Origin of the sequence: Pseudoalteromonas umbrosa (assembly GCF_030125375.1) — a bacterium.
GTDB lineage: Bacteria > Pseudomonadota > Gammaproteobacteria > Enterobacterales > Alteromonadaceae > Pseudoalteromonas > Pseudoalteromonas umbrosa.
Genome location: NZ_JASJUU010000001.1, coordinates 1,321,383 through 1,379,053, shown reverse-complemented (window position 1 = coordinate 1,379,053; position 57,671 = coordinate 1,321,383). Strand labels below are relative to the sequence as shown.

43 protein-coding genes (2 of these 43 cut by a window edge) are annotated in these 57,671 nt (G+C 40.9%); 30 read left to right on the top strand and 13 right to left on the bottom strand.

Annotation, left to right across the window (positions count from 1 at the left end; translation table 11 throughout):
- Both cyoB and cyoA read right to left on the bottom strand, forming a co-directional pair.
- Positions 1 to 1,978, bottom strand: the 5' portion of a protein-coding gene (cyoB, locus tag QNM16_RS05890) for a cytochrome o ubiquinol oxidase subunit I (protein ID WP_052262270.1). Its footprint begins 59 nt before the window's first position; only the first 1,978 of its 2,037 coding nucleotides appear in the window; it begins with the start codon at positions 1,976 to 1,978; its stop codon lies off the left edge, out of view.
- Complete coding sequence (gene cyoA, locus QNM16_RS05885) at positions 1,968 to 2,777, bottom strand: ubiquinol oxidase subunit II (RefSeq protein ID WP_230851852.1); 810 nt, start codon at positions 2,775 to 2,777, stop codon at positions 1,968 to 1,970. Before cyoA ends, cyoB begins: the two co-directional genes overlap by 11 nt.
- Positions 2,778 to 3,065: 288 nt before the next feature.
- Between cyoA and QNM16_RS05880 the strand changes: the two genes are divergently transcribed.
- Positions 3,066 to 3,581: a hypothetical protein gene (locus QNM16_RS05880; protein ID WP_063364144.1), complete on the top strand. Its 516-nt coding sequence runs from the start codon at positions 3,066 to 3,068 to the stop codon at positions 3,579 to 3,581.
- A gap of 84 nt (positions 3,582 to 3,665) precedes the next feature.
- Here the strand turns inward: QNM16_RS05880 and QNM16_RS05875 are convergent, their stop codons facing one another.
- Positions 3,666 to 4,850: a quinone-dependent dihydroorotate dehydrogenase gene (locus QNM16_RS05875; RefSeq protein ID WP_284019619.1), complete on the bottom strand. Its 1,185-nt coding sequence runs from the start codon at positions 4,848 to 4,850 to the stop codon at positions 3,666 to 3,668.
- Between the two features lie 154 nt (positions 4,851 to 5,004).
- On the opposite strand from QNM16_RS05875, the gene QNM16_RS05870 reads away from it, so the two are divergent.
- Positions 5,005 to 5,580 (top strand): hypothetical protein, encoded by a 576-nt coding sequence (locus tag QNM16_RS05870; RefSeq protein ID WP_284019618.1) that lies wholly within the window; start codon positions 5,005 to 5,007, stop codon positions 5,578 to 5,580.
- 50 nt (positions 5,581 to 5,630) lie between these two features.
- Here QNM16_RS05870 and QNM16_RS05865 read toward each other — a convergent pair whose 3' ends face one another.
- Positions 5,631 to 6,104, bottom strand: coding sequence for a deoxycytidylate deaminase (locus QNM16_RS05865; RefSeq protein WP_039609746.1), 474 nt, complete (start codon positions 6,102 to 6,104; stop codon positions 5,631 to 5,633).
- Positions 6,105 to 6,304: 200 nt separating this feature from the next.
- On the opposite strand from QNM16_RS05865, the gene QNM16_RS05860 reads away from it, so the two are divergent.
- From QNM16_RS05860 to QNM16_RS05825, 8 genes are all read left to right on the top strand, one after another.
- The gene (locus QNM16_RS05860; protein WP_284019617.1) at positions 6,305 to 6,736 is read left to right on the top strand and encodes a hypothetical protein; all 432 of its coding nucleotides are present in this window, start codon (positions 6,305 to 6,307) and stop codon (positions 6,734 to 6,736) included.
- A 236-nt stretch (positions 6,737 to 6,972) separates the two neighbouring features.
- Positions 6,973 to 8,310 (top strand): N-succinylarginine dihydrolase, encoded by a 1,338-nt coding sequence (gene astB / locus QNM16_RS05855; protein ID WP_284019616.1) that lies wholly within the window; start codon positions 6,973 to 6,975, stop codon positions 8,308 to 8,310.
- Positions 8,311 to 8,746: 436 nt separating this feature from the next.
- A complete protein-coding gene (locus QNM16_RS05850; RefSeq protein WP_284019615.1) occupies positions 8,747 to 10,090 on the top strand; it encodes a tetratricopeptide repeat protein in 1,344 nt (447 codons plus the stop codon).
- Complete coding sequence (locus tag QNM16_RS05845) at positions 10,080 to 11,288, top strand: FecR family protein (RefSeq protein ID WP_284019614.1); 1,209 nt, start codon at positions 10,080 to 10,082, stop codon at positions 11,286 to 11,288. Before QNM16_RS05850 ends, QNM16_RS05845 begins: the two co-directional genes overlap by 11 nt.
- Positions 11,289 to 11,295: 7 nt before the next feature.
- Positions 11,296 to 17,004, top strand: coding sequence for an Ig-like domain-containing protein (locus tag QNM16_RS05840; RefSeq protein ID WP_284019613.1), 5,709 nt, complete (start codon positions 11,296 to 11,298; stop codon positions 17,002 to 17,004).
- Positions 17,005 to 17,019: 15 nt separating this feature from the next.
- Positions 17,020 to 17,835, top strand: a complete 816-nt coding sequence (locus QNM16_RS05835; protein WP_284019612.1) for an MBL fold metallo-hydrolase — start codon at positions 17,020 to 17,022, stop codon at positions 17,833 to 17,835.
- Positions 17,835 to 20,060 (top strand): CHASE2 domain-containing protein, encoded by a 2,226-nt coding sequence (locus tag QNM16_RS05830; protein WP_284019611.1) that lies wholly within the window; start codon positions 17,835 to 17,837, stop codon positions 20,058 to 20,060. Before QNM16_RS05835 ends, QNM16_RS05830 begins: the two co-directional genes overlap by 1 nt.
- Before the next feature lie 17 nt (positions 20,061 to 20,077).
- Positions 20,078 to 21,730 (top strand): HD domain-containing phosphohydrolase, encoded by a 1,653-nt coding sequence (locus QNM16_RS05825; protein ID WP_284019610.1) that lies wholly within the window; start codon positions 20,078 to 20,080, stop codon positions 21,728 to 21,730.
- 6 nt (positions 21,731 to 21,736) lie between these two features.
- Here QNM16_RS05825 and QNM16_RS05820 read toward each other — a convergent pair whose 3' ends face one another.
- Together QNM16_RS05820 and QNM16_RS05815 are read right to left on the bottom strand one after the other, a co-directional pair.
- Positions 21,737 to 22,108: a VOC family protein gene (locus QNM16_RS05820; RefSeq protein WP_284019609.1), complete on the bottom strand. Its 372-nt coding sequence runs from the start codon at positions 22,106 to 22,108 to the stop codon at positions 21,737 to 21,739.
- A 77-nt stretch (positions 22,109 to 22,185) separates the two neighbouring features.
- The gene (locus tag QNM16_RS05815) at positions 22,186 to 22,788 is read right to left on the bottom strand and encodes an acyl carrier protein phosphodiesterase (RefSeq protein WP_284019608.1); all 603 of its coding nucleotides are present in this window, start codon (positions 22,786 to 22,788) and stop codon (positions 22,186 to 22,188) included.
- A 240-nt stretch (positions 22,789 to 23,028) separates the two neighbouring features.
- Here QNM16_RS05815 and QNM16_RS05810 point away from each other — a divergent pair, with 240 nt between their 5' ends.
- The 4 genes from QNM16_RS05810 to QNM16_RS05795 are packed head-to-tail and all read left to right on the top strand — an operon-like array spanning position 23,029 to position 26,292.
- Positions 23,029 to 23,778: an ABC transporter permease gene (locus tag QNM16_RS05810; RefSeq protein ID WP_284019607.1), complete on the top strand. Its 750-nt coding sequence runs from the start codon at positions 23,029 to 23,031 to the stop codon at positions 23,776 to 23,778.
- Positions 23,779 to 23,780: 2 nt separating this feature from the next.
- On the top strand, positions 23,781 to 24,446 hold the full coding sequence (locus QNM16_RS05805) for an ATP-binding cassette domain-containing protein (RefSeq protein ID WP_284019606.1): 666 nt from the start codon (positions 23,781 to 23,783) through the stop codon (positions 24,444 to 24,446).
- A 3-nt stretch (positions 24,447 to 24,449) separates the two neighbouring features.
- Positions 24,450 to 25,487 (top strand): MlaD family protein, encoded by a 1,038-nt coding sequence (locus tag QNM16_RS05800; protein WP_284019605.1) that lies wholly within the window; start codon positions 24,450 to 24,452, stop codon positions 25,485 to 25,487.
- Positions 25,480 to 26,292 (top strand): hypothetical protein, encoded by an 813-nt coding sequence (locus QNM16_RS05795; RefSeq protein WP_284019604.1) that lies wholly within the window; start codon positions 25,480 to 25,482, stop codon positions 26,290 to 26,292. Before QNM16_RS05800 ends, QNM16_RS05795 begins: the two co-directional genes overlap by 8 nt.
- Before the next feature lie 12 nt (positions 26,293 to 26,304).
- Here QNM16_RS05795 and QNM16_RS05790 read toward each other — a convergent pair whose 3' ends face one another.
- Positions 26,305 to 27,480, bottom strand: coding sequence for a GGDEF domain-containing protein (locus QNM16_RS05790; RefSeq protein ID WP_284019603.1), 1,176 nt, complete (start codon positions 27,478 to 27,480; stop codon positions 26,305 to 26,307).
- A gap of 191 nt (positions 27,481 to 27,671) precedes the next feature.
- Here QNM16_RS05790 and QNM16_RS05785 point away from each other — a divergent pair, with 191 nt between their 5' ends.
- Together QNM16_RS05785 and QNM16_RS05780 are read left to right on the top strand one after the other, a co-directional pair.
- Entirely contained in the window at positions 27,672 to 28,010 is a 339-nt protein-coding gene (locus QNM16_RS05785; protein ID WP_284019602.1) for a gamma-glutamylcyclotransferase family protein, read from the top strand.
- 89 nt (positions 28,011 to 28,099) lie between these two features.
- Complete coding sequence (locus tag QNM16_RS05780) at positions 28,100 to 28,984, top strand: ABC transporter substrate-binding protein (protein WP_284019601.1); 885 nt, start codon at positions 28,100 to 28,102, stop codon at positions 28,982 to 28,984.
- Position 28,985: 1 nt separating this feature from the next.
- On the opposite strand, the gene QNM16_RS05775 is transcribed toward QNM16_RS05780, so the two are convergent.
- Positions 28,986 to 30,014 carry a LacI family DNA-binding transcriptional regulator gene (locus tag QNM16_RS05775; RefSeq protein ID WP_284019600.1) on the bottom strand — a complete coding sequence of 343 codons (1,029 nt, stop codon included), beginning with the start codon at positions 30,012 to 30,014 and terminating at the stop codon, positions 28,986 to 28,988.
- A gap of 280 nt (positions 30,015 to 30,294) precedes the next feature.
- On the opposite strand from QNM16_RS05775, the gene glk reads away from it, so the two are divergent.
- The 6 genes from glk (at position 30,295) to adk (ending at position 37,037) form a co-directional block, all read left to right on the top strand.
- On the top strand, positions 30,295 to 31,311 hold the full coding sequence (glk, locus tag QNM16_RS05770; RefSeq protein WP_284019894.1) for a glucokinase: 1,017 nt from the start codon (positions 30,295 to 30,297) through the stop codon (positions 31,309 to 31,311).
- Positions 31,312 to 31,323: 12 nt separating this feature from the next.
- Positions 31,324 to 32,334: a LacI family DNA-binding transcriptional regulator gene (locus QNM16_RS05765; RefSeq protein WP_284019599.1), complete on the top strand. Its 1,011-nt coding sequence runs from the start codon at positions 31,324 to 31,326 to the stop codon at positions 32,332 to 32,334.
- 271 nt (positions 32,335 to 32,605) lie between these two features.
- Positions 32,606 to 34,459, top strand: coding sequence for a phosphogluconate dehydratase (gene edd, locus QNM16_RS05760; RefSeq protein ID WP_284019598.1), 1,854 nt, complete (start codon positions 32,606 to 32,608; stop codon positions 34,457 to 34,459).
- Between the two features lie 22 nt (positions 34,460 to 34,481).
- Positions 34,482 to 35,102 carry a bifunctional 4-hydroxy-2-oxoglutarate aldolase/2-dehydro-3-deoxy-phosphogluconate aldolase gene (locus tag QNM16_RS05755; RefSeq protein ID WP_284019597.1) on the top strand — a complete coding sequence of 207 codons (621 nt, stop codon included), beginning with the start codon at positions 34,482 to 34,484 and terminating at the stop codon, positions 35,100 to 35,102.
- A gap of 16 nt (positions 35,103 to 35,118) precedes the next feature.
- On the top strand, positions 35,119 to 36,123 hold the full coding sequence (gene gap, locus QNM16_RS05750; protein WP_039609764.1) for a type I glyceraldehyde-3-phosphate dehydrogenase: 1,005 nt from the start codon (positions 35,119 to 35,121) through the stop codon (positions 36,121 to 36,123).
- 269 nt (positions 36,124 to 36,392) lie between these two features.
- Entirely contained in the window at positions 36,393 to 37,037 is a 645-nt protein-coding gene (adk, locus tag QNM16_RS05745) for an adenylate kinase (protein ID WP_063364027.1), read from the top strand.
- 187 nt (positions 37,038 to 37,224) lie between these two features.
- On the opposite strand, the gene QNM16_RS05740 is transcribed toward adk, so the two are convergent.
- Entirely contained in the window at positions 37,225 to 39,450 is a 2,226-nt protein-coding gene (locus QNM16_RS05740; protein ID WP_284019596.1) for a GGDEF domain-containing phosphodiesterase, read from the bottom strand.
- Positions 39,451 to 39,782: 332 nt separating this feature from the next.
- Here QNM16_RS05740 and tmk point away from each other — a divergent pair, with 332 nt between their 5' ends.
- The 6 genes from tmk (at position 39,783) to QNM16_RS05710 (ending at position 48,101) form a co-directional block, all read left to right on the top strand.
- On the top strand, positions 39,783 to 40,418 hold the full coding sequence (gene tmk / locus QNM16_RS05735; RefSeq protein WP_284019595.1) for a dTMP kinase: 636 nt from the start codon (positions 39,783 to 39,785) through the stop codon (positions 40,416 to 40,418).
- 28 nt (positions 40,419 to 40,446) lie between these two features.
- On the top strand, positions 40,447 to 41,352 hold the full coding sequence (gene holB, locus QNM16_RS05730; RefSeq protein WP_284019594.1) for a DNA polymerase III subunit delta': 906 nt from the start codon (positions 40,447 to 40,449) through the stop codon (positions 41,350 to 41,352).
- Between the two features lie 5 nt (positions 41,353 to 41,357).
- Positions 41,358 to 41,684, top strand: coding sequence for a PilZ domain-containing protein (locus QNM16_RS05725; RefSeq protein WP_284019593.1), 327 nt, complete (start codon positions 41,358 to 41,360; stop codon positions 41,682 to 41,684).
- Between the two features lie 10 nt (positions 41,685 to 41,694).
- Complete coding sequence (locus tag QNM16_RS05720; protein WP_284019592.1) at positions 41,695 to 42,495, top strand: TatD family hydrolase; 801 nt, start codon at positions 41,695 to 41,697, stop codon at positions 42,493 to 42,495.
- Positions 42,496 to 42,520: 25 nt separating this feature from the next.
- Positions 42,521 to 44,320 (top strand): metallophosphoesterase family protein, encoded by a 1,800-nt coding sequence (locus tag QNM16_RS05715; RefSeq protein ID WP_284019591.1) that lies wholly within the window; start codon positions 42,521 to 42,523, stop codon positions 44,318 to 44,320.
- A 73-nt stretch (positions 44,321 to 44,393) separates the two neighbouring features.
- Positions 44,394 to 48,101 (top strand): sensor histidine kinase, encoded by a 3,708-nt coding sequence (locus QNM16_RS05710; RefSeq protein ID WP_284019590.1) that lies wholly within the window; start codon positions 44,394 to 44,396, stop codon positions 48,099 to 48,101.
- A 56-nt stretch (positions 48,102 to 48,157) separates the two neighbouring features.
- Here the strand turns inward: QNM16_RS05710 and QNM16_RS05705 are convergent, their stop codons facing one another.
- Together QNM16_RS05705 and metG are read right to left on the bottom strand one after the other, a co-directional pair.
- Positions 48,158 to 48,904: a hypothetical protein gene (locus QNM16_RS05705; RefSeq protein ID WP_284019589.1), complete on the bottom strand. Its 747-nt coding sequence runs from the start codon at positions 48,902 to 48,904 to the stop codon at positions 48,158 to 48,160.
- A 235-nt stretch (positions 48,905 to 49,139) separates the two neighbouring features.
- Entirely contained in the window at positions 49,140 to 51,164 is a 2,025-nt protein-coding gene (gene metG / locus QNM16_RS05700; RefSeq protein ID WP_284019588.1) for a methionine--tRNA ligase, read from the bottom strand.
- 192 nt (positions 51,165 to 51,356) lie between these two features.
- Between metG and apbC the strand changes: the two genes are divergently transcribed.
- Together apbC and QNM16_RS05690 are read left to right on the top strand one after the other, a co-directional pair.
- Entirely contained in the window at positions 51,357 to 52,430 is a 1,074-nt protein-coding gene (apbC, locus tag QNM16_RS05695; protein WP_284019587.1) for an iron-sulfur cluster carrier protein ApbC, read from the top strand.
- Between the two features lie 179 nt (positions 52,431 to 52,609).
- Positions 52,610 to 55,078 carry an EAL domain-containing protein gene (locus tag QNM16_RS05690; protein ID WP_284019586.1) on the top strand — a complete coding sequence of 823 codons (2,469 nt, stop codon included), beginning with the start codon at positions 52,610 to 52,612 and terminating at the stop codon, positions 55,076 to 55,078.
- On the opposite strand, the gene QNM16_RS05685 is transcribed toward QNM16_RS05690, so the two are convergent.
- A complete protein-coding gene (locus QNM16_RS05685) occupies positions 55,075 to 57,099 on the bottom strand; it encodes a hybrid sensor histidine kinase/response regulator (RefSeq protein ID WP_284019585.1) in 2,025 nt (674 codons plus the stop codon). The genes QNM16_RS05690 and QNM16_RS05685 overlap by 4 nt on opposite strands.
- Before the next feature lie 122 nt (positions 57,100 to 57,221).
- Positions 57,222 to 57,671, bottom strand: the 3' portion of a protein-coding gene (locus tag QNM16_RS05680; protein ID WP_417709384.1) for a CLCA_X family protein. Its footprint extends 390 nt past the window's final position; 450 of the gene's 840 nt are visible here — the last part of the coding sequence; the start codon falls outside the window, past its right edge — the gene reads right to left on this strand; its stop codon occupies positions 57,222 to 57,224.

Sequence of the window (57,671 nt, the reverse complement as noted above, 5' to 3'; positions counted from 1 at the left end):
CTTCAACTTGATCTACTGGTACGTAGTAGTCTTTGTTGCGATCAAATGAGTACGCAATCCAAGAAGCTACAATACCGATGAAGCTAGCGATAACCATCCACCAGATGTGCCATACGAAACCGAAACCTAAAGATAGTGAGAATGCACTGATCACAAAGCCAGCCCATGTATTTGAAGGCATGTGGATCTTTGAGTACTTCTCAGGCTTTTGGTAAGCAATGCCATGCTCTTTCTTGTAATGATGCTCATCACGGTCATGGATTTTAGGCAGCTTAGCAAAGTTGTAGAATGGAGGAGGTGACGAAGTAGCCCACTCAAGAGTACGACCATCCCACGGATCACCAGTTACGTCCATATTTTGCTTACGGTCTCTGAAGCTCACGTAGCCCATATAGAACTGAACAGCGATACCAGCAGCAACGATGAACGCACCAACCATTGCAACGATCAGTAGTGGTGTCCACTCTGGGTTGTCATAGTAGTTAAGACGACGAGTCATACCGTTGAAACCAAGGATGTATAGCGGCATGAATGCAACGAAGAAACCGATTGTCCATAGTGCACAAGAAAGCTTATTAAGTTTCTCGTTCAGCATCCAACCAGTTGCTTTTGGCCACCAGTAAGTAAGACCTGCGAAGTAACCAAATACTGCACCACCAATGATTACATTGTGGAAGTGTGCAATTAGGAACAAGCTGTTATGTAGTACGAAGTCAGCAGCAGGTACTGCTAGCATTACACCTGTCATACCACCGATTGTGAACGTGAATAGGAAACTACATGTCCACCACATAGAAGCTGTGAATTCAACACGGCCTTTGTACATAGTGAATAGCCAGTTAAAGATCTTAACACCGGTGGGGACGGCTATGATCATGGTGGCGATACCGAAGAAGGCATTTACACTTGAACCTGCACCCATGGTGAAGAAGTGGTGTAGCCATACAACCATTGCTAGAACCATGATAACGGCTGTTGCCCATACAAGTGATGTATAACCGAATAGGCGTTTGCGAGAGAATGTAGCCGCAATTTCAGAGAAAATACCAAATGCAGGTAGAATCAGAATATAAACTTCTGGGTGACCCCATGCCCAAATGAGGTTTACATACATCATTTGGTTACCACCAAGGTCATTAGTGAAGAAGTTTGTACCTAGGTATCTATCTAGCGTTAGAAGCGTGATAGTTACAGTAAGGATAGGGAACGACAAAATGATTAGTACGTTTGCACACAGAGAAGTCCATGTGAATACAGGCATTTGCATAAGCTTCATGCCAGGCGCACGCATTCTGATGATAGTAACGAAGAAGTTAACACCCGTTAGTAGAGTACCAATACCTGAGATCTGAAGTGCCCAGAGCCAATAATCGACCCCGACCCAGGGACTGTATTCAATACCTGATAACGGCGGATATGCTAACCAACCAGTTGCAGCAAACTCACCAACGAATAGTGAAATGTTAACTAGTAATGCACCTACCACGAATAACCAGAAGCTCAAAGAGTTCAGGAATGGGAATGCAACGTCACGCGCACCGATTTGTAGAGGTACAACAATGTTCATCAAGCCAACAACTAAAGGCATGGCTACGAAGAAAATCATGATTACACCGTGAGCAGTAAAGATCTGGTCATAGTGTTCTGGAGGTAGATAACCCGCTCCCACGCTGTCAGCGGTTGCTAACGCTTGGTGAGTACGCATCATAATTGCATCCGCGAAACCACGGATCAGCATCACAATCGCTGCGATGATGTACATAATACCTATTTTTTTGTGATCCACTGAAGTGAACCATTCTTCCCAAAGGTATTTCCACTTACCCATTTTGGTAATAAGTGCGAATAGGAAGATACCGCCAAGTATTGCACAGATCATTACTGGCAAAATAACAGGGTCATGAACAGGAATAGAATCCCAGGTCAGTTTACCCGTGAGCGGATCCGGATCTGTGATTATGGTAGCTTTACTTGCCATTTTGAACCCCAGTGTATTTCTCTATGGTTTTCTTAAAGTGCAGAGGGTCGACATCCGAGTAGTAAACTACAGGATGGTCTTTTGATTTCTCGCTAAGCGCTTTGTAAGTAGGTTCGTCTAGCACATACTCTGATGCTTTTACTTTATTAACCCAAGCATCGAAGCCAGCTTGATCTACAGAGTGAGTTTTGAACTTCATGCCTGAGAAACCAAAACCACTGTAGTTGGCAGACATACCGCGGAAGGTACCTTCTTTAGATGCCATCAGGTTAAGTCTATTTTCCATACCAGCCATCGCATAAATCTGGCTACCCAAACGCGGAATGAAGAATGAGTTCATCACTGTGTCTGAAGTGATTAGGAACTCTACCGGCGTATTTACTGGGATTGAGATTTCGTTGACGGTTGCAATTTGCTGCTCTGGATAGATGAATAGCCATTTCCAGTCCATTGCCACTACTTGAATAGTCAATGTGTCTTTGTCTTTACCTAGCGGCTTACGCGGGTCTAGAGTGTGAGACGTGACATATGTGAAATATGCAAGTGCTGCGATGATCATACAAGGCACAATCCAAACAACAAGTTCGATTTTTGTTGAGTGTTCCCACGACGGCTTGTACTCAGCTTTTTTATTGCTAGTACGATACTTGTACGGGAAGTAAATAGACATAAATAATACAGGGATTATTACAATAAGTAATAAAGCCACAGAAATTATAATCAGGTCTTTCGCCTGCTCACCAATTGGACCCGCAGGGTCAAAAAGCGCTAGCTCACAACCTGTTAGAAGAAACGCCATCGTAAAAACCATTACGAATGACAAGGACTTTTTCAGCATATTCAACCTACTTGATATCGCGGGTAATTACCCCATTACCTGCCTGAATAAATTAACGAGATTAATGCAATTGAGAACTGTTTCCATTCACACCCCTCTCGGAGGGGAATGTTATAGGGAATGCAGCTAAAATTCAAGATTGACTTGACCTACATCAATACGTACTAAATTCAAATTTAGATGTTTTTTGAGCGATTTATGTCTAGACTTCGTATTGACACCGTCAAAAATAATTCTGGAGCGTGCGATATGAAAAGACTATTTTATTCCACAGATAGCTTGGATGATGCAGAAATGATTTCGGACGAAGTACATCAACTAGGTATTGATGATCACCATTTTTACGTACTATCTCGGGATGAAAGCGGTATTAAGACGCATCATTTACACGGCTCAACTCAGATAGAGAAAACACAAATATTGTCAGCAAGAAAGAGAGCTTTTTTACTCGCAGGCGCAACTGCATTAGCATTACTGACTTTCATGTATTTTTTTACTGACTTAACAAATAAATTTTTAATACAAGCTCTAGCAGCAAGTATTATTGGTGGTTTTGTTGTCATGTTCATCGTAAAACTAGCAGGAAAGTCATTTGATGAGTATTTCCAATTACTTGTCAACGAGCACCTCGATGCTGGTGATGTGATTATTATCATCGATGTTGAACGTTCTCAAACACATAAAGTCGAAACCCAACTTGAGGGACACCCAAAGGCACAATTTTTAGCCGATAGTTCAAACTTGGCGTCGCCAATACCAGACTGAGCAAACAGGTTTAAAATAGTGGTGATAAACTTTGGAGAATGAAAAAAGTTATCACCACTCGTAGCATCAACTTTTGATTGCAACTTATGCTGCAGAGCTTACTTCCTTGTTAGCGTCTTCGTCCTTGACTGCCTTTATCTTGGGCAGCGGGTTTCTCGAACCAACAGCTTCTTCAATAGAATTAAAGCCATCGGCCTTCAACAACTTGACAAGCCCACGATTGATCTCGCTAATATTTTGCGGTCCGTCAAATATGAGTGTTGAAATCATGTGCAAGATGCTTGCGCCAGAAGTAATTTTTTCATAGGCGTCTTTGGCTGTGAATACACCACCTACACCAATAATTGTGAGTTTACCGCGAGTTCTTCTATAAACGTGTCTGATTACGTTGGTAGAAATACGCTGAAGCGGTAGTCCACTCATGGCACCTTTGTGGAAGGGGAGCTCTTCTTTGACATATTCTTGGTTGAACTTGGGTTTAGCGAGGTTGGTTAATACAACGCCATCCATTTTATGTTCAACGCAAGCATCAACAATGATGTTAATCTCATCTAAAGTCATGTCTGCAGCGAGTTTGACATAGATAGGGCGGCCATCAACTCTGTGCTTGTTTACTGCGATAAGTAATGCATCTAGATTGTCTTTATCAACAAATGGTTCGCCATCTTGTGTATTTGGACAGCTTATGTTGATAGTATAGTAATCGCCTATATCTTTGAATAGCTCCATTGTTTTGGTGTAGTCGTCGATAGAATCTTGTAGATCAAACTCCGGCGTTATATTCGATTTAGCAGCGTTTATCCCTACTTTTAATTTACCAAAATTCACACCTTTTAATCGTGATGAAATTTTCTCAGCACCTTGGTTATTCAGACCGTACCAAACGAGAATTGATTTTGACTTGACCATTCTAAATAAACGTTTGCCTGGGTTTCCTGGACAAACTTCACCTGTAAATGAACCAAGTTCAGCCAAGCCAAATCCAATCGATGGGTAAATCTTGGTTAATTCGCCATCTTTGTCAAAGCCTGCGGATAAACCTAACGGGTTTCTATATTTAATACCGTCAACTTCAATCTTCAGGCTGCGATGGCCGTAGTTGAAGAAAAAAGAAGTGAGCCAGCGGGTTAGAAAGTTTGAGCCCAGCATCACTCCGACACGTTTAAACATGTAGTGAGCATCTTCTGGGTCCATCAGGAATATCAGCGGACGAACCGCTCTGTATAGTAGTTTTAAGACAAAGTTACGAATGCCGATGATAAGGCGCATTTTCAACCTCCAAATTTGTCATCGATTGTTGTTGTTGGGTGCTGTTTTACGAGCACATCAGGTAACTCATGTTTTTAGCTTATGATCATTAAATAATAATAGCAATAAGAATTGTTATCATTTACAGTTGTTATTATTCAAATTGGAGATGCTGATGAAAAAGTGGATGCTGAAGTTATTGGGTACAGATGTAACGAAGCCGATTGTACGAAGTGTAGTCGAGCCTATTTGGCAAAGTACAGGTGAAGTTTTTTATTTATTGAATACTTTGCAATTACGCTATAAATCTCGTTACGGGATGGTCAGTGTTGATGCGTTTGATATCAATTCATTTATTAACAACGAGCACGATCCATTAGATGAACTTGTGCACGAGTTTGGTGAAGAGTTTACGTTCTCTGTTTGCGCAGTTGGATGGGAGAGACTTGGCAATCAAACCCGGGTCAAGGCCATTGATAACGCCGCAGTGTTTAGATTTAACAAGTCATTAGATATAACTACGCAGGTACTCTTTCAACATCAGTTTTGTGCATCTGATGAGATCGATAAAAACGAAGTGAATCTTGCTTTAACTCGGGGAGTATTTAAATATTATAATGTTCAAATTGACGAGTTTATTAATCAATTGAAAGAAGCAAATAAAAGAATTAATCATGACAGAGCCAAGTGTCATGGTATAACTGGGGAAAACTTTAATAAAGACGTCTTTGATAGGATGTCTATGGCTTAAATAAGCGTTGAGTAGGAGTGGGTTAATTAAAAAGCCACTCCATCTATGCGTTACTGGTCGTCGTAAGTTGCGATTTCTTGCTCTATGACAACTAGCTCAACTCCTGCCATCTCAAACATATCTCTGGTTTCTTGCGCTGCATGATAACGTTTTTTTGCAACGACTTTGGAAATGCCACAGCTGATGATGAGCATTGCGCAAACGCGGCATGGCTCCATTGTGCAGTACAAGGTGGCACCGTCCAGTGGCACGCCATAGCGAGCGGCTTGGCAGATAGCATTTTGCTCGGCGTGAATTGTTCGCACGCAGTGTTGTCTTGTGGTGCCATCGCTATCGGTAACTTGCTTCATCAGGTGTCCGACATCATCACAGTGTGGCAATCCAGAGGGGGAGCCCACATAACCTGTTGATATTATTCTTTTATCTTTAACTATAATACAGCCTGATTTACCTCTGTCACAGGTGGCTCTTTGTCCAACACTGTCAACTAAATCAATGAAGTATTCATCCCAATCTGGTCTCATTGCTTGTGCCTTCAATACTACTTACATCTCAATAGTATACTCAGTATCTAGCGCAATTCGAAGCTTATCTTATCAATGAGTTATATCTTTAAAACGGATCAAATGTGTCTGACTAATATAAAATTAATATGATTAATGTATCTATTTGTTTTATTTTTTAGTATAAATTGCTTTTTCTGTTTTTATACTTTGAGTGTTGTGTGAAAAATAAATATTTATTGTTTTCTGCTTATTCCAGCTTTTTGGCGGCTTTTTTACATCTTGGATGTATTATATTCGGTGCACCTTGGTATCGATTTTTCGGGGCTGGGGAGCGAATGGCTGCGATGGCTGAGGCAGGAAAACTTGAACCCACGTTGACCACTTTAGTGATTGTCTCTGCATTAAGTACATGGGGCTTATTTGCGTTATCCGGTGCTGGCGTGATACGTCGATTACCTTTCTTAAAAACGGTTATCTTTATGGTTGCGCTGGTGTTTATAGGGCGTGGGATTGCATTTCCAATTATTATGCCTTTGTTTCCCGAAAACTCATTCACCTTTTGGATTGTGAGTTCTTTGATATGTTTGACTATCGGCCTGTGCTACGCACTAGGTGGATGGCAACTGCATAAGCAGCAAGCCAACTTATAAAATGCGCTTTGTCAATATAAATAAATTGATATTCATGGATTTTATATTGCGTATGTTCTGACTGGATCCACAATTACCTCCTATATTTCAATTTGGCACTAAACTTGATGTTCTAGCGAATAAGCAGATTTGACTAGCTGAAATTCTATTTATTCGCTTATCAGTAGGTGAATCTGAGCTCATCAACAAGATGTATCTAACTAAAATTGTGCAAAATGCACCAATAGGGGGCAATAATGAACTTCTATGAAGTTAATTTCGATGGACTTGTCGGGCCATCACATAATTACGCAGGCCTGTCATATGGAAATGTCGCTTCAAAAGCAAATGCGAAAAAATTCTCTAATCCTAAACAGGCAGCGCTACAAGGATTAGATAAGATGTACGCTTTGGCGCAACTGGGCTTGCATCAAGGCGTATTAGCACCTAATGCGCGTCCAGATTTAAAAACACTGCGAGCACTGGGCTTTAGTGGCAGCGATGGCGATGTTATTACTAAAGCAGCAAAACTTGAACCTCAATTACTCAAAGCATGTTATTCGGCGTCGTCAATGTGGACAGCAAATGCGGCTACGGTGTCTCCAAGTTGCGATACGCAAGACAGGAAGGTGCATTTCACGCCTGCTAATTTAAACAACAAATTACATCGCGCAATAGAAGTTGAAACAACGTCGCGTATTTTAAAGCAAGTCTTTAGCGATAATGATTATTTTGCGCATCATGAACCGTTACCTCAGCATCCCCTTTTTGGTGATGAAGGAGCTGCAAATCATACTCGTTTGGCTGACTCGTATAATCACTCAGGTTTAGCTTTGTTTGTCTACGGACAGGACAATCAAAGTGATATCAGGCCGTCTAAATTTCCTGCTAGACAGACTCGTCAAGCAAGTGAAGCAGTCGCACGTAGCCATATGCTTAAAACTGAAAACTGTCTTTTTATACAGCAAAACCCGGATGTGATAGACGCCGGCGTATTTCATAATGATGTGATAGCGATTGGTAATGAGAATGTATTTTTATTCCACGAACAGGCATTTTATGATCAGCAAACGTCAGTCAAGAAAATCCGTGAGGCCTATAAAGGTAGCCGACCTTTGCACTTAATTGAGGTCTCAAATACAGATGTGAGTGTTGAACAAGCAGTACAGAGTTACATTTTTAACAGTCAACTGGTTAGTCTGCCTAATGGTGGAATGGCATTGATAGCGCCGAGTGAATGTCAAAAAATTAATGAAGTTGAAACCTATTTAAGCGCACTTAAGCAGGCAAGTAATCCAGTTAACGATGTTATCTATATGGATGTGAAGCAAAGTATGCAAAATGGGGGCGGACCAGCTTGTTTGCGTTTGCGTGTAGTTTTATCTGAGCTTGAACTTAAAGCCACAAATCAAGCTTGTTTGTTGGATGAACAGCTTTATAGCACATTATCAATTTGGATAAATAAACATTATCGTGACCAGTTAAGTGAATATGATTTGGCCGATCCGCAGTTATTGAAAGAAAATTATGCGGCTTTAGATGAGTTGACCCAGATCCTAGAACTTGGGTCTGTATATGATTTTCAAAGAGAGTAAACACTTAAGTTAGGCTATTCGCAAGGGTAGCCTGAACAAACATCGTTATAGCTTGTTTTGCCCATCAATTTCACCCCATTTAAATTCACAAAATTATAGGTTGCTATAAGATATGAATACCTAGTATCGGACTTTAATTGCGATATTGCTTTATTGACCATTTTTATCTTTTTCTTCGAAATTAATGCGAGTCTGAATGGTGTGCTTGATTTTGTGCACTACACGAATCTTTGCAAAAAGTTGTGATTGTCTATTTCCCTCGAAAATGTACCCGAAATCTAAAGTGAATTTTTAACGTCCTTGATTATACTTTGCATATCTCTATCTAGGCATGTTTTATGTTTTCTGGTCGTTAGCGGGTCGACGGTTAGATAAAGAGGTCTTGCTTGGAGTAGGTAGTGATGAACATACGATAACCAATGATAGGTGATTAGCTATGTCACTAGTACTTCGATGCGCACAGTACGTTTTTATAACCCTTGCTAGCTTGAGTAGTTCAATATGTCTAGCACTGGATAATCCATCTCAATCTGATGAGAAATTGAAACAAATCCTCAGCGATATTAACGCTAACTTAGTTGAAAAAGACTATCAATCAGCATATCAAAAAGCGGAAGCTGCAATTGACGAGTGGGCTGGAGAGCCAAATTTTGACTTTTTGTATGCTCAAGCGGCTTTAGAGCAGGCCAAATATGATGAAGCTATTTTTGCATTAGAGCGAGTGCTGGTTAGCTGGCCAGATCATATTCCTAGCCATTATTTGTTAGGTTTAACCTATGCGAAACAAAAAAACTATGCTCAGGCTAGTAGCGTTTTTTCAGATTTGTTAAATGCGCAATTAAGTCCGACAATGCGTGATAGGGTAAGTCAAGCATTAGAAGCAATTGACCGCAATACGCAAAAACTGGAGCAGTCATTTAATCACGCAATCTCGCTTGCACTAGGCCATGATTCTAATGTGAATAGCGGGGCGCTGGATGACAGAATTGTTATTGGCGGGTTACCTCTCACACTAGGCCAGAGCAGCTTGAAAACATCAGATAACTTTATGCGGTTCAAGTATCGTTTTAGAGGTAGTTGGCAGCAAACTCAATATCAAGGCTGGCGACTGGACGTCAATTATTCAGATCAGCGTCACAAGGATGCTGAACAGTTTGATAGATACCAAGGCAATATTCGCTTTAGCTATGAGCATAAAAAAGATGACTTAACGCTCACCGCAGGTGGCCAGTTTGGCGTTTTGGCACTAGATGACAATACTTATCAACAAGATATCGGCTTGTATGGGTCTACACAATACAACATATCAACTCATTATTTCGCTGCTTTGAGCGGCTTTATTTTTTCGCAAAACAATGTTCAAGATCGAAATCTTGATAGTCGTATTTATACGATTCAAGGATCTGCAGGATATTCATCAGCGTCATGGCTGTTGAGGACGGATATTGGATACACCTGGCAGCCTGCAAGGTATGAAGAGGGTGAGCATTACGGCCGAGATTATAACTTTATTTCTGGATCGGTAAGCCATAAAACCGGAGAAAAGGGGTTATTGAGCTTTAAAGCGCAATACAGAGATATTGAACATCGTGCAGATCACCCACTTTTCTTGTCGACAAGAAATGAAGAGCTAGTGATTCTTAATTTGAATTGGCGATACAGATGGAGTCAAGCGTTGAGTATTGACTTGTCAGCTTCCTACTACGACAAACATAGCTCAATTACCTTATATAGCTACGATAGAACAGAATGGTTCACAGGAGTCCGTTATGAATTCTAACTTTAAGTTGACTGTAAACTTTACATCAATATCAAGTGCCATGGCTCTAGCGGTAGTATTGCCATTTTTTGCTCATGCTGAACAAGCAGGGAAAACCATTATGTCTCGTGGTGATGTGGTTGCGACAGACAGCAGCAATGCGTCACAACGAGATCTTAAAAGACGCAGCCCAATTTATAATGTCGATGTTGTAAATACTGGTGAATCAAGCCAGGCTCAGCTCAGAATGCAGGACGGCGCACTTATTGCGCTTAAAGCTCAAACTCAATTGAAGATTGAAGAGTACTCACAGGGTAGCGCTGAAGGTGGTTCAGTAGTGATGGAGCTTATCTCTGGCGGACTTAGAACGATTACAGGTGAAATCAAAGGTGATAAAAATAATTATAAACTAAAAACACCTGTCGGCAGTATCGGGATTCGTGGCACGCACTATGAAGTCGAATGGAAAAATAATGAGTTATTTCTTGCTGTTTGGGACGGTACGATTGAGTTAGATATGAGTGGTGCAACAGGTGCTGAAGGACCTGTATTACTGGGTAAAGGCGGCGACTTTTCTTTTGCAAAGGTGAGTGAGAGTGGCTCCGTTACATCATTACTTAAACCCCCTTCGGAGCTCTCTTCATTGTCTTCTTCAGTAAGTTCATCTGCACAGTCAAATGACACTGAAGAACAAGGTACTACGGTTGCGAGTGCTGAATTAGACCCGGCTGAACAGCCAACTCCCATATTGGAGGGGAGCTTTGCTCAAGTAGCTAATGATGTATCACAAAATGAGTTCATCAATGAACAAGAGCTAGATAGCTTGGGGACCGCAGATATTGGTGAGTTGATTTCCGAGCGAACTGGAAGTACAGATTATACGGTACTTGAAAGCATAAATGCCAACTCAAGTTTAGGCGCTGTAAGTGCGATAAATATGCAAATGACAGTTAATTTTGATCGAGGAACTGTTGAACAAGGGGCTTTGTCCTTTCAGGATTCGGGTGGTGAGTGGTTTGCAGCATTTAATGGTTTGATAACTACTGAAGGTATGGACCTTGGTGTTAATTTTGCCTCTCATGGAAATAACTTGGCTAACGGGACGATTCGAAGTCGATTTATAGATGGGCTTGAGAAGTTGAGTGGTGACTTCAATTTAAGAGAAATAGACAACACGAGTGTGACTGCTCGTGGTGATTTTCTATTAGGCCAGCCTTAGGAGAAATATGATGAACCTAAGTGCATTGATACGAGTTTTAGTTGCGATTATATTTGCGACGACTATTGCTGGTTGTGGTGGTGGGGATGATAGTAAACCACTTCAACAAAATAATAACGCTACCGAGGCGGCTGAAGAGCCAACACCTTCAAATTCTCTCACTTTTTCAAGTTCGCCTGTCGTGGTGGATTTTTCTTATCAGCCTAAATTCAGACATGCTCGATTAGGGGCAACGCAGATAGTTGATGAGCTGATGATAAATGGAACCGGTGATCTCACCCATCCTCAAGGTGCGTTTACTGAACGCGGAAATATTACAGTTGCTGTTGATAATATTGAAGACCCTGATGGCATTGCTCGAGTACTTTTGGGGTTTGATAATGCAGAGCAAGCTATTGAGCTGTGCAGTGCAAATTGTGGTTCGCCTTTTAAATTTACTCAAACCGGAGTCAATCCATTTGACTTTGGCCAGCAAAGTGGCACTGTTAATCTCCAAGTGTGGGTAGAAGATCTGAATGGCAATCTCAGTGTAGTGGCGATTAAGCAGGTGAACTGGCAGCCGCAAAGTATCGTCGTTGAGCCTGCACAAAGGCAAGATGATGGTACCGTAGAGGTTAATTGGTTGCCACTTGATAGCGCACTGAGATACAACATTTATTTGTCAGAAGAACCTATAAACAGTCGCGCGACGATCAATTCACTTCCTGCTAGCAATCGATTTGTTGCTTTGACACAGACCACTCAGTCATTTTCTGGTTTGGAGCCCACAAAGCACTATTACGTCATGGTAACAGGCATAGATGGTAGCGGTGAAAGTGCTTTTAGTGAATCAATCCTGTTGCCTGCTACTGAGAATACGCCACCAATTGCAAGAGATGACAGTTTCTCTGGGCTTCAGTTTGAGTCTATTTCTGGCAATGTTTTGAGCAATGATGATGATTTAGGCTTTGGCCCTATTGAAGTGCTAAATGAGCTTATTACAGTGCCATCAAATGGGACTGTTGATATTTCTGCAAACGGGAGCTTTACATACACGCCGAGTGATAGCTTTTTTGGTAATGACAGCTTTGTTTATCAAATTCGAAATTCACAAGGCGCAACGGCTCAGGCGACTGTTACGTTGGAAATAGAAGCGGTAAGAGTTTCAATACTTACGCTTAATAATAGTTATGTAGTTGAAAAAAACACTGAGTTGGCTGTTACTGGGCGCGGCGTACTTGTGAATGATGTGCATTTATTGGATCAAGCACTGCAAATTGACACCCAGCCAGAACGTGATGTAGAAAATGGTGCTTTGACACTAAACTCTGATGGTAGCTTTATTTATGTACCAAATAGTGACTTCATCGGCGAGGATTCATTTATTTACCGCGTACGCAGCAACGATGGTGAGGTACAGCTAGCAGAAGTCTTTATTTCTGTTCAAGATAGCGTCACTAGCACTGCGCCCGTCGCAGTGAATGACATGTTTGAGACCAGCGAAGATTTTATTTTGTCGGTTAGCTCACCCGGCGTATTAGAGAATGACACTGATCAAGCATTGGATAGTGTTTCGATTGGTATTGAGACAACCACAATGAGTGGCACTTTGGAATTGACCGAACAAGGCGGGTTTAGATATATCCCTAATGCCGACTTTTCTGGGCAGGACTTCTTTATTTATAGCATTACCAATGAAGCAGGCTTGAGCGCAAATGCTTTTGGTTTAATTAATGTCATCAGTGTCAATGATCCACCTATGGCCGTGGATGATTCTATCGAAGTTGCACAGGGTCAACCAACAGTACTAAATGTAACAAGCAATGATAGTGATAAAGATGGTGAGCTGGTTTTATCTACATTAGAAATTGTGATGCAGCCAATGCACGGAGATCTTTCGTTTGATTCAAGCAATGGGCAATTTATTTATCAGAGTGATGCCAATTACCGAGGTCCTGATTATTTTGTTTATACAATAGATGATAATGAAGGTGCTAAATCTAACGAGGCGCAGGTACAAATATTTGTTACGGGAGAGAACACAGCCCCCATGGCTGTAAATGACACTGCCAGCACTTCTCAAGATATACCTGTAGATATTGATGTGCTTTCCAACGACTCTGACTCAGATGGCTCGTTAGTGTTTAGTTCTATTGAAATCACGACAAACCCAGAAAATGGGCAAGTGAGCCTTAATTCAAGCGACGGCATTTTGGTCTACACGCCAAGTTCAGGGTTCTCAGGCACAGATTCATTCCAATATCGAGTTCAAGACAATGAAGGCCTAGTTTCTAATATTGCGTCGGTTACTGTGACGGTACAAGCTGTAAATCAGGCCCCTGTTGCAAATGGAGACAGTGCACAGGTGGAAATTGGTGCATCGGTTGTGGTAGTTGTGCTGGATAATGACACGGATGCAGATGGCATGATTGATGGTAGTACTGTAGAGGTAGTCGCAAACCCTAGTAAAGGCACTGTTAATGTTGAATCTACCGGAGAGATTTTGTATGTGCATACTGGGACAGCGGTTGGCACGGATAGCTTCTCATACCGAGTAAGAGATGATGATGGTGCACTCTCTAATATCGCACTTGTTTCTATTAATATTGTTGAGCCAGATACTACGCCAGTAGCGAGTGCAGATACAGCGTCACTTGATAAGAACACGTCCGTTATGATTGATGTGTTGAGTAATGATGATGCCAAAGGACAGACGTTAAATTTATCTAGTATTGAAATAATCAATGCTGTAGAGCATGGTTCCACTTTTATTGATACATCTACAGGCTATATAAGTTACATTCCAGTGAATAACTTTGTTGGTACTGATAGCTTTACTTATCAAGTTATGAATAACTTAGGTGAAACTTCCAATGTTGCTACAGTCACCATTACAGTATTACCTAGAAATTACCCACCTACGGTTTCGCCCAACTCTGCAAATATAGACACAAATGTGTCAAATGGTGACTTTGTGCTTCAAATTGCAGCTGTCGACCCTGATGGTGATGGAATTAGTTATGCATTGAGTGGCACGAACGTCAGTTTATTCTCAGTAGCAGCGAATGGACATGTTACTGTTGCCAATGCAACTCAAATAGTGAGTAATGGTGAGGCGGTATATAGCTTAACCGTTGAAGTGTGTGACGATATTTCCCCTCCTTTATGTACCAGTGCGCAAATTACTATTAATGTCAGTGTGGCGGTGCAAAGCTTTGTCGCGAATAAGCTTACTTCATTTGGTACCGATGGTGAGCAGGTTGTTCGTTTAAGGGCAAGCAAAGAGTATCATGAGTATGGTCAAACTATTTTACTTTCAGATGGCAAATTGCTAACAGTAGGTGGTGTGGGTCAATTTGAAGCGAGCATCAGTCGAAACATACACCGAGCCGCTGTGAGCAAGTTAAATGCTGATGGACACTTTGATAGAACATTCGCAACTAACGGTGTCTTTACGAGTTATTTTGGCATTGAAGTAGCAGGACAGCCGCAAAATATTGTTGCGAGTTCGGTGGCTATTGACAGTGAAAATAGGATTTATGTTGCGGGTTATGCCGACTTTGGCACGACTAAGGAGCTGCTCCTATTCAGATTGTCATCGGATGGTAATCATGATACCAGCTATGGTGCTGGCTCTGGGTACACTCAGTTGCCATTAACATCTGGAGCAAGTGTAGAGCCTGTGGCCATATTTGTAGATGATTCACAAGTTGTCACTGTGGTTTCGAACGTGACCGTTGGATCACAAACGACAATTATGATACGTCGTATTGATAATACTGGAGGGGTAACGGGGTCTCTAGATATTGCACCAAACTCTTCTCAGTTTGCCAATGGTGCAACTGAGTCTAATAACACCATATTGATGTACGGTGAAACAACTTCTGAAGCAGGTAATAAAGATATACTAATGGCACGTATTGACAGTGCAAGTTTGAATTTAGATACATCCTTTGGTGCCTCGGGCATGTTGCAGCTTGATTTAACATCTTCATCGTTTGACGACAGAGTTAATGATGTAGTCCTATTGTCAGACAACAAGCTATTGGTGACAGGCGATACTTATTTACCAAGCGGGACTTTTAAATCTACTTTTGTAATGCGTTTGGCTAGCAATGGGGCGCTTGATACCGGTTTTGATACAAACGGTTTTAAAGTTTATGAATTTAATGAATTACCTTCGACAAACATTAGTGGTTTAGATTTAAGTGCTTGGCATGCTTCTGGAAAAGGTCTGTTTGCAGATGAGACTCACTATTACATTGGTGTTGGTAGAGGGCAATCAACAAGTTCTTACAGCGTTGCACAAATCTTTAGAGTGTCTCATGAGGGAGTCGCAGATAGTGGCTGGGTGCCAGATTTAGGTGGGCCAACAGTGTTTAATTCTTTAGGGTTAACGCCTGGTGGCATGATCCGCACTGCACAAGGGCTGTTGCTTCCTGGTTATAAATATAACTTAATCGGAAACAATTTCTTTAGATCATATTGGTTTGGTGAATTCACTTTATCAGGTGTCCTTAACTCCGCATTTGGTAGTGGTGGAGAGGTTAGTAATACGGTTGGGGATGCTGATGAGCGATTTGAGTTTGGTTTTACCTCTTCATTGCAAAGTGACAGGTTCTTCCTAGCTGGCGATGCCAAAACATCGCATGATAATGATGTGCCATATATCTATAAATTGGATGCTACGGGTAAAGGAAGCTCAGATTTTGGTAATCTGGGGATATCGCAGGTTTCTACGGGTATCAATGCTGTTGCAACTGCGTCCGCTCAGTTAACTTCTGGCAATATATTAATGGCATTCCAAGGAGTTACTTCTACTACTGATGCTTATATTGCTAGTTTTGCGAATGGCAAGATACAAGATATGACATTTGCAGAGGGGTTAAATCAGGGGATTGTGCAAATTGCCGCGAGCACTTATTCAGGCGAGTCAATTACAGTTAAGCGGCTATATGGGCTTGCGACAGGCGGATTTCTTGCGTTTGCAAAAGTATTTGATGGCTGTATAAATCAAAGCTATGGCTTTGTCTTCACCAGCTCTGGTGTACTGTCTAATGCGTTTCAGTACCCAGTACCAGGAGAACCTGCTTGTAATACTTCTGCAAGGAGTATTGATTTTGTTCATCCAGTCTCGACATTTCTTGTTGGGATAGGTACTGATGAGCAAGTATTCCCTGAACCACGAATTATTCTTGCCAAAGCGACTGTTACTGGAGCATTAGATACAACTTTTGGCACTAACGGCGTAGCGGAATTAGATATCGGCTTATCTTCAGGAGAGTCGATTTCACTTACTGGATCTTTAGTTGATTCTGAAGGGCGGTTTGTGATCTTCGGTACCGGTGGAAGTAAGAACTTTGTGATGAGAGTCAATAGCGACGGCTCAATTGACAGCACATTTGGTACGGGCGGTGCATTGATGTTTGACCAGTTAGGCACAACCGCAGTTGTGGTTAAGCAAGGCTGGGTCCAAAGTACAGGCGAGTTGATGTTATTCTTACAAGAGTCAAGTGGTCAAGGTATTTACATTGCTCGGGTTAAATTAGCTGATGATGCAGGTACTTTCGATACCACGTTTAACTCTGTTGGTTATCAAAATTTCTCGGTGTCCATGACAGGGCAGCTTTCCTCTGCTATTAGTTTGAATAATGGAGATAGTTTTGTACTTGTTTTACAACAGGATGAGCCTAAGGTCATTGTGTTGCAAGCGGGTATCATTGAAATAGCTGACTAGCGAGGTTGATATAGGATGCAGTTAAAATTCTACGGTGTGCGGGGCTCTATCCCCACACCGGGACCAAATACAGTCAAATATGGTGGCAATACGGTGTGTGTATCACTGCAAAGTCAAAGCAATACACACATTGTCTTAGACTCTGGAACCGGTATAAGACTCCTTGGTGACGAGTTAATGAAAGATAAGCGGGATATTTATATTCTTCTTAGCCATAACCATTGGGATCATATCCAAGGCTTTCCGTTTTTTGTGCCTGCGTATATGCCAAATAAAAACATCACAATCATTCCTGGTGTAACTGATACTCAGGCGCCTGATGCGATTTTGCGACAAATGGATGGCAGCTATTTCCCTGTACAATATGATGATTTGCCGTCAACGGTGAAAGTTGTTCAGCAGCAAAATGATACTTGGCACTATCATGATATTAATATTGAGCGTATGGCGATGAATCACCCTGGTGGCGGTAGTGCATATCGCTTAACGGTTGATGGGCTAAAAATAGTTTATGCAATTGATAACGAGCTGTATCCTCCAAATGATCCGGTGACGAGTTTTGACAAGTGGGTTGAATTCGTCGATGGCGTTGACTATTTGATTCATGATGGGCAGTTTATTCCTAGTGATTACCCTTTAAAGATGGGATGGGGGCATTCGCAGATTAAAGATGCTTTAGATTTAGCGGTACAAGGCAAGGTTAAAAACTTAGTTCTTATTAGTCATGACCCTGCAAGAACAGATGATGACCTGGACCAAATAGCACAAGACATTGGCAAGCAGGGCTACGATTTTAAAACCATTATCGCCCATGAGGGGCTGATAATTTAATGAAGCTAGCTAAGCATTTTAAGCTATATAGACTTCAATGGGCTGCTGGTTTTATTATTACGTTTTTATTTATATTACTTCATCTACTTGCTTTGTCTCCCGCAGCGCCTTATGGACAAGTTTTAAAGCGCTTTGAAGGACTGGCATATGATGTGCGCCTAAAAGAAACCCTTTCTTGGCAGCAAAGGTCATTTTTACCTATCGTGATCGTTGACATCGACGAGCAAAGCTTGATTGAGATTGGTCGTTTCCCTTGGAGTCGTCACGTAATGGCAAAGCTACAAGACCAACTTGTTGCTGCAGGCGTATCTGTTGTTGCATATGATGTTCTGTTTTCCGAGCCAGAGCTTAACCCAGCGAATCAAGTTGCCAATCACTTAAGCGAGTTAGATCAAGATACTACCAGTAAATTACGGTCAATTGCGCCTGAAATTGACGCAGACATCGCTTTTTCAAAAACACTCGATGCCACAGATACCGTTTTGGGAATGTTGTTTGAACATCAACAAGATATTTTAGTAGGGAAGCTACCTGCTCCCATTTTCGCCAGTGAAATAACCCCCATAAACCTTCCAATCCCTGATTTTGCTGGACATGTGGCGAATGTAAAAGTGTTGCAGCAAAATAGCCCAGGAACAGGGTTCATAAATAGTGCGCCTGATGGTGACGGTTTTGTACGTTATTCTATGTTGATGATTAAACACAACGAAAACGCTTACCCAGCATTGGCTTTAGAAGCAGCAAGGTTGTATACCTTGGCAGATACTGTCGAGATTGTTGCTAAACCATTTGGTGAAGGGCACAGTGTGCAAGGGATAAAGTTAGGCACAACGTTAATCCCAACTGATGACTATGGCCGTGTAGCTATTCCTTTTCGAGGACCTGCGTTCAGCTTTCCTTATGTTTCAGCTATTGATGTAATTAATGGTGAGGTAGATAAAACGCTATTTGACCAAGCCATCGTATTTGTGGGTACATCAGCCGTTGGTCATGCGGATCTTCGTACCACACCAGTGGGCGTTCAATATCCGGGTGTTGAAGTACATGCAAACGTATTAGAAGGATTAGTTTTTCCTGAGCTGCTGCCTTCAAGGCCTGATTGGATAGATGGTGCTGTAGTTGTATTACTGATCAGTTTAGGTTTAGTCACCTCGATTGTGTTACCGTTGCTAGGCGTACTTGGCATGACATTATTTGCAGGAGTTATCACCTGCTGTTTTATCTTCTTTAGTTTTTATGCTTGGGTTGTTTGGCGATTAGACTTCCCCCAAGTTGCAACGCTTGGCCTGATTATTTCGCAAACTACCGTACTAGGTAGCCTTGGCTTTGTGAAAGAACATAAAGAGCGTGTACAGATAAAGTCGATATTTGATCAATATGTTCCACCTGCACATATCGCTTCCATGCTTGAGCAACCAGATCAAGCCTCTATGGAAGGCGAAAAGCGTGAAATGACGGTCTTGTTCGCAGACATACGTGAATTTACCAGTATTTCCGAGTCACTGGACGCGGGAAGGCTAAAAGCTTATCTGAATCAGTATTTTTCCCCAATAACTAAGATCATATTTGAATATCAAGGCACGATAGACAAATACGTCGGGGACATGGTAATGGCATTTTGGAATGCACCATTGCTGGTTGAACAGCACCCTGAACTCGCTGTTAAATGCGCCATGCAAATGCAGCAGCAGGTAGAGGATTTGCAAGCACAAATGATCGAGCAAGATTTCCCGCCTTTTGCGATCGGTATTGGATTAAATACTGGTGATATGAATGTAGGCGACATGGGCTCTGAGTACCGACGAGCTTATACTGTGCTTGGTGACGCCGTTAATTTGGGTTCTCGTCTTGAAGGATTAACCAAGTTTTACGGGGTAGGTGTGCTTGTGAGTGAAATGACCTATGAGCAGTGCCCAAATATTATTTTTAGACCGATAGATAAAGTAAAAGTAAAAGGGAAAAGCCTTGCAGTAACCATTTTTGAGCCAATCGCGTTAAAAAATGCGGTGACTCAGGCACAGTTTGATGAATTAAAACAGCATGAAGAAGCTTGGCAGTTGTATTTATCGCAATCTTGGCAGGAAGCTTTGTCAGCTTTTACTAAACTAATAGAGTTACAACCGCAAAGAAAGATTTATCAGCTTCTTTGTGAGAGAGTGCGTGAGATGCAGTCAAATCCACCGAGTGAAAACTGGGATGGAAGTTATACGCACAAGTCAAAATAGTATGGGTGTATAGGGCCATGGATCTGTCAATTCGTAGCACAGTAGCTGAAGAAGACATCATAGAGAGTCAGGTTGCATTAAAGCATCTGCTTAAATTAGCGATTGAGTTGTCGTCAGAGCATGATACCGACAGGTTATTAGAGCATATTTTGGAGTCTGCAATCGCACTGAGTAATGCAGAGGGTGGAACAATTTACTCTGTCTCAGAAGATGCACAACTTAAATTTGCCACGCTGATTAATGAGCCGCTTGGCTTACATATGGGAGGGACATCTGGTAAAGAGATACCATTTCCCGCGATTCCAATATATTTAGAAAATGGCTCCCCAAATGAAAGCGCATTGGTGGCACTTGCTGCAGCTAAAAAAGATGTTATCCGCATTGACGATGTTTATGACTGTACAGATTATGATTTATCTGCAGCCAGAGCGATGGATAAAAAAACAGGCTATCACACCCAGTCTGTATTGACGGTTCCCATGGCGAATCATGAGCGTGATTTAAATGGCGTATTGCAACTGATAAACCCTCGCAGTAAAGATAAAGTGGTTAGGTTTTCTTCAGATTTAGTTGAATTGATCTGTTCCATGAGTTCATTAGCGGCCGTTGCTTTGACTAACAGGCAATTAATTGATGATATGGAAACACTCTTTCAGGCATTTACACGTTTAATAGCAAAAGCGATAGATGAAAAATCACCTTACACAGGAGGTCATTGTCGACGAGTACCCGAGTTAACCATGATGATTGCAGATGCGGTGCATGATGCGCAATCAGGGCCAATGGCTGAATTTAAAATGACCGCAGCAGATAGGCATGAATTATCACTCGCAGGGTGGCTCCATGACTGCGGGAAAATTGCTATTCCAGAATACGTCATGGATAAAGCCACTAAATTGCACTCAGTGTATGATCGTATCGAATTGGTAATCGCAAAAATTGAAATAGCTAAACGGGATTTGGAACTTGATTACACAAAGCAAATCATTAAAGCGGAGATGCTTGATCAGCAACAAAAAGCAAATAGCTTGAAAGAAGAATTACAACGTGCGTTGCAAGCGTTAGATGATGAGAGTGAGTTTTTATCTCGAGCAAACATTGGCGGTGAATTTATGAAAGAAGCCGATCAGCAACGAGTACAAAACTTGGCAGATAGCTATCAGGTTTCAATTGCTGGCTTTGAGCAGTCCCTTCTATCAAAAGAAGAAGTGTATAACTTGAGTATACCCAGAGGCACCTTAACAGCTGAAGAACGAGTTGTTATTAATAAGCATATGGATATTACGCTTGAGATGCTCGAAGCATTACCTTTTCCAAAACATTTAAAACGCGTGCCTGAGTTTGCTGGTGGCCACCATGAAAAAATGGATGGCACAGGTTACCCAAAAGGTCTTACCAGAGATCAGATGTCGGTCCCTGCACGGATCATGGCTATTGCTGATATTTTTGAGGCATTAACTGCGGCAGATAGGCCCTACAAAGATGCAAAGCCATTGAGCGAGTGCTTGTTTATTATGGGGAAAATGAAATTGGGAGACCATATTGACCCTGACTTATTTGATGTATTTGTCAGCTCTGGTGTGTACTTAGAGTATGCTAGGCAATATTTGAAACCAGAGCAAATAGATGAGATAGAAATAGATAAAATCCCCGGATATAACAAATCTTAAGGGTAATTAGGTAACACGCCAAGGTGGATTTAAACGGTTTTCTCCAGCCCAATAGAGCTTAATTTTATTGTTAGACGGGTCTAACAATATGGCTTCTTTCCAAAGGTACTTCTCCATTGTAGGTAGTTGTTTAAACTCAACGCCTTTATCTACAAGCTCCGCTACCCACAGCTCTAATTCAGGGTGTTCAAAATATATCACAGCGCCGTTGTTAAACTTTTCATCTTCAAGAGAGAGCGAAAAAGAGCTTGTGCCTTTTGGACACTCAAATCTAGCGTAATGTGGTGTATCTACAATTAATGTGAAGCCTAGCAGTTGATAAAAGCTTACTGCTTTTGGCATGTCGGTAACGGGTAGAGTCACTTGGTTTAAATTCATTATTATTGTTTTCAATGTTGGTGAGTTTAAAACCATAATTTCAAACAATGCAGAAGTTGTAAACAGCAAAGCGAGTGTTAATTATTTGAGCCATATTGCTTTTCAGGACCGTGGTAATGGATATGCTCAATAAGCTCAGGAAAAAAAATTAAAAAAGACTGCTCAAGTAGTTCAAAGTGGTCAGAAATCTCGATGCCTATGCCATGAAATCCATTTTTAAACCGTATCCTGTTTGCAATATTATCAAGCGCTTGAGCAGTACCAGTAAATGAGCTGTACTGGGTAAACCAATCGTGCGTAATGACATTTTTTATGACCTTTTGCATAGGCGGGTGCATGATGGGCAGCTTTTGACTAAGAAGCAGATAACTATTATTTTTGAACTCTTCAAAATGACAATCGCTAAACTGACCCCAATGTTTAATCAATAAATGGTCGTACAAAACATCAATTGCAATACCTGAAAAGCGCCTACGTTTGGCTGTAAATAATGCTTTCGATTGCTTAACTTGTGGGTGAGAGTCAGTGAATTTGTCTACCAATATATGATTGGCTAGCGCTCTTTTTGTTTTTAGAGATAGGTTTTCTGTGTCTAAACCTTTTTGGAAGTCACCAAGCAAGTTACCATGATAAGATTCTGCATTATTTTGCGCGAGAAATAAGTGGGCTAGATAATTCACATATCACCATTTTATCATATTTGGAAAAGTCGTTAATTCACTATTATTACTATGCGGGCAATGGATAAATTATCAATAAGCGCGAACTGAAAACCTTCCCTTTAACAGTTGTTTCCCTAAAAAGAAAATTATTGAAATCACGGCCACTAACTAAGTTGTTCTGCTAATCTTAATTTATGAGCCCATACAAAGACGACCATTGATGCCTGATCTACTGAACTTTGATAGCGAGGTACAGTTATGATTGCATATGGATTTTTGCCTTTTTCTGCCTACGTTATCTCAGATTTTATCTTCTTTCATCGTAATCGATCTATAAGTGTTGATGTGCTTGTTAGACAGGTTCGCTTTACGGGAGTAGAAGCTCTCGGGTTAGTGGTATTAATAGCCATGTTGATTGGGGCGCTGATTATTGTACAAGGATATCCGCTGTTAGCCGCGATAGGCCAAGGCAATTGGATTTACGATATCTTGATTTCTACCATAGTGCGCGACTTGGGACCATTTATAGTGTGTTTTATCGTATTAGCTCGTTCAGGGACCGCAATCACTACCGAGCTTGGCAATATGGTTGTCAGCAAAGAAATTGATGCATTAGTGGCGATGGGCGTCTCGCCTATTTCTTATCTTGTAGCGCCTCGTGTACTGGGCATGGTTATATCCCTGATCCTGCTCATGAGCTACTTTGTAGCGTGTGGTATTTTTGGCGGTTATTTAGTCAGTAACGCATTTCAATCAATCCCCGTAAGTACATTTTTCGCGAAACTAGTTAGTGAATTACATTGGTTTGATATAGTTATCATGCTCTTGAAAGTCGCATTATCAGGTCTGTTCATTAGCTTAATAGCCAGTTATCACGGGTTAACAGTGAACCGTGCTATCACTGAAGTGCCGCAACGAAACATAAAGGCGGTTGGCAGAGGGCTTATTTCAATTTGCTTAATTCATGTTTCACTGACTTTGCTCTACGTGATAATTACAGGCCGATAGTGATGCAGATTGAGTTTAAAAATATCTCCCACAGTGTGAAAAGCAGGGTCATATTTAGTGATATAAACGCCCATGTAAACAGTGGTGAGTGTTTAGTTGTGTCTGGACGCTCAGGTTGTGGGAAGACCTTATTTTTTAGCATTGCCAGTGACATCATCAGACCTGATGGAGGGGAAGTACTGATTGATGGCTGCAATGTGCATCAAATGAATGCGCAAAAATATGCTGACTTTCGAAAAGACTTAGGCGTGGTATTTCAATTATCAGGGCTTATTTCAAATTTAACCCTAGAAGAGAACTTTTTGCTGCCATTAAATCGCCACTGCAAAGAGTTAGATAAAAAGGAGAAATACAACCGTATAAATGCCCTAGCAGAGGAGTTTGCTTTGAGGCAATATTTGCCACAGCGGACCGAGATGCTTTCATCTGGTCAGGCATCTTTGGCGGGTCTTGCCCGCGCACTGTTGTTGAAGCCTAGAGCAGTGATATGGGATGCACCCATGACGGAAATTGATGAGCAATGGAGCCATTATGTGTTGAAACTTTTACTGAAACTTAAAGATCAAGGTACAACATTAGTTTTATGTTCAAATCGAAAAGAGGTGATCAGTAATTTGGCGGATGAGCAGTTAGAGCTTAACGAACTGTTCTGTTTGTCGGAGTGTTAGAGCATGCAACACAGTGTAAATAAGACAAATAATATCGTACTGGTTTTTGGCATTGCGGGTATTTTGATGTTGTTGACACTGACCTCAATGATCCTGGTAAACAATCATACCTTTGCAGATAAAACGTATTATAAAACTGTGCTTCAAGACGCGAGTGGGTTGAGTGCGCTGCCAGCTATTTACTTCAAAGGGTTAAAAGTAGGGCGAATAGATGGATTTAGGTTGAATCACGACACCAATTTGATAGAGGTTGATTTATGGATATTTCAGGAATACCAAAGCAAGGTTGTCGAGTATGCGGTATTAGCCGGCGAGCAGCATCCAATTTTTGATGATGTAACGACCTTTGAGCTGATTTTACCTAATAAAAAACATGTTGATAGCTATGTGCAATTGGCACCAAATAGTTTTATTCCACATATTAACAGTGAGCTAGGTAAAAGTTATGTGGAGCAGGGGGCTATTGCTCAAAAAGGCGATGATATTGAGAGCATACTCGCCAGTATTAATCAACTTTTACAGAATTTTCAAAAAGAAGACAACCCTGAGGCTGGAGCGATATTTAGAGTCTTAGATCGTGTGGCTAAGATTAGCGATAATTTGATGGTGGTGAGTGAGGAGGTCAGAAGCAGTGATTTACTGCCAGATGCCGAGCGGACGTTGGCTCAAAGTCAGCAGGTACTTGAACAAATGCCAAAAGTATTAGCCCAAATTAATACCACACTGTTAACGACCGAGCGCCTAATGGGACAAGCTGGCACTACTTTAAGTAACTATGCATATCCAGCTCAGATTGTCGGTGATATCACAGAAGGTCAATTGCCGATTGTACTGAATAACCTTAATGAAAGCCTCACAGTGATGCAAACCATGCTTAAAGAAGTGCACAGCGAACGAGAGCAATTTGCCATTGCAATACATAGCATGCAGCAAGTATTAGATAAAATGGATAAAACCTTACAAGCGCTTAATAATCACCCCATTTTGAAAGATGGTATTGAAAAACAACCGCAAACCACAGGGATAGAGATGCATGATTAGAGGTTTGGTATTGGTAATAGTGTTTGTGTTGATAAATATAAGCTGCTCAAGCGCCCCTGAAAAGCAATATCGCGTGACAAAATATTTAGATTTGGCAAATACTTGGATGGCGCGAGGAGATAGGAAAAGGCAAGAGGAAAAGCTTGATCTTGCTTTAAGTAATTATAACACGGGCCTTAAATATGCTCACTTACGGAATGATTTAAAGTTGATGGGGGTTTTGCAACTCAAGAAGGCAACGATTTATATAAATCAAAGTCGATTTGAACCTGCTTTAAAGCTCATTGCTGAGGCTCAAGCACTGCATAAATATGAAGGTGCTGAATTAGAACTCCCCATAAGAGCGTTAGAAGCAAAGCTGGCACATGCAAAAGGTCACTTTAAAGAGGCATCAGCCTCTGCTTTGGCGCTAAGCGAGGCATATAAAGATGATAATGAACGCAGCATTTACTATCGCTGGTTAGGTGTAATGTACTCAAGCGACAGTATAGTACTGTGGGAAGAAATGGACAGAGATTTGCGCTTGCTGAATAACCTGAAAGCGCGTGGTGAGCTTGAAAATATAGAAATATTATCATTTGTTGTATATAACAATGCTCTGTGGAAAGTGCGTGATAAGCATGCACAGGCACAAATAGCAATTGAGCAGGCAATCGCACATTTTTCAGAGTTAGAGTTGACTAATAAGGTTAGAGATTGCTACGCGCTTGCTGTTAAATTATATCAAGCTCATGGGAGTGAAGATAAAGTGGATTATTTTCTAAAACGTTTGGATAGTTTTAACCCGCATTCAAAAGCGCAATAACCGTTGTGCTTATCATACGTCTTCTATTAAGTGTAGCTCACTTCGATTTCTGCCATTGTGCTTGGCTTGATAGAGTGCATTATCCGCTTGTAATTGGGTCGCTTCGAAGGCTGCTTTTGAAACAGTTTCGGTGCTAGCAATGCCTGCACTCAAGGTCACTTCACCAACTTGTTTGTTGACTTGCACTAAGCTGTCAGTAAAAGCATGCCTTACTTTTTCGGCCAGTTGCAGTGCATGGGCAGGATTGGTATCGAACAAAACGATACAAAACTCTTCTCCTCCCCAGCGGGTAACAAGGTCTGATGCACGCACCGATGCATGCAGTTGCCTCCCTACATGAGCAAGAATTTGGTCGCCAGTTAGGTGTCCGAACGTATCATTTATTCTTTTGAAATGATCAATGTCTAGCATAATAACAGTTAAGGAGCGACATTTTCTCTGTGAGAGGGGCATGATGTTATCAAGGCATTTAGTAAGACCACGACGATTGAGTAGTGCTGTTAATTCATCATGATGGGCAGCGTATTCGAGTTTTCTCACAAACCTTCCGGCACTGAGTAACATGAGTAAAGGAATCCCTGCGACAATTCCAATTAAAGCCACTACCCAAGTGTAACCGCCAACCCAACTAAACTGCTCTCCGATACTGGGTAATGCACCGAATGCACCATAAAGAGTATATAGAAAACTTAAAATCAGCTCTAAAAGCACAACAGATACGGTGATTTTTACAGCGATATATTCGTTTTTATCTTGCTTGGCATGTTGCCACAGGACCCAAGCATAATTTGCTCTAACGCAAAGCAACCAAACTCCAATCACCAACAGCCTGATTGAGCGGTCCGGTATAATGAGCGTAAACACCAAAGATACCACCAAAATGGGGACGAACAGAAGTAACACCTTTTGCTTTGATGGTGGACTATGTACAAAGTGCCAAGCCCCAATTAACCAAAATGCATGCCCGACAATTAGACAGGTATTAAAGGTTACAACCATGATACTTCTGGGTAACTCTTGCAGGGTTAACTGAGAAAGGTAAGCAACAGATAGAATACCAAGTGCAATTGCCCAATATCGCGCACCCTCAATAGTCTGACTCATCCTTGTTATGGCACTCAATACAATTGCCCCAGTCATTGATGCGATGAAAAGTGAGAGCATTAAGGTTAAGTCATGAACTTGCACTTATTACATGATCCTTATCAAGCCATAGGAAGTGACTTTAAGTTGAATTTTGCCCAAAACTTGGAGCCCAATAAAAGCTTAGCAAATGTTGATGCTTTTGCATGAGTTTGCCGATTAGATAGCTATTTATTTTGGACCATAATTTGCAATTATTACTATATTTTAATGATAGAAGTAGTGTGGAGGTGAATGTGAAGCAGAGTACCAATAAGTTATTTATATATGGCTCTTTAGCGCCAGATCGTGAAAATGCAAGCGTGTTGGAGCCTTTGAAAGCGACGTATCAGAAAGGCTGGGTAAAAGGTAAACTTTATGAGCAAGGCTGGGGCGCAGCTATGGGTTATCCCGGGATTGTATTGAGCGCCGGTGGAGATTGGATTGAAGGCTATTTGGTCAGATCAAGCAAGCTTAACGATTTTTGGCCGGTGCTTGATGAATTTGAGGGGCAAGAGTATACGCGTCAAGAGTGTGAAGTGAAAACAGCCTCTGGAGAGTGCCATAGAGCTTACATTTACACATTAGTCAGCTAAATCCGTGAAAGTCTACGCCAACTATTATCGGAACTATATAGATTATGAAAAAAATTTTGTTTTTTTTATTGCTAATTCATAGTCAAGCTATGGCGGAACCTATTCGAATTATCGTAAATGATTGGACGAGTCAAAAAATCCTCGCAAATATTGCAGAACAAATATTTATCCGACTAGGTTACGAAGTAGAACTGATCACAGTGACTGTAGATGAACAATGGTTTTTATTAAAGACAAATAGAGCCGATCTGCAATTAGAAGTGTGGCAAGGCACTATGGAGGATAAGTTTAATCAGTTGCATCGTTCGGGAAAAATTGTTGATTTAGGGGAGTACTCTGTCAAGACGCGAGAAGATTGGTGGTATCCTTTGTATGTTAAAGAGATGTGCCCTGGGCTACCAAATTGGCATGCACTAAGAGCGTGTGCAGATTTATTCAAACGTGCAGGCTCAAGAGGAAAAGGTGTTTATGTTGCAGGGCCATGGGAAAAGCCAGACAGGGCACGGATCAAAGCATTAGACCTCAATTTTATTGTTAAACAAGTTGATGAGGGTGAGGAAATTTGGCAAGAGCTTAAATATGCGATAGAGAAGCAACATGCAATTTTGGTATTTAACTGGACTCCCAATTGGGTTGGTGCGGTTTACCCTGGAGAATTTGTAGAATTTCCGCAATACGCTAAAGAGTGTGAAGAAGATAGCAGTTGGGGTGTTAATTCTGAATTAGTATATGATTGTGGCAACCCCAGATCGGGCTGGTTGAAAAAGGTTTCAAGCCGACGCTTTGCCGAACGGTTTCCGTGCTTAGCTGGTGGAGTTAAGAGGTTTGATTTAACAAATGAAGAAATTGAAACTCTGTCCGCCCAAGTTGATGTCCATGGGCGCACAGTTAAACAAGCAGCACTGGATTGGGTTAAAACCAATAAACTATTGTGGGAAGAAATTTTTTCGACTTGCGAACCTCAGTTGAATTAATTTACTGAGATGTTGACTGCCTAAGTATCAATTTGGGTGGCAATAAAGTGTCTGTTATATCTTCACCTCGGATTAACGAAAGCAGGTTAGTGACAAGCATTTGCCCAGCAAGTGTTGTATTTTGTTGGACCGTGGTTAAAGATGGCGTGATATAGTTTGATGCAGCAATATTGTCAAAGCCAATGACATTGACGTCTTCTGGTATTCTTAAGCCCGCTTCTTTTAATGCTTTGATAGCACCAATGGCAATTAAATCACTGGCGGCAAACAAAGAATCAAATTTTACATTGTTGGCCAACAGTGAATGCGTCGCGTGATAACCCGATTCTTCTGTCGATATAGCATTCGCAATGTGTCTCTCACCGCATGAAATACCATGGCGTTCTAAAGTCTCTTGAAAACCTTTAAATCGGGTTAAAAATTCAGGGCTGTGTTCCGAGGCGTCTCCAATAAAAACGCAGTTTTTTCTTCCTTTTTCGATAAAGTGTTGAGCTGCCAATTGGCCACCGCCAAAGTTGTCACAACTGACAGTTAAATCGGGTCTGCCTTCGACGTTTGCGCCCCAGCACACAAACTTGGTATTTTGTGATAGCAGGCTTTGTAACCTTGATTGGTAATCCATGTAATCACCATAGCCAAGCAAAATGATGCCATCTGCACGATGACTGTCTTCGTATTCAGCACGCCAATCTTGGCTGATAGATTGGAAAGAAACCAATAAGTCATATCCTTCTTTTGCACATGCTCTGGTGATACTACCGAGCATGTTTAAAAAGAAAGGATTTATTTGAGATTCGTCACCGGTAGGATCTTCAAATAATAAAATAGCCAAGGTCGCGCTTTGCTGAGTGCGCAAATTACTGGCATTTTTATCAACTTTATAATTGAGCTTCTTAGCGACCTCCCACACTTTTTTTCGCGTTTCCTCATTTACAAGCGGGCTATTTCTAAGTGCCCTAGAGACTGTTGATTGAGAAACGCCTGCAAAATGTGCAATGTCAAAGGAGGTTGCTTTACCTTTTGTTTTCATGTTCAAAATTAGTTTAATTGAGTCTTGAACATTGTCTTTGATTATTTTTTTTTTGCAACCAATTTCATAAAAGGTGTAAATTTTTATTGATGTACTTTGACACCGGTGTCATAATGTCGGTGTTTTATCATTTTGTTGTCAAAACGTATTTGGCTGCCCTGAATAAGGGCAGCTCTTTTTTCAGCCAGCGTGCAAAGTTTCGGCTGATTATGATTTGGGATAACAAGTGGGGCTAGCCCCAATAGGTGTTTGGAACACCGCAACAACAGAGAAAAACAGCATGAGCCAGACAACACTTAATAGTTTTAATGGTCATGACCGTGCGTTCGAGCCGATTATCGTTGCCGATATTGGTGGTACTAATGCTCGATTTGCCGTCGTGACAGGATACGATTTAGACTCTAATCAGTTTACAATTGCCCATCAACTTACTTTTCCAAGTGCAGAGTTTCAGTCCTTTGAAACTGCTTTATCAGCTTTCCTCGATTCACTGACTATTTCAAAACCTTCTAGAGCTTGCTTTGCCGTTGCAGGACCTATCAAAGGACATCAAGTATTTTTAACTAATTTGGGGTGGAATTTTAATACCCAAGATGTTCAGAAACAATTTGGTTTTGAGCAATGTGCGGTGATTAACGATTTTGCGGCATTTGCTTATGCAGCGCCTTATCTAAAAAAAGAAGACAATATACAGATTAAGGCAGGACAAGCAGCTGAAGGTGCAAACATTGCTGTTATGGGACCTGGTACTGGGTTTGGTGCAGCTTGTCATGTTAGCGATATCCACAGCAGCTCAGTCTTGAGTTGCGAAGCTGGGCATATTAGCTTGGCAGCAGTAACGGAATTAGACAGGCAATTATTACAAGTATTAAAAGAAAGCATTGGGCATGTTTCAGTAGAAACAGTGTTTTCTGGCCCAGGGCTTGCGAGGCTTTACAAAGCAATGGCGCAGGTCAAAGGTGTACAAGCCGAAGATTTAAATGCTGCACAGGTAAGCGCGAAAGCGGGAGAGTGTGAAGTATGTGATGCGACACTCAATCAGTTTTGTGACTGGATTGGCAGTGTCGCAGGTGATCTTGCGTTAACTTTCGGGGCGTTAGGTGGCGTGTTTATTGGCGGTGGGATTTTACCCCGCATGACTGAACGGCTGATCTCAAGCAGGTTTGTTGAAAGGTTTACAGAAAAAGGGATAATGTCTCAGTACGCTGGGCAAATTCCAGTAACTCTAGTTGTGCAGGATAATATTCCTCTAATTGGAGCGGCAGCATGTCTGCATAGCCGTAACCAATTTTCATAAATTGGAATAAGTATGAAAAAAGTAACCATTAACAGCGTAGCTGAGTATGCTGGAGTATCGAAGAAAACGGTCTCTAGAGTACTCAATAATGAGCCTAATGTTAGTCCCGCTACGCGTGAAAAGGTACTCAAAGTTTTTAAAGAGCTCGACTATAAGCCAAACCCCATTGCGCGCGGACTGGCGCGCAATAAAAGCTTTATCATTGGGTGTTTATATGACAATCCAAGTAAGAGTTATATAACTCGGGTGCAAAGCGGGGCTTTAGAAGCATGCCACAAATTCAACTATAACTTGCTTATTCACCCATGCGAGCTAAGAGGTGACGAGCTGATTCATAATGTTGATCAATTGCTGACCACGTCGAGGCTAGATGGTTTGGTATTGACGCCGCCATTCTCTGATTCACAAGAGCTAATAGATTTTTTAAAAACACAGAATATCCCGTTCGCACGTGTTGCATCAGCTTTAGAAGACGATACCTCTATTTCTGTACGCAGTAATGATGAGCAGGGCGCATATGAACTTACTGAGCACCTGATATCACTTGGTCACAAAGAAATTGCTTTTATTAAGGGTCACCAAGACCATAGTGCAACTGAAAAACGCTTTAGTGGGTATCAAAATGCGTTACTTAACCATGGAATTGAATTTAACGAAGATTTAGTCGCACAGGGTAACTTTAGTTATCACTCGGGTGCTGATAGTGCAAAACAGATTTTAGATCTGGAGCCAATGCCAACTGCGGTTTTTGCATCTAACGATTACATGGCTGCAGCGGTGTTGAAGCTTGCAACGCAAAGGCAGCTAAGAGTCCCAGAGGATATTTCCATTGCAGGTTTTGATAATGCACCGATCGCCAGACATATTTGGCCGGGTTTGACTACAATTGCGCAGCCGGTAGAGGAGATGACTCGCCAAGCTGTTGAGCAATTGATTTTGCAAATATCTGATCCTTCCACAGAAGTTTATCAAAAAGTGCTTGAAGCAAAGCTCATTACTAGAGAGTCGACTGCTGAAAAATAACCAGTTTTAATTACATCTACTTGCCAAAAGCCCAATCCCTAGCGATTGGGCTTTTTTTGTCCATAATTTAGATATGAACCTAATTTAATCTAAATTTAATGTTCAATAGGTTGACACCGGTGTCATGATTGTGAGTTAATACAGTGACACCGGTGTCAGGTTGAGGTGAGAGACAACCTGTCAGCGTACCTTTGAACGGGTAAATCAAAGCTGCTCAGTACATGTGAGATGTGCTGAGCCTTTTTCCTCTAAACATGCAGAGAGGCGGATTATGTTGCATCCTCGAATTCAAGAAGTTACTGAAAGAGTCGTTAAACGCAGCCAGACAACTCGTAGTGCCTACCTTAAGCGTATACAAGAAGCAAAAAAACAAACACGCGTAAGAGCTGGACTTGGGTGTGGTAACTTAGCACACGTAATGGCTGCTTGCTCAAGCAGTGATAAGGCAAGACTAAAAGCTGACGATCAGCCAAACCTAGCGATTATCAACTCTTACAATGACATGCTTTCTGCACATGTTCCTTATATCGAATACCCAGACTTAATTAAAAAGATAGCGACAAAGTATGATGCGACAGCACAGGTTGCTGGCGGTGTACCTGCGATGTGTGACGGTGTCACGCAAGGTCGTGATGGTATGGAGCTGTCTTTATTTTCACGTGACGTTATCGCGATGTCTACCGCAGTTGCGTTGTCACACGATGTGTTTGACGGTGTGTTTTGTTTAGGTGTGTGCGACAAGATTGTACCTGGACTTTTAATAGGTTCACTTTCTTTTGGTCACTTACCAATTTTCTTTTTACCAGCCGGCCCAATGGAGTCTGGTATTCCAAATAAAGAAAAAGCGCGAGTCCGTCAAAGCTTTGCACAAGGCCTAGTTAGTCGTGAAGAGCTATTAGAAGCGGAAAGTGCTTCATACCATAGTGCGGGCACTTGTACTTTCTATGGCACTGCAAATTCAAATCAGATGCTGATGGAGATCATGGGTCTTCATTTGCCAGGAAGTTCATTCATTAATCCGTACACTGAGTTACGAGATGGGCTAACAGCCAGTGCTGTGAAAATGATGCTTGAACAACTAATTGAAACTAAATCGGCCAACCCAATTGGTGAGATTGTTGATGAAAAGACCGTTATCAATGGGCTAGTTGGTTTACTCGCGACAGGTGGTTCTACCAACCACGCAATACACCTAGTTGCAATGGCGAAAGCTGCTGGCGTACAGATCACATGGAAAGACATGGCAGAGCTGTCAGAAGTGGTGCCTCTTTTAACTCGAATTTATCCAAATGGTTCAGCGGATGTAAACCACTTCCAAGCAGCTGGTGGTATGGGTTTCTTAATGCGTGAACTGCGCGATGCGGGTTATTTGCATAATGATGTTAAGACCATTGTTGGTGAAGGCCTAGACGATTACACCAAAGAGCCAGTTTTAGATGTTGATACCAATGTGATCATGACCAACAGTGAAGGCCCAAGCAAGGTTAAGTGGGTACCATGTCCTGAAAACTCTTTAGATGAAGATGTGCTTAGACCCGTATCGAATCCATTTAACAAGCAAGGTGGCTTGCAGCTATTAACAGGTAATTTGGGTAAAGCGGTCATTAAAGTGTCAGCCGTTGCCGAGAAACACCAGTTTGTTTCTGCACCTGCAAAAGTATTTAGTTCACAGGCATCTCTTCAAGATGCGTTTGCCAATGGCGAACTAAATCAAGACTTTATTGCTGTGATTAAAGAGCAAGGTCCTAAAGCCAAAGGCATGCCTGAACTACATAAATTGACGCCAGTAATGGCAACCTTGCAAGACCAAGGTTATAAAGTTGCGATTGTCACAGACGGTCGTATGTCAGGTGCGTCAGGTAAAGTACCTGCGGCTATTCATCTAGCGCCAGAAGCCGTCGAAGGCGGTATTATCGCGAAGATCCGCGAAGGCGACATGATCACGTTAGATGCGCCAAATGGTGATTTAATTTTACATGTTTCAGATGAAGAACTTGCAGATCGCGAATTAGAACTCACTCAACCAGAGCTGACATTTGGTACAGGCCGAGAGCTATTTACCGGGTTTAGAAATATGGTGAGTAGTGCGGATATGGGTGCTAGCGCCTTTGGTATCGATGAATAAAAATATTGGGGATGGGGTAAATATGAAAATACAAGAAATCTTATCGGCAGCTCCCGTAGTACCGGTAATTGTTATAGATGAATTAGAAGATGCAATTCCGCTGGCACGTGCTTTATACAATGGTGGATTGCGTGCTCTTGAAGTGACTCTGAGAACACCTGTAGCGGCTGAAGCTGTAAAGCAAATCAAAGAAGCATTACCAGAAGCATATGTTGGTACTGGCACAGTTGTAGACAAAGCTTCTTTTGAAGCGTCGGTTAATGCGGGCGCAGATTTTATGGTTAGTCCAGGCGTGAGTTCAGAATTACTAGAGCTTGCTAAAAGCAGTGATATTCCATTTTTACCAGGTGCTGCTACACCAAGTGAAGCAATGGAACTAGCGTCACATGGCTTTAAGTTTCTAAAGTTTTTCCCAGCAGAAGCAGCTGGTGGTGCACCTATGCTTAAGTCAATTGGTGGACCTCTTCCGCAAGTGACATTTTGCCCAACAGGTGGGATATCACTTGAAAGCGCGCCTAAATACTTGGCGTTAAACAACGTAGTTTGTGTTGGCGGTACTTGGATGTTGGATAAATCGCTAATTGCAAATAAAGACTGGCAAGCCATCGAAGCGCTTGCAAAACAAGCAAGTGAAGTTAAATAATTAGGGGAATGTAATCATGATCAACATCGCAATTAATGGCTATGGCCGCATCGGTCGCAACGTACTACGCGCACTTTACGAATCAGGTCAAAATGACCAAATCAAGATTGTTGCTATCAACGACCTGGCGCCAGCAGAAACAAATGCCCACTTAACTCAATTCGATTCTGTACATGGTCGTTTCAATGAAAAGTTGACACTTGCTGGTAATACTTTAGTTATCGGTAATGATGAAATTACGCTAACTCAAGAGCGAGATCCTGCAAACCTTCCTTGGAAGGCATTAAATGTTGATATCGTACTAGAATGTACTGGTATTTTCACATCTCGAGAGGCTGCTGCTAAGCACATCGAAGCGGGCGCAAAGAAAGTTATCGTTTCAGCGCCAGGTACGGATTTAGATGCGACAGTAGTTCACGGCGTTAATAGTGATGTGTTAAACGAAAACAGCAATATTATCTCAAATGCATCATGTACAACTAACTGTCTTGCGCCAGTTGCAAAAGCATTGAACGATGTCATTGGCATCGAGCAGGGCAGCATGACTACAATTCATGCATTTACAAATGACCAAAACCTATGTGATGTGTACCACAAAGACTTATACCGTGCTCGTAGTGCAACACAGTCTATGATCCCGACCAAAACGGGTGCTGCAAAAGCAGTTGGTTTAGTATTGCCTGAGCTTGCTGGTAAACTTGATGGTATGGCGGTTCGTGTCCCTACTGTGAATGTTTCTTTGGTTGATTTAACTTTTGTTGCTAAGCGCGAAACTACGACTGAAGAAGTAAACGAAATTGTAAAAGCTGCTGCAGAAGGTGCGATGGCGGGTGTGCTTGAATACAACACATTGCCACTTGTATCAATCGACTTTAACCATAACCCAGCATCATCAGTATTCGATGCAACGCAAACTAAAGCAGAGGGTAAACTTGTTAAAGTGATGGCTTGGTATGATAACGAGTGGGGCTTCTCAAATCGTATGATCGACCAAGTTAAAGCACTTGGTGCATTCTTATAATTGCAACTAAGTTTAAAATAAAGCCCTGCAAGTTTGCAGGGCTTTTTTATGCGTAGTGATCCTCTTGAGCGCTTAACTGAAAATGCAGTTTTATAAACCTGCGAATTTGGAGCATGGTTTTTGCACAATAAGTTGATTATGTTCATGTACATTCGAGATAGGGTACAAAACCTCTAATCAATTGGTATAAGTGACTTGAGTATCAAGGCGCAATATGAAAAAATTCCAACCAATTAAAATACAGTAAACTCAGAATCGAGGAACATAATATGCGCATTATCCTTTTAGGCGCGCCTGGTGCTGGTAAAGGCACTCAAGCTCAATTTCTTATGGAAAAATTTGGTATCCCTCAAATCTCTACAGGCGATATGCTTCGCGCTGCTATCAGCGAAGGCACACCGCTAGGTTTAGAGGCAAAAAAAGTGATGGATGCTGGTCAACTAGTTTCTGATGAAATCATCATAGGTCTAGTTAAAGAGCGTATCGCCAAGCCTGACTGTGAGAAAGGTTTCCTATTAGATGGCTTCCCTCGCACTATTCCTCAAGCTGATGCAATGAAAGAAAATGCGATTACTATTGATCACGTTATCGAGTTTGATGTTGCTGACGAGATCATTGTTGAGCGTATGGGCGGTCGTCGTGTACACCCTGGTTCTGGTCGTGTTTACCATGTTGTTTACAACCCACCTAAGGTTGAAGGCAAAGACGATGAGACTGGTGAAGACCTAATTATTCGTGCTGATGACACAGAAGAAACTGTTCGCAAACGTTTAGGTATCTACCATGACCAAACGAGACCGCTTGTAGATTACTACAACAAAGAAGCTGAAGCGGGTAATACGCAATACCACAAGCTAGATGGTACGCAAGCTGTAGACGCTGTAAGTCAGCAGCTTGGTGAGTTACTTGGTTAATTAGGCAATTAATTAGCTTTCAACCCAGTTGTGATACGACTGGGTTTTTTTTGCCTAAAATTTGGCTGCATCACTGACATCTAAAAGAAAAATGCGCCTGAAAACTCAAGCGCTAAAAAATCTTAAGGGGAAATTCAAATGCCAAACAAATCTGTTTAAGCAAGCACATTAAACACTTTTTTGATGACTAATTTATGACAGTGATTTGTTTAGTTTTCCTGAAGTCAAAATCACTCGCACTGCGGGGTTTACTAAACCAATAACCTTGATATTCAGTAATGCCTAGTGCATCTAAACGTTCGAAGTCTTGTTGTGTTTCAACACCTTCTGCTAATAACGCAATTTGCATATTTTCACATATGGTTTTAAGTCCGAGTAATAGTGAGCGTTGTTTTTTAAGATCACTAATATCTGATATTAAACTTCGATCTAACTTCAGCCTTTGTATTGGACACTCAAGCACTCGAGCAATATTTGAATACCCAGTACCAAAGTCATCAACACTTAGAATGAAACCAAGTTTGTTGAGCTGTTCCATAATGTGATTATGGTCTTCAGCGAAACTATATTCAGTTAGCTCTAGTTCAATAGACTGGGGTGATACACCGTATTGAGTAGTTATTTCTTTAATTGAAGTAATGAACTTAGGGTCTTCAATATCTCTTGAGCTAATATTAATTGCGACAGGCACAGTAATGTCGGGCGTACTAGTTAAAAGTTTGCAGACCTTTTTCAACATAGTTCTTGTGACTTGGTTTACTAGACCAAATTCTTCTGCGATAGGGATAAATTGAGAAGGTGGAACCCAGCCCAGAAGGTGATTATGCCACCTTGCTAGTGCTTCATAACCAATAATCTCTTTGTTGGCATTATGCTTACTTTGCAAATATAGTTTTAATTCACCTAGCTCGATGGATTTTTCAAGTAGTAAAGCCATTTCATGTCTTGCTAAAGTTTGTCTGCGAGTCATTTGATCAAAAACGGTGATCATTTGGTTTGGCGCTCTAAGCTCACAGGCTTGTAGTGCATTTTTTAATAATCTCTCGGCGATATAACCGTGCTCTGGGTATGTAGCAATCCCAATAGCATACTTAGAATGAAATTGATGCTGCCCAAGTTTTAGCCAAAAGTCGAGTTGTTTGTGCCAGCGGCGTGCAATGTCTTTTAACGGCGCCTTTGCTTCTACTAATATGGCTATTCGTCCTGCACCAATATAAGCAATTTGGTCTAATAACTCAGCATCTTGCTCTACAATTTGGTTTATTCGTGCATAAAGTGTGCGGTGTTGCTCTCCATCAATCATGTAATCAAGCACATGCTTGTTTAAATTATCAGCGATCAATAAGGCAAAAGGTTCACCTCTATCTATATGTGCTTGCAGCTGCTCTAGTAACCATGTTTTATTTGGGAGGTTGGTTGCCTTATCAAAGTACTTGGCTTGTTGATGGGCAACATCGAGGGTGAGTAAGTCTTGTTGAAGCTGTTGTTGATCTGACACATCTTGCAAATACCAAGCTTTAATATCGTTTGAGTGTTGCTCTTGTGCTGCTACTTCAATACATTTCTCATCTACGGTAAATGTTTTTGGTATTGCATCAACGAGTTCACTGTCGTAAGTAAGGTAATCAACATTATCTGGTGTAATGCGTGACAGCTGCAATGGCAGAGGTTGAGTCTGTATGTTTAGTAATCTTTTCGCCTTATCATTCGCTTCAACAATATTAAGTTCGTTATCAACTAAGACAATTGCATTGAATGACTTTTGGAAAAAACGCTGGTAAATCTGCTTTTGTGATTTTAATAGGGTGTTATTATCATGCATGTGCTGGTTTAAGCGGTTTGCCGCTAGGCTTGTTCTCCAAACCGCAAGTGGAATACAACAATTTAAGAAAAAAAACAGTAAAAGCTGAATGTGTAAAACAGCATCCACCAACATTCTGTTTTCTTTTGGCACGACAGAAATATCTATGTTTTTTAGTATCAGTATGAAAGGCACAATGTTTAACAAAGCATAAAAAACAGCTGTTCTTTTCCCTACTAATATCAGTGCAATGATAGGTGTAATGTATACGAATATAGAACCCAAGTGAGCAAGTTCAATACTAGGGATAAACAATTTGATCATTACACCAGCAGTGATAATACATATTAGCAATAAGTGTGCGGTGAGATAAAAAGAGCGGTTACTCAATAATAATAAAGCACCAACTGCGAGCGTAAACCCAGTAGTCAAAGCAATAACATAGTTCAACTTATAATCAATTGCAGCCGGTAAGCTATTTAGAAAAATGCCTAAGCACAGTATTAAACCCGTCGCCAAAATAATACGAAGGGCGCTTAGTCGCCATGTAGGTACGTTTACTTTTGGTTTTTGTTCTTCTTCAAGTAAGAAAAATCGGCTTAATGTACTCAAAACTAAATATTTCGTATTATTATTTTGAACAATACTAAGGTCTAACTGTACACAATTCAATGACAAATCAGCGAAATAAAGACTTAAATCAATTTGATTACGTTGTCATTTTTAAATTATCTGAGATAGATCAACTCAGGTTGGTTTTTTTTTAAACTTCATTGTTAATTTTAAGTTGCGGTTTATTGGGTCGAGTAATAAATAAAGCTCTATATATACAGTACTGGTGACTGATTAGTGTGCAAAAGAATTAGCATGTACTGATAAAGGTTAAAAAAAACGGTAGTATAGGGCACTTATACACGACCAAAATTAAGTTTGAGTGATTGATAATGAGCAAAGGGTTCATGCTAGTTTGCGATGGCAGTAATGGCGCAGGCAAAACAACAGTGATTAAGGGTATTGAAGCTTACCTAACTTCTAAAGGCTATGAAGTGGTACTAACTCGTGAGCCAGGTGGTACAGAAATTGGTGAAAAGATCCGTGAAGTTATTCTTAATCCAGAGACCCCTCAAATGACGGACATTGCAGAATTAATGTTATTTGGCGCAGCACGCGCACAGCATATCGAAGAAAAAATAAAACCTGCACTCGCTGCTGGTAAAGTGGTTATTTCTGACCGTTTTGATGCTGCAACCTTCAGCTTTCAACATTATGCAAGAGGCATTGATTTAAAGATCATTAAAACAATTAATGATTTGGCGCTAAACGGATTTAAACCTGATATGAACATTATTTTAGACCTTGAACCAGAGCTTGGCTTACAGCGAGTTCAGCAACGAGGCGAGGGTTTAGATCGTTTAGAAGACGAAAAAATTGATTTTTTAAAGAGAGCCAGAGACGGATACCTAGCGCAAGCAAACGCACAACCAGAGTTATTTACTGTTGTGGATGCTCGACATTCTCAAGAGCAAGTATTGCAACAGTGTCTTAAAGTGGTGGATGAGCTGGTGATGCGCAATTCATGAAGTATAAATGTAATCAAGGTGCGGCATAATGTTTCCTTGGATTGAATTAGTTAGATCTCAAATGCAAGAAAGCTTTGAACGCAATCGCTTTCATCATGCACAGTTGATCCACGGGTTAGTTGGTGTTGGAAAAACTGCGCTTGTACAAAGTTTAAGTGAAGATCTACTGTGTATGAACAGCGGCCTCAACAGCTGTGGTCAGTGCAAAAGCTGTTTGTTACTGCGCGCCCAAAACCATCCTGATTTATTACATTTAGCGTCCGAGTCAGGAAGTATCGGGGTTGATGAAGTCAGGACATTGAATGAATTTGTTTTTCACTCGGCGCAGCAGGGTGGTAACAAGGTTGTTATCATTGAGCAAATAGAAAAAATGACTGAGTCAGCTGCAAATGCGTTACTCAAAACATTGGAGGAGCCTGCAGCTAAACGATATATCTTGATGACGTGCAATGATATATCCAAGGTTAAGGCAACTGTGTTGAGCCGTTGTAATCAAGTACGGGTGGCAGTGACAGATGGAACTGTAGCAAAGCAATGGTTAGCAATGAAAGGAATTTCGAGTGATGCACACTTGTGGGCTGACAGTTTCGCTAATCAGCCGCTGCTACTTGAACAGTGGTCCAATCAAGGGATTATGCCTGAAGTGGATTATTTATGGAAAGTAGCGCATGATATTACAAGCATTTCTGATATAAGTGCACTTGAAAGCTCACTTGCAAAAGGCACTAGTTTGCATACCGTGTTTGCGCGCTTTTTAATTTCTGCTGTTAAGCAAGAACTAGTGGCTGATCAAATTAATTTTGTGCAGTATCATAATTGCACACAGCAAATTAAAAAATATATGTCTGATCATCATAAAATTTTGGGCATAAATAAGCTTTTGAGCTTGTCCAACTTGGTATTTGGACTTCAGCGCGTGCTAAAACAGGATTGAATATCATGCAAGAATTATTAGTCGATATTGAAGACAACGACGAGTTATATCGCAGTTATATGCCATTTTTAAAAAATGGCGGCATGTTTGTAAAAACCAATAGCCGTTTTGATATGGGGACACCAGTGTCTATGAGGCTGATGCTACCTGACGCGTTGGAAGAAGAAGAAGTGACAGGTAAAGTCGTTTGGATCACGCCTCAGGGGGCACAAAACTCAAACCCACCGGGTGTAGGTATCAGTTTTGATACTGAGTTTGAATTGTTAAACGATAAAATAATAAAAATATTGGGTACTGCACTCAATTTAGATAAACCAACATATACGATGTAAGAAAGTAGTAATGATAGTAGATTCACATTGTCATCTTGACCGTTTAGATTTTGACAAGTTAGATATTCAGTTGCCAGAAGTCTTGCAGGCTGCACGCGATAAGCAAGTTGAACACTTTTTATGTGTCAGTGTCACGCTTGATCAATTCCCTAATATGTTGAAAGTCATCGAGCCGTTTAAAGATGTGTCTGCATCATGCGGTGTACATCCTTTGAATCAAAGTGATGCGTTAAATAAAAATGAGCTACTAGAGTTAGCTCAACATCCCCGTGTTGTTGCTATTGGTGAAACCGGATTAGATTACTATTACGCGAAGGATACACATCAAGTTCAACAGGAAAGCTTCGCCGGACATATAGACGTTGCAAATGAACTAAAAAAGCCACTGATAATTCATACAAGAGATGCAAGAACGGATACCATCGACATAATGAAGGCCCATAACGCCCAAGATTGTGGCGGTGTTTTACATTGCTTTACTGAAGACTGGGATATGGCGAAAAAAGCAATTGATATGGGTTTTTACATTTCGATTTCAGGGATAGTCACATTTAAAAATGCGGTTGATTTGCAAGAAGTAGTGAAAAAGCTACCTCTTGACAGACTTTTGATTGAAACTGACTCTCCTTATTTAGCGCCGGTCCCCCACCGTGGTAAAACTAACCAACCAGCTTATGTTCAGGATGTAGCTTATTTTGTTGCGGATCTCAGAGGGCTGCAATACAAAGAGCTTGCACACGCGACGACCGAAAATTTTTACCAGCTTTTTAGTTTAGCAAATCGCAGTAATCAAAGTAGTGAATCAATCTAACCTTCCCCTATTCTTGTGCGGACCTATGGTCCGCAGAGCTGAGCCTCACCAGATTTGCTTGCAGTTCGTTACTACGAGAAAAACAAATTTAAAGGTTGAGTTAAAGGGGCACCAAACGTCATCAGAGCAAACTGACATTCGCCTAGGTGATGCGCTATTTTTGACTTTTGTATGTGTTACTCCGCGACAAGGGGAGTTTAAGACAGACGAAGAGATACCTTATCAGCTTTTCAATGCAGGCGAAAAGGTTGAACTAACCAGTGTGAGCTATCAAAATTCCCCCCAGATAGTTGTTCCCAAGATATTAAAAAATGTACTGCATGGTTCGTGCAGAAATCCACATCACCCAACTAAAGATAGCCTTGTTGAAGCTGATTCTTATATGGCTCAAAGCTATAAGAATAGTAATGAGCGAGCGAGCTTGCTGATCTTATCAGGTGATCAAGTTTATGCTGATGATGTCGCTGGCCCAATGCTTGTGGCAGTTCATCAGTTAATTGACATACTTGGGATATATAAAGAACAAGCATTAGCTTTGACGCTGCCAAATACAATGGGTGACCAGCTTTACAACAGGGACTCTTTTCTCCCCAAGGAGCCTTGGAACAATCGAAGTAAATTCACGTTGGGTTATTGGTTACGAAAAGATGAACCTCATTTTTCCAGTGTTAAAGCAGCTAATCATCTTGTCTCGATAGAAGAGTTTGTGGCTTTTTATGTCTTAAACTTCAGTGCTAAGGCATGGCAGCTAGTAGCCCCTTTTGAATTTGACATTCAAAGCTTGAGCGCAAAGCAACAAACGTTATTTGAAGCTGAATCAAGGGCACTGAAAGAATTTATTGTAACTCTACCTAGCGTGGAAAGATTGATGGCCAACGTTTCCACATTAATGATGTTCGATGATCATGATGTGACAGATGATTGGAATTTAACGCCTAGGTGGGAGCAAAATATTGCCAATTCTCAAGTTAGTAAGCGCATTGTCAATAATGGGCTGATCGCATATTGGTTGTTTCAAGGTCTTGGCAATGATGCGCACCAAGTGTCAGGACGTTTGTTAGCCGGATTTTCCGATTCTTTAAAAGATAATGTTTGGCACTTCAAAAGTTTTGATAAAAAAATAAATCGATTTGGCCAATGGCATTATTGTTTAGATACGACACCTAAAGTCGTTGTGATCGATACAAGAACACACCGGTGGAGAAGCGAGCAAGATTTTGATGAGCCCAGTGGCTTAATGGATTGGGAAAGCCTGATGGAGTTACAGGAAGTACTGATTAATCATGAAAGTGTACTGTTGGTAAGTCCTGCGCCAGTGTTTGGGGTGAAAATTATTGAAACCATTCAGGCAATTTTTAATGCTTGTGGCGAGCCATTAGTTGTTGATGTTGAAAACTGGATGGCTCACGAGGGAGCAGCAAGAAAGCTTATTGATATATTTAAGCGAGAAGATACACCTAAGGAAACAATTATTCTATCTGGTGATGTACATTATTCATTTTGTTTTTCGGTTCAGGCGAGGTTTGGTCGTCATGACAATCGGATCTGGCAGCTAACTGCTTCGGGGATTAAAAATGAGTTCCCCAAAGGGCTATTGGCGATTTTGGAAAAACTGGATATTGCTTTTTTCGCTACTTGGAGCCCATTTAACTTATTTACAAAACGTTGGCAGCTGGCTGTTTCTAAGCATAAATCTGATTATGAAAATGGTCGGTATTTGGTTTCGGACTCTGCGATTAGCTTGGTGAGTATGGATGAGGGTAAACTGGTCAAATACACTCTACTTCACGGTACAGGCGAAGTAACCCAATTTGATTTAAACTAAACATCACGTATTAAAGCGCTACACGCAGCTTTTGCTATAGTTACGTTTAAGTATAGAGACTTAAGTGGCATTTATGCTTTTAATACAGCGCTTGCATGTGATGTGTACGGAATTAATACGGGTTATTAATCCTCTGGTCCAAGGTACCTTTTGTGTTGCTTTACTGTGTGCTGTTTTTGTTACGGCTGCTAATCCTGTTTTTACGGACACCTCTCAAGTTATGAGGCGGTTTGACTATGAGTCAGGTCTCAGTCAAGTTACGATTATGGCACTTACCGAAGATCAGCTAGGTTATATATGGATTGGTACTCAGGCTGGGCTTAATCGTTTTGATGGCCATGAATTTAAACAATTTAGCAGTACGCAACAAAACCCCAACGAGCTAGCTGGCTCGTTTGTGACAGGGCTTTGTCATAGTGGTGAAACGGTTTGGATAGGCACCAGCACAGGGCTCAGCGCATACCATACAGTGACAGGACGCTTTCAAAGTTTTTTAGAAGAAAATTACCGAGCCATTACTTCAGACAGAGTAAAAACACTCAATTGCAGCGGTAATTATATTTCGGTTACTACTGAAAATCATGACTTTTATCTTATCGACAAGGTGACACTCGAGCCGGTTGCGCTAGATTTAGCTGGCCGTTTTCCTAGCCATGGGATTGCCTACAATAATCAAGTTTTTTATATCACTGAAAGCGGCTTCAGTACGCTTAACCTGCAGTCTAGGAAAAGTGACTTGCTGCTCGAAGGAGAATTTAAGTATCTGGCCTTGCGCGGGGAACGCGTTTTTCTGATCACCAAAGAAAATCAATTGCTCAGCTATGACACATTATACGAGCGTGTTCTATGGGAGATCTCAGTTGGTGCCGGAGCTGGGCTTGAATTAAACAACTTGCACATATCAACAGGGAAATTATTCGTTGGCAGTAATTATGGTGTTTATTTATACGACTTGAATGGTAATTTCAAAAAGCACTGGTTTAAGCACGAAGGTCAGGGACTTGGCTTACAAGACAACAGCATTATGTCTGTACTGGTCGACAGTAATCAAGATCTATGGTTTGGTACTGAGACAGGTGGGTTACATTTCATTAGCCAATTAAGTGAGAACTTCGGTCATATCAGTGCTTTTAACTATCCTCATAGCCCATTGCCTGAGCCTGATATAAGAAATTTTGCATTAGATAGGTTTGATAGACTTTGGCTGGCAACCTCTTCAGGCTTGTATTTTTTTGATGGAACAGGATTTAAAGAGGCACATCGAGTTTTCCCAAACCTCTCGGTTGTTGAGAGTGCATTTATAACTAAGTTGTATATTCGCGACCAATATATGTGGATTGCAACACGTGGATTGGGGGTTTATCGGTTTAACTTAGATGACGGAACATTATTGAATATTATTCCCGATGTCGGTAAAGGCCCTGAGTTGAGTTTTAATGACATCATTGAGTTTCAAGGTCGAATTTTGGTGAGCTCACGCTCAATGGGTTTGTTATTTTTCAACGAATCATCAAACAAGTTAGAGCCATTTTTAAACTTGGAGAATGCGCCCAGTCACGTTTCATCACTATTGCCTCAAGGTAATGCGCTTATATTTGGTAGTATCGGCGATGGGCTTTTCAAATATGAGGAGGGCAGCTTAATACAACTTACTATTGCAGACGCCTTGGCTTCTGATATCGTATTTATGTTGCAAGCTGATAGCTTTGGTCGGGTCTGGGCTGGAAGTGAAACGGGCATTTCTGTTATTGATAATACGTTTTCTGTGGTTAGAACCATCAAAAGGCAGGACGGGATAGCAAATAGTGCAATTTGGGCCCTTTTGTATGACGAGCAAGATCATATTTGGCTAGGCACGAGTGGTGGTTTGTCACGGATAAATATTCATGACTTTAAAATTGATAATTTCTTACCTGTAGATGGCGTGCAAGGCAATGAGTTTAATTATAATGCGAGTTGGCTAGCGCCAGATGGACGAGTATTCATTGGTGGGTCAAATGGATTTAATCAATTTCATCCTGAGCAAATAACCATATCTCCATTAATTAGGCCATTATTAACCTCCAATATTGAGTTATTGGGTAAAACATTACATCCGTCGATAAACAGAGAATTAAAATTAGCACCCGAACTTACCACTTTTCTGGAGCTTGAATATGATCAAGATATTGTGTCTTTGCATTACTCAAGTTTGGATTATGGCTCTGAAGGCCTTAGGTTTTATTATCGCATCATTGGGCTCAGTGAGCAGTGGCTTAAGCTTGCTGACGGTGTTAGGCAAATTAATTTGCTGAAATTGAACCCAGGCAATTATCAAGTTCAGGCTTATACAATTAATCGTTTTAATCAAACATCTCCAGTCCATCATTTTGATATCAAAATTAATGCGCCGTGGTGGTGGAGTAACTTGACTAAAACACTCTATTTCATTCTTCTATCACTTCTTCTTGTCATGTGGTTTAGGCAGCGACAAAAGCGATTCTTGCAAGTTGTTAATGACAATAAAATAATGAATGAATTGCAGGAGCGTTTAGAGCTTTCTTTGTGGGCCAGTCAGGATGAAATGTGGGATTGGCATATTGATACAGATAAAATTTATCGCCACAGTGTGAAGCCTCGAATTGAATATGGACACTGCAAGTCAGAGATGTCCGTCCATGACGCTGTGCAGTTTATACATCCAAAAGATTACATTGCTTGGGAAGAGAAATTAGAAGCTTGTCTAGAAGGTGAGCAAGATACGTATGAGATTGCCATTAGAGTTAAAACGATTGATGAACAATGGACATGGGTATTGGAACGAGGCAAGGTTGTTAGCAGAGACAGTCATGGCAAGGTTAAACGGTTAGCAGGTGCGTTAAAAGACATCGCTGAGCTCAAAGCACATCAAAATGCACTTCAGGCTTTAAATGAAGATTTAGAAATTAAAGTTGCGGTACGTACTGATGAGCTTTATCAAAAAAATCAGAAATTAGAACAGGCGATGATCGAACTCAAAAGAACACAGCAAGAGCTCATTGAGAGTGAAAAAATGGCTTCACTTGGTAATGTTGTTGCTGGTATTGCTCATGAGATAAACACTCCTCTAGGTATTTCTATAACGGCAATTTCGTATAACCAAGAAAGCTTGCAACAGGTCGCGACTAAATTAAAAAATCAAACGCTTAAACAATCTGATTTAGAGCAGTCTATTGAGGAGCAGCAAGAGGGTTATTTATTGATGAGTCGAAACCTTGACCGTGCCAAAGAGTTAATTAGTAACTTTAAGCAAGTTGCCGTTGATCACTCCAGTGAAGTCCAGCGAGAGATAAACGTAAAATGTTATGTTGAGGATGTATTTAAGTCTTTAGGTCCTTTGGCAAATGGGAAGAAAATAACGTTGGATATCGAAGGTGATGAGGAGGTGAATGTAGATACCTATCCTGGTGCGTTATATCAGATTCTAACCAATTTATATAACAACTCGATATTGCATGGCTTTGAAGGAAAAGAGTCTGGTGGAGTCACAGTAATAATCCAACAAATAGATAACTATTGGTCGCTGGTTTATAAAGACGATGGTGTAGGGATGAATACAGATAATTTACAGACTATGTTCGATCCTTTTGTGACTACTAAGCGCAGTCAGGGAGGATGTGGTTTAGGTATGCATATCGTTTATAACCTAGTCACACAGTTACTTAAAGGTGAGATATCTGCTTGGTCAAAGCCTAATAAAGGCATAGAAGTGAAGTTGAAAGTACCGGCAGTATATATGAATGAAAAAACAGGCTCTAATTAAAGCTAGCCCATGCCAAGTAAAGTTTTATATAGGGCTAGACTTAATATATTAAAGAATTAATTTATATAAGTAGATATATCACGGGTGATGTTGTCTTGATTTAGTTTCCAAGTCTCGACCATGCGAGTTGTACCACCAGTATTTCTACAGACTATTTGTGCTGATATTGTTGCTGTTCTTGCATCATAATAGGTAGGCTCATCAAAAGAGATAATATCATTTATAAAGCCATCACTGTGCCATGGCTCTAGTTTTAATGGTGCGTCACTTTCAATACTTGAAGCAGTACAAAAACCAGTCTCTTCGCTGTTATCAATGCTTAAAGTTGCTTGATAGCGCACATCTTGATAAAAACCCGGATAAAGATGATCGCCATCTTGCCAGTGAGATGCTGTCATTTTGCTTTTTAATTTGATTTTCGGTGCTGGGGCAATGTTATGCCTTAATCGTACTGATGAATTTGAGTTATCGATGCACTGCACCTCAATATACTTTTCCTTGTATTCGTGTCCTCGTTCAAGTTGAGCTGTTAAAATGCTTCCATTTATTTGCGCGTCAGCGAGATGAGTATGAGTGTACTTTTCGAAAATTGCCGCGTGTTGGCAGGGGAGTTCGTTACCTGGATATGGAGCATAAACACGGATGTTGTATGCAGAGCTTGACTGGGTCACCATCACATTAAGTGCAGTTTGGTTATAATAGGTGACTCTACCAGGTGTGCCATCAGTATCGTGTATGATTGATGATGCTAAAGCAGATGTATTTATTATGATCGCCAAAGGTAATACTCGATTAATTCTCATTTTACATTCCTTTTTACATGTTGTGAGAATTTACTTTAGCGTGCGCATGGGATTATTTAAAGGGTTAGGTAATATTTAATGGCTGGTTATTATACTTTCAAAAATTAAAATAAATATAAAGAGTATAGGTTGAGGTAGCTTATTTTTAACTCTGTCATAAGCGGTATTCAGTTCAAAGTGTTGTCAGCTTAAAATGAAGGCATGAAATATAGCTTCATGCCCTCAATGAATAGTATTACATTACACGCATACCTGGCTCAGAACCTTCGTCAGGGTTCAAGATATAAATTTCTTTGCCGCCAGGACCTGCAGCTAGAACCATGCCTTCAGACATACCGAAGCGCATCTTACGCGGCTTGAGGTTTGCTACCATCACAGTTAACTTGCCTTCAATGTCTTCTGGTGCATAGGCTGACTTGATCCCAGCAAAAACTTGGCGAGTTTCACCACCTAAATCTAACGTTAACTTAAGTAGTTTTTCTGCCCCTTCAACATGCTCAGCCTTGGCGATTTTAGCAACGCGTAAGTCAACCTTAGCAAAGTCATTGAATTCAATTTCGTCTGCGATTGGCTCTTTCGCTAGCGGGCTATTAGGATCCAAAGTTGGTTTAGCTGCTTCTAAGCTCTCTTTAGATGCGTCTACCATTGCATTTACCTTATCTAAATCAACGCGCTGCATTAACGCTTTGAACTTATTAATTTCATGGCCAACTAATGGCTTCGAAACTGTTTCCCAAGTAAGTTCTGTTGCAAGGAACTGCTCAACGTTTGAACTCATTCCAGGCAATACTGGTTTTAAGTAAGTTAGGATGATCTTGAACATATTCAAGCCAAGTGAACATACCTGATGTGCGCGCTCTTGAGTCGCTTCGTCTTTGATTAATACCCAAGGTGCTTCAGCGTCAATGAACTGGTTTGCTTTGTCAGCAAGCGTCATGATTTCGCGAATAGCGCGGCTATATTCACGATTCTCAAAATGGGTTGCAATGGTATCAGAAACAGCACTGAACTCTGCTAAAAGCGCTTCGTCCATAATGTTGTCACTTAACTTACCAGCAAACTTCTTAGTAATAAATCCAGCACAACGACTTGCAATGTTCACAACTTTACCGACAAGGTCTGAGTTTACACGTTGTGCGAAGTCTTCTAAGTTCAAGTCTAAGTCAGTGATACCGCTGTTTAGCTTCGCAGCGTAGTAATAACGCAAGTACTCAGGGTCTAAATGCTCAAGGTAAGTACGCGCTTTGATAAACGTACCTTTCGACTTAGACATCTTAGCACCGTTTACAGTAACGAACCCATGGGCAAATACGTTAGTTGGCTTTCTAAATTCAGCGCCCTCTAACATTGCAGGCCAAAATAGGCTGTGGAAGTAAATAATGTCTTTTCCGATAAAGTGATATAGCTCAGCGTCAGAGTCTTTACCCCAGAATGCATCAAAGTCGATGCCATTCTTGTCACATAAGTTTTTAAAGCTAGCCATGTAACCAATCGGTGCATCTAGCCATACGTAGAAGTATTTGCCTGGTGCGCCTGGAATTTCGAAACCAAAGTAAGGTGCATCACGGCTGATGTCCCATTGCTGAAGGCCTTCAGCAAACCACTCTTCAAGCTTGTTTGCCATTTCTGCTTGTAAACTACCAGAGTGTAGCCACTCTTTTAGCATATCTTCAAAAGCAGGTAGGTCAAAGAAGTAGTGCTCTGAGTCTTTTAAAATCGGTGTTGCGCCAGACATTGCTGAGCGAGGGTCTTTTAGCTCTGTTGGGCTGTATGTTGCACCACAGGCATCACAGCTATCACCGTTTTGATCTACAGCATCACATGTTGGGCAAGTACCAGTGACGAATCTATCTGGTAAAAAGATATTTTTCTCTGGGTCAAACAACTGCGAAATAGTACGCTTTTTAATGTGGCCCTTATCATTTAGTCGAGTATAGATAAGTTCACTAAGAGCTTTGTTCTCATCGCTATGTGTGCTGTGGTAATTGTCAAAAACGATATTGAAATCAGCAAAGTCACGCTGTCTTTCGATACTGACATTCTTAACCATTTCTTCAGGTGTGATACCTTGCTTTTGCGCGTTCAGCATGATCGGCGTACCGTGTGCATCGTCAGCACAAACATAGTAGGCCTCATGGCCGCGCATTTTCTGGAAGCGTGACCAAATATCAGTTTGAATGTATTCAAGTAAGTGCCCTAAATGAGTTGGGCCATTTGCATATGGTAATGCACTTGTGATGAGAATTTTTCTCTTTGTCATAGTTTTCCCAAGATTAATTAGCCGCATCGGCTAACGCCAGTGTCACTTTGTATTCAATTTGACGGTTAAATTAAATACAAATCTTTTGACCAACTGGATTATGCCCAAATAACGCGATTTTGACTGGTCTTAATTTATCGAATGTTACATAATTCCTGCGTTCTTTTCATCACCTGATGGCGTTTTATTTGTATGTTTGGCATCAAGAAGTTTTTTAGTAAAGAAGATCCACAGCAAACTGAGATTATCAAGCTATTAAATAGCTATCGTAGTGCGATTTTTCCAATAGGGGTCCAAAACGAATGGATTTCGTCTATTGAAAAATGTAAGTCGCAATATCGTATATTAATTACGCTCCCTTTTGCTGCACACTCACAACAAAAGCAACTTGAGCAATATTTACTTAAAAACAAGATAAAAGAAGTCGCTATTGCCATTGAAACCAGTATTCCTGCTTCATATAAATTTAAGGAAATAAAGCATATTGTGCTTATTGCTTCCGGTAAAGGCGGGGTGGGTAAATCAACAACTGCTGTAAACTTAGCCCTAGCACTCGAGCAAGAGGGTGCAAAAGTAGGACTGCTTGATGCGGATATTTATGGACCTTCTATTCCATCATTATTGGGTTTGGTTGATGAACAACCGACTGCAAAAGATGATAAAACCTTGAACCCGATGCAAAAATATGGATTAAATACAATGTCTATTGGTTACTTGGTACCAGCCGAAAATGCAACGGTATGGCGAGGACCAATGGCATCGCAGGCATTAAACCAGTTGCTTAATGAAACCGACTGGGGTGAGTTGGATTACCTTATTGTTGATATGCCACCAGGAACAGGTGATATACAGCTTACAATGACGCAAAAGTTACCAGCCAGTGGCGCTGTTATTGTCACAACACCACAAGATTTAGCGCTTGCAGATGCACAAAAAGGCATTGCCATGTTTGCGCAAGTTAATTTGCCTATAATAGGGCTTATTGAAAATATGAGTTACTTTAACTGCCAGCACTGTGGTGAGAAAAACGCGCTTTTTGGTGCTGATGGCGGCAGTGAACTAGCTGCGCGTCATGGTGTACCATTATTGGCTGAGATCCCATTAGATATTCAAATTAGAGAAGAATCAGAAAAAGGGGAGAACTTAATTGCTCAAGGTATTAAGGTGGCTGAGCATTATGTTTATTGTGCACAACTTTTGAGTAGTATGTTGCACTTACAATCAGCTGAAGCATCATCTGTCGAAATTACTTTTTCTGACGACTAAATGTCGATTTTTTATGGTGTTGTGAATTTTATTTCCTCTGGTCACTGGTAATTGTGTTGTTAGTCATCATACTTATACATGTAGTTTAGGGGTGCCTGTTTTATTGGGCATTAAAGTTGATATGTTTGTGATGGCCTAGACGTACTGGCAATCAAAATCACTTACTCAAGGAGGTGGGTATGTGGTTGTATGTTAAGAACATAGCATTTTTGTGCATGCTTTTATTGTGTAGCTACTGTACGCTGGCATCTCAAAATTACATCATAGAGCAAGTTTCTGATACATCAAATCAATTGTCCATCGATTCGATTATTGACCGCGCAGCGAGTTTTACTAAATCAGATGGAGAAATTCGCTTTGTCAAAGGCGAGGCGCTTTGGGTAAAGGTCACTAATAGCAGCGAGCCAACTAGCGACTCTTTAGTCGTGTTAGGGTCTATTCAGGGAACACTCAAATTGTATCAGGTTGCTAACGGTAAAGTTGTAGCCTATAAACTAGTTTCTCCAGAATTAGCACACCTTTCCCCAAATCTTCACATGTTGCCTTCTATATCATTATTTACTAATAATCAAAGCTACGACGTTTATATAAAAATTAAAGCTAAATATAGTGGCATGTTACCTTTGTCTGTGATGTCAATGGAACAGTATAGAGAGGCACTTAACGAGCGGCTATTTATTGCTGGTGTTAGTAGTGGTATCCATTATTTCATCGCTTTTTTTGTGTTGCTGATGGCGATAAGTCAGGCCCGAAAAGGGTTAGCGGTTTTAGCAGCCTATTTTGTTTGTGTTAGTATCCAAACAGGCGCCTATAATGGCGCTAACAACTTAATTTTTCCAAGTGAATTATCGAGCTATTTTGCGGCTTATCAAAGCCAAATCTATCTGCTTTCTTTGATTTTCGCAGTACTTTTTCTGAATTATTTTGTTGTGGTTAAGCGCTCTGACCCAAAATACAACAGGCTCGTCGGTGTTTCTATTTGGGCACTGGCAGGGTTAGCTGTTTTGATAGCCCCTTTGAATGCGCAGAATTCTCTTGTCTTTCACTTACTAGGGAGTTTGATCTGTTTCTTATTGTATATTTTGGTATTACAAAACCAGTTTTATGAACAAAGGCGTGAGGTAATGGCGATCGTGATTGCTTGGTCGCCTATTTTTATTTTTAAAATGTATGTGTTCATGAATCAATTTGGAATTTATGTGTCGATTGATCCATCCGTACTAAACCAGATATTTATCACGCTACATGTTGTTTTACTCGCGGCATACCTGTATTGGCATGATAAAAATAAAAAAAAACAACTACTGTTTTATGCCACGCATGACAAAGACACCGGCGCACCTAATCGCTATATGTTGCAACAGAGCCTAGACTCCTTAGTTAAAAGCCAAAAAGATCATACTTTGCTTCTCTTTCGCCCGTTAGTTTTGCAAACCATTCGGTTAAATATGGGGTGGAGCTATGCGAATGCTCATCTTAAAAAATTATTGATGAAAGTCGGTGATCAATTAAATACTTATGGAAACACTGTCATTGCAGGGCATGATAACGTGCATACAGCGATTTATCGTTTAGATGATTCATTGTTTGCCATTGTTTTACTCGGAAAGTTTGAACTTAGTCAAATAGAGCAGTTTGTTTGTGTTTTGTCTGCCAGCTTTGAGGAGGGTGTTGATTTTGGAGGGGATCTACTTGTAGACCAACTTGAAATAGGGGTGGCGAGTAACCCAATTCATGCCACAAATGCAGATTCATTAATACAGTGTGCAATGCAGGCAATGGCTGCAAAGCCTGCTGGGACTAACAAGTGGCAGCTTTTTGACTTCGGTAACTCAATTGTCTCTCAAAGACGTATAAAAATTGCTTCCGCATTAAAGGTGGCCATTGAGCGAAAGCAACTTAGTCTATACCTTCAACCTCAGCTACACCTTGAAACTGGTCGTGTATATGGAGCAGAAGCACTATTGAGGTGGCATCATCCAGAACTTGGGGTTGTACCACCTGGTGAGTTTATTCCTGTTGCAGAGTCTTCAGGTATTATTTACGAGCTTACTGAATGGGTTATTGAAACCGGACTAAAGCATCAAGCTGAGCTTGTTCAGTTGTTGCCTGATCACACTTTATCGCTGAACATCTCAGGTAAAGATGTAGGTCGTAAAGAGCTAACAGTGCAACTTATTGAGTTAGTGAATCAATATACCTTGGTGCCGGCACAAATTGTTTTGGAGGTGACGGAGTCAGCAACAGTTGAGAATGAAAATACGTTGTTTGATACTTTAGGAGATTATCGAAGCATAGGGCTTAGAGTGGCGATTGATGACTTTGGCACTGGTTATTCGTCACTGGCTTACTTGAGCCAACTAGGGTTTGATAAACTGAAAATAGATAAACGCTTTGTAATGGATGTAGAGTGCTCTAAAACTAATCAAACAATCTGCAAAGCTACTTGCGATATGGCACATAGTTTGGGCTCGGTCGTTGTTGCTGAAGGGATTGAAAGTGAACAGAGTTATCGAAAGCTGCAAAATTATCAGTGTGATATTGGTCAGGGTTACTTTATTTCAAGGCCACTTCCTTTCGAAGATTATAAAAAGTGGCTTCATAGAATGATTGAAGTTGAAGATGTTATTCATTACCTCACATCTTAAGTGTCATTTAAAGGCATACTTTCAAGGCATTTAGAGAGCAAGTTGCCGAGAGTCATAAAATCAATGGGCTTTGGTAGCATATCTGTCATACCCACCTCAGATAGGTGTCTTTTACTTAGCTCATCCGTGTTAGCTGTCATAGCTATGATAGGAGCATGATGTGGAAGTAGTTTTCGGTCAAAAATAATCTTTGCAGCTGTTAGTCCATCCATAACTGGCATCATACTGTCCATGAATATGATGTCGTATTTATTCAGTTCACACTGCTTTATCGCTATTTCTCCATTACTTGCAGTATGTGGGGCAATATTAAACTTATTTAAAAATACTTTCATCACTTTTAGATTAATCAGGTTGTCTTCCACAACGAGCACATTCAAGCTAGACGCATCAAAGTTATGCTGCTTTAGAGGTTTTTTGATTGCGGGTTTAGGTGCTAATTTTAGTGGGATAAACACACGAAACTGGCTGCCTTTCTGCATAGCGCTGGTAATATCAATTGTACCTTGCATGAGATCAATCAGCTCTTTTACGATGGACATACCAAGTCCAGTTCCACCAAAATGACTACCTACTTCGTCTTCCCCTTGCTTAAATGGTTCAAATAAATACTGGATGCTTGTGGGTGACATGCCTATACCTGTGTCATTCACATTAATAAAAAGATCGACGCCATCTGAGCGAGATTGAGAATGGACTTTGAGACTCACGCCGCCATATTCAGTAAATTTGACGGCATTACTAATGAGGTTAGTAATGATTTGATTAAGTCGTAGAGGATCACATGTTACCCAACATGTCTTGGGAAGTTTGATGTCAGAGGAAAAATCAATACCTTTGTTGCTTGCGAGCTGCTTAGATAAATCTACAAGGTCCTCGATTAAAGGGGAGATGTTGCAAGCTTGGTGAGTCAAAGAAAGGCCTTCTTGAGATATTTTTGAAAAATCTAAAATTTCATTTACAAGACCAGTTAAAATGTCTGTGCTGCGTAGCGCAAGTTGAAGGTGCTCTGTAATCTTATTTTTATCAGTTTCATCCAAAGCGCTTAATAGCATGCCATTGATCCCGTTTAATGGAGTTCTCATTTCATGACTTATTTTTGCTAAAAGTAAGCTGCGCTCATTTAGCAATTTCTCTGCGTCTAGCTTTTGTTGTTGAAGGTTTCTCCTTAGTTCAACATCTTTAGTAATGTTTTGTAGCGAGCCAATGAGATATATTTCTCCGTCTTGATCAATGGTCTTTTCACCGTGACATGAAACCCAAATTTCTTTGTTTAGTTTGGTTGTGACTTGTAATTCTAACTCCCATGGCAAGCCGTTATTCAAGGCATTATCAATGGCACTGGAGAATGCTTGGCGGTGCACATCTTCGTTGATAAGTGAAAACCATTCATTGAGTGAGAGTGTTGAATCTAATTCTAGTTGGTGGATACGTTTAGCTTCATCGCTCCAAAATACTTGATTAGAGTATATATCAATTCGCCAACTGCCCATTGACGCAACTTGTTCCATCTTTGCGAGCGTCTTGTAGTTAATCTTGAATTTGCTTTCAGATTCCATTCTTGCCAGTTCGCATCCTAGCCATTGCGCAAATAACTCTACATAATCAATATGCTCTGTTGTGAAAGGGTTACTGATCTTAGCTGCTGAGAAGTTAATGGTTCCAAAAGTTTGATTTGCAATGTGTATCGGTGCACCGATATAGGATTCGAGTTGGAAGTTTTGATAGCAAGGGTGAGAAGCAATGCTGCTCGAACCAGCATGGTGAAAAGACAGCGCTTTATTGGCTTTTAAAGTGTGAGTACAGTATGTGCCTTCTAGATCAAATTGACATTTTGGTGTGAGTGAGGGGCTATCTGACTCTACATACACAATGGTGTATTTATTATCTGTAACCTGACTAACAATAGCTATTTCTAGATCAAAAACGTCGAGTCCAAACCGCAGTAATGCTTGGATTTTTTCCTCGGTGCTCAACTCTTGTTTCGATACAATATTGTGAAATTGCCTTAAAAAACTCACCAAGTTACATCCCTTTGAACTAGTACAAATTTATATTCTAATAGAATACGACTAAAAATTATCGACAGTTGAATAATATATTAATATTTCTAATAATCAATTGGCTGGATGATTATATTTAATTAATTGACTTGGCAGTGTAATGCGTGGCCTAGTGAATGAAAGTAGCGTTCAATATTTTTAGCTATTGGCTGTATTTCTTCAGCGTTTGGAAACCCACCGGCTCGCTCAAGTTTCGAGTTTATAACGTCACAAACTAAGAATTCATTTTTAATGCTAGGTTGGTTGGCAACAAAGTATTCGAAGGCACGAGCAGAAAGCTCTTGTGGCAAACTGTAATAGAGCTGTTGTGCTTGCCTGTCTAACTGAATACCCCTTTGAAAAAAAGCACTTGGCTTGTTGCCATCATTACTGAGTAAAATACTTTTATAGACTTGATCCAGCAGTTGATTAAGAGGATGGGTAGTATCTGGTGGCTGCGTTAGCCAGAGCGATGAAGCAAAGTCGTTGGCCTTGTTAAACACAAACAAGTGCTTACAGATATAGTGATCAAATGCATGCCACCACTCATG

Coding starts and splice junctions, on each gene's coding strand:
- QNM16_RS05775 (WP_284019600.1), bottom strand. CDS start 30,014: ATGAAAACAAAAGGTAAAGCAACCTCCTTTGACATTGCACATTTTGCA.
- QNM16_RS05830 (WP_284019611.1), top strand. CDS start 17,835: ATGAAGCTAGCTAAGCATTTTAAGCTATATAGACTTCAATGGGCTGCT.
- QNM16_RS05850 (WP_284019615.1), top strand. CDS start 8,747: ATGTCACTAGTACTTCGATGCGCACAGTACGTTTTTATAACCCTTGCT.
- QNM16_RS05840 (WP_284019613.1), top strand. CDS start 11,296: ATGATGAACCTAAGTGCATTGATACGAGTTTTAGTTGCGATTATATTT.
- tmk (WP_284019595.1), top strand. CDS start 39,783: ATGAGCAAAGGGTTCATGCTAGTTTGCGATGGCAGTAATGGCGCAGGC.
- gap (WP_039609764.1), top strand. CDS start 35,119: ATGATCAACATCGCAATTAATGGCTATGGCCGCATCGGTCGCAACGTA.
- QNM16_RS05845 (WP_284019614.1), top strand. CDS start 10,080: ATGAATTCTAACTTTAAGTTGACTGTAAACTTTACATCAATATCAAGT.
- QNM16_RS05755 (WP_284019597.1), top strand. CDS start 34,482: ATGAAAATACAAGAAATCTTATCGGCAGCTCCCGTAGTACCGGTAATT.
- QNM16_RS05780 (WP_284019601.1), top strand. CDS start 28,100: ATGGCGGAACCTATTCGAATTATCGTAAATGATTGGACGAGTCAAAAA.
- QNM16_RS05880 (WP_063364144.1), top strand. CDS start 3,066: ATGAAAAGACTATTTTATTCCACAGATAGCTTGGATGATGCAGAAATG.
- QNM16_RS05865 (WP_039609746.1), bottom strand. CDS start 6,104: ATGAGACCAGATTGGGATGAATACTTCATTGATTTAGTTGACAGTGTT.
- QNM16_RS05820 (WP_284019609.1), bottom strand. CDS start 22,108: ATGAATTTAAACCAAGTGACTCTACCCGTTACCGACATGCCAAAAGCA.
- holB (WP_284019594.1), top strand. CDS start 40,447: ATGTTTCCTTGGATTGAATTAGTTAGATCTCAAATGCAAGAAAGCTTT.
- QNM16_RS05720 (WP_284019592.1), top strand. CDS start 41,695: ATGATAGTAGATTCACATTGTCATCTTGACCGTTTAGATTTTGACAAG.
- astB (WP_284019616.1), top strand. CDS start 6,973: ATGAACTTCTATGAAGTTAATTTCGATGGACTTGTCGGGCCATCACAT.
- adk (WP_063364027.1), top strand. CDS start 36,393: ATGCGCATTATCCTTTTAGGCGCGCCTGGTGCTGGTAAAGGCACTCAA.
- QNM16_RS05825 (WP_284019610.1), top strand. CDS start 20,078: ATGGATCTGTCAATTCGTAGCACAGTAGCTGAAGAAGACATCATAGAG.
- glk (WP_284019894.1), top strand. CDS start 30,295: ATGAGCCAGACAACACTTAATAGTTTTAATGGTCATGACCGTGCGTTC.
- QNM16_RS05725 (WP_284019593.1), top strand. CDS start 41,358: ATGCAAGAATTATTAGTCGATATTGAAGACAACGACGAGTTATATCGC.
- metG (WP_284019588.1), bottom strand. CDS start 51,164: ATGACAAAGAGAAAAATTCTCATCACAAGTGCATTACCATATGCAAAT.
- QNM16_RS05765 (WP_284019599.1), top strand. CDS start 31,324: ATGAAAAAAGTAACCATTAACAGCGTAGCTGAGTATGCTGGAGTATCG.
- QNM16_RS05810 (WP_284019607.1), top strand. CDS start 23,029: ATGATTGCATATGGATTTTTGCCTTTTTCTGCCTACGTTATCTCAGAT.
- apbC (WP_284019587.1), top strand. CDS start 51,357: ATGTTTGGCATCAAGAAGTTTTTTAGTAAAGAAGATCCACAGCAAACT.
- QNM16_RS05710 (WP_284019590.1), top strand. CDS start 44,394: ATGCTTTTAATACAGCGCTTGCATGTGATGTGTACGGAATTAATACGG.
- edd (WP_284019598.1), top strand. CDS start 32,606: ATGTTGCATCCTCGAATTCAAGAAGTTACTGAAAGAGTCGTTAAACGC.
- QNM16_RS05805 (WP_284019606.1), top strand. CDS start 23,781: ATGCAGATTGAGTTTAAAAATATCTCCCACAGTGTGAAAAGCAGGGTC.
- QNM16_RS05705 (WP_284019589.1), bottom strand. CDS start 48,904: ATGAGAATTAATCGAGTATTACCTTTGGCGATCATAATAAATACATCT.
- QNM16_RS05715 (WP_284019591.1), top strand. CDS start 42,521: ATGGTCCGCAGAGCTGAGCCTCACCAGATTTGCTTGCAGTTCGTTACT.
- QNM16_RS05690 (WP_284019586.1), top strand. CDS start 52,610: ATGTGGTTGTATGTTAAGAACATAGCATTTTTGTGCATGCTTTTATTG.
- QNM16_RS05835 (WP_284019612.1), top strand. CDS start 17,020: ATGCAGTTAAAATTCTACGGTGTGCGGGGCTCTATCCCCACACCGGGA.
- QNM16_RS05875 (WP_284019619.1), bottom strand. CDS start 4,850: ATGCGCCTTATCATCGGCATTCGTAACTTTGTCTTAAAACTACTATAC.
- QNM16_RS05795 (WP_284019604.1), top strand. CDS start 25,480: ATGATTAGAGGTTTGGTATTGGTAATAGTGTTTGTGTTGATAAATATA.
- QNM16_RS05870 (WP_284019618.1), top strand. CDS start 5,005: ATGAAAAAGTGGATGCTGAAGTTATTGGGTACAGATGTAACGAAGCCG.
- cyoA (WP_230851852.1), bottom strand. CDS start 2,777: ATGGCGTTTCTTCTAACAGGTTGTGAGCTAGCGCTTTTTGACCCTGCG.
- QNM16_RS05800 (WP_284019605.1), top strand. CDS start 24,450: ATGCAACACAGTGTAAATAAGACAAATAATATCGTACTGGTTTTTGGC.